53 protein-coding genes and 3 pseudogenes (2 of these 56 cut by a window edge) are annotated in these 57671 nt (G+C 47.6%); 8 read left to right on the top strand and 48 right to left on the bottom strand.

The genetic code is table 11. The annotated features are described in order from the left end of the window. Together DWZ60_RS03835 and DWZ60_RS03840 are read left to right on the top strand one after the other, a co-directional pair. Positions 1–3354: the 3' portion of an RNA dependent RNA polymerase gene (locus tag DWZ60_RS03835; RefSeq protein ID WP_119221260.1), read on the top strand. It extends 123 nt beyond the left edge of the window; the window shows 3354 of its 3477 coding nt (coding positions 124–3477); the start codon falls outside the window, past its left edge; the stop codon is at positions 3352–3354. Further along, a complete protein-coding gene (locus DWZ60_RS03840) occupies positions 3348–4376 on the top strand; it encodes a hypothetical protein (RefSeq protein WP_119221261.1) in 1029 nt (342 codons plus the stop codon). Before DWZ60_RS03835 ends, DWZ60_RS03840 begins: the two co-directional genes overlap by 7 nt. A 124-nt stretch (positions 4377–4500) precedes the next feature. Here DWZ60_RS03840 and DWZ60_RS17225 read toward each other — a convergent pair whose 3' ends face one another. The 14 genes from DWZ60_RS17225 to DWZ60_RS03905 all read right to left on the bottom strand — a co-directional run bounded on the left by DWZ60_RS17225 (position 4501) and on the right by DWZ60_RS03905 (position 17767). After that, complete coding sequence (locus tag DWZ60_RS17225; protein ID WP_158576300.1) at positions 4501–4650, bottom strand: hypothetical protein; 150 nt, start codon at positions 4648–4650, stop codon at positions 4501–4503. Positions 4651–4817: 167 nt separating this feature from the next. Further along, positions 4818–5177, bottom strand: coding sequence for a hypothetical protein (locus DWZ60_RS03845; protein WP_119221262.1), 360 nt, complete (start codon positions 5175–5177; stop codon positions 4818–4820). A 44-nt stretch (positions 5178–5221) separates the two neighbouring features. Continuing rightward, on the bottom strand, positions 5222–5518 hold the full coding sequence (locus DWZ60_RS03850) for a hypothetical protein (protein ID WP_119221263.1): 297 nt from the start codon (positions 5516–5518) through the stop codon (positions 5222–5224). 29 nt (positions 5519–5547) lie between these two features. Then, the gene (locus DWZ60_RS03855) at positions 5548–5781 is read right to left on the bottom strand and encodes a hypothetical protein (protein WP_055266261.1); all 234 of its coding nucleotides are present in this window, start codon (positions 5779–5781) and stop codon (positions 5548–5550) included. Between the two features lie 309 nt (positions 5782–6090). Next, a complete protein-coding gene (locus tag DWZ60_RS03860) occupies positions 6091–6795 on the bottom strand; it encodes a metallophosphoesterase (RefSeq protein ID WP_119221264.1) in 705 nt (234 codons plus the stop codon). Further along, a complete protein-coding gene (locus tag DWZ60_RS03865; RefSeq protein ID WP_055228083.1) occupies positions 6792–7184 on the bottom strand; it encodes a response regulator in 393 nt (130 codons plus the stop codon). The genes DWZ60_RS03860 and DWZ60_RS03865 overlap by 4 nt, the downstream gene beginning before the upstream one ends. A gap of 96 nt (positions 7185–7280) precedes the next feature. Then, positions 7281–8129 (bottom strand): TIGR02452 family protein, encoded by an 849-nt coding sequence (locus tag DWZ60_RS03870; protein ID WP_119221265.1) that lies wholly within the window; start codon positions 8127–8129, stop codon positions 7281–7283. A gap of 24 nt (positions 8130–8153) precedes the next feature. Next, on the bottom strand, positions 8154–8444 hold the full coding sequence (locus tag DWZ60_RS03875) for a hypothetical protein (RefSeq protein WP_055228085.1): 291 nt from the start codon (positions 8442–8444) through the stop codon (positions 8154–8156). Positions 8445–8567: 123 nt separating this feature from the next. Beyond that, entirely contained in the window at positions 8568–10310 is a 1743-nt protein-coding gene (locus DWZ60_RS03880) for an AAA family ATPase (RefSeq protein WP_119221266.1), read from the bottom strand. Positions 10311–10560: 250 nt separating this feature from the next. Beyond that, positions 10561–11598 (bottom strand): hypothetical protein, encoded by a 1038-nt coding sequence (locus DWZ60_RS03885; protein WP_147397718.1) that lies wholly within the window; start codon positions 11596–11598, stop codon positions 10561–10563. A 278-nt stretch (positions 11599–11876) separates the two neighbouring features. After that, complete coding sequence (locus tag DWZ60_RS03890) at positions 11877–12482, bottom strand: hypothetical protein (RefSeq protein ID WP_119221268.1); 606 nt, start codon at positions 12480–12482, stop codon at positions 11877–11879. Further along, entirely contained in the window at positions 12422–13795 is a 1374-nt protein-coding gene (locus DWZ60_RS03895) for a hypothetical protein (RefSeq protein WP_119221269.1), read from the bottom strand. The genes DWZ60_RS03890 and DWZ60_RS03895 overlap by 61 nt, the downstream gene beginning before the upstream one ends. A 124-nt stretch (positions 13796–13919) precedes the next feature. Beyond that, positions 13920–16157 carry a PEGA domain-containing protein gene (locus tag DWZ60_RS03900; protein WP_119221270.1) on the bottom strand — a complete coding sequence of 746 codons (2238 nt, stop codon included), beginning with the start codon at positions 16155–16157 and terminating at the stop codon, positions 13920–13922. Positions 16158–16210: 53 nt separating this feature from the next. Further along, the gene (locus tag DWZ60_RS03905; protein ID WP_119221271.1) at positions 16211–17767 is read right to left on the bottom strand and encodes an NEW3 domain-containing protein; all 1557 of its coding nucleotides are present in this window, start codon (positions 17765–17767) and stop codon (positions 16211–16213) included. Between the two features lie 514 nt (positions 17768–18281). Here DWZ60_RS03905 and DWZ60_RS03910 point away from each other — a divergent pair. Beyond that, complete coding sequence (locus DWZ60_RS03910) at positions 18282–18473, top strand: YlcI/YnfO family protein (RefSeq protein WP_055220177.1); 192 nt, start codon at positions 18282–18284, stop codon at positions 18471–18473. 117 nt (positions 18474–18590) lie between these two features. Here the strand turns inward: DWZ60_RS03910 and DWZ60_RS03915 are convergent, their stop codons facing one another. From DWZ60_RS03915 to DWZ60_RS03965, 11 genes are all read right to left on the bottom strand, one after another. Beyond that, a complete protein-coding gene (locus DWZ60_RS03915) occupies positions 18591–19274 on the bottom strand; it encodes a metallophosphoesterase family protein (protein WP_119221272.1) in 684 nt (227 codons plus the stop codon). Between the two features lie 125 nt (positions 19275–19399). Next, the gene (locus DWZ60_RS03920) at positions 19400–21229 is read right to left on the bottom strand and encodes a vWA domain-containing protein (protein ID WP_118594831.1); all 1830 of its coding nucleotides are present in this window, start codon (positions 21227–21229) and stop codon (positions 19400–19402) included. A 19-nt stretch (positions 21230–21248) separates the two neighbouring features. Next, a complete protein-coding gene (locus tag DWZ60_RS03925; RefSeq protein WP_243038198.1) occupies positions 21249–22391 on the bottom strand; it encodes an AAA family ATPase in 1143 nt (380 codons plus the stop codon). Between the two features lie 53 nt (positions 22392–22444). Next, positions 22445–23224 carry a metallophosphoesterase gene (locus tag DWZ60_RS03930; RefSeq protein ID WP_119221273.1) on the bottom strand — a complete coding sequence of 260 codons (780 nt, stop codon included), beginning with the start codon at positions 23222–23224 and terminating at the stop codon, positions 22445–22447. Positions 23225–23242: 18 nt separating this feature from the next. Continuing rightward, complete coding sequence (locus DWZ60_RS03935; protein ID WP_119221274.1) at positions 23243–23899, bottom strand: metallophosphoesterase; 657 nt, start codon at positions 23897–23899, stop codon at positions 23243–23245. Between the two features lie 195 nt (positions 23900–24094). After that, positions 24095–24814 carry a metallophosphoesterase gene (locus DWZ60_RS03945; protein ID WP_055220179.1) on the bottom strand — a complete coding sequence of 240 codons (720 nt, stop codon included), beginning with the start codon at positions 24812–24814 and terminating at the stop codon, positions 24095–24097. A gap of 81 nt (positions 24815–24895) precedes the next feature. Next, a complete protein-coding gene (locus DWZ60_RS21075) occupies positions 24896–25000 on the bottom strand; it encodes a DUF6783 domain-containing protein (RefSeq protein ID WP_373141734.1) in 105 nt (34 codons plus the stop codon). Between the two features lie 469 nt (positions 25001–25469). After that, entirely contained in the window at positions 25470–26957 is a 1488-nt protein-coding gene (locus tag DWZ60_RS03950) for an FGGY-family carbohydrate kinase (protein WP_119221275.1), read from the bottom strand. 319 nt (positions 26958–27276) lie between these two features. Continuing rightward, positions 27277–28209, bottom strand: a complete 933-nt coding sequence (locus DWZ60_RS03955) for a transketolase family protein (protein ID WP_119221276.1) — start codon at positions 28207–28209, stop codon at positions 27277–27279. Next, positions 28206–29039, bottom strand: a complete 834-nt coding sequence (locus tag DWZ60_RS03960) for a transketolase (RefSeq protein WP_119221290.1) — start codon at positions 29037–29039, stop codon at positions 28206–28208. Before DWZ60_RS03960 ends, DWZ60_RS03955 begins: the two co-directional genes overlap by 4 nt. 5 nt (positions 29040–29044) lie before the next feature. Beyond that, positions 29045–30445, bottom strand: a complete 1401-nt coding sequence (locus DWZ60_RS03965) for an L-fucose/L-arabinose isomerase family protein (RefSeq protein WP_119221277.1) — start codon at positions 30443–30445, stop codon at positions 29045–29047. A 604-nt stretch (positions 30446–31049) separates the two neighbouring features. Between DWZ60_RS03965 and DWZ60_RS03970 the strand changes: the two genes are divergently transcribed. Further along, positions 31050–31808, top strand: a complete 759-nt coding sequence (locus tag DWZ60_RS03970; protein ID WP_243038204.1) for a substrate-binding domain-containing protein — start codon at positions 31050–31052, stop codon at positions 31806–31808. Positions 31809–31948: 140 nt separating this feature from the next. After that, a complete protein-coding gene (locus DWZ60_RS03975; RefSeq protein ID WP_118659366.1) occupies positions 31949–33649 on the top strand; it encodes an ABC-ATPase domain-containing protein in 1701 nt (566 codons plus the stop codon). Between the two features lie 109 nt (positions 33650–33758). Here the strand turns inward: DWZ60_RS03975 and DWZ60_RS03980 are convergent, their stop codons facing one another. From DWZ60_RS03980 to DWZ60_RS04005, 8 genes are all read right to left on the bottom strand, one after another. Then, entirely contained in the window at positions 33759–35168 is a 1410-nt protein-coding gene (locus tag DWZ60_RS03980; RefSeq protein WP_119221278.1) for a Sapep family Mn(2+)-dependent dipeptidase, read from the bottom strand. 108 nt (positions 35169–35276) lie between these two features. Then, positions 35277–36392 (bottom strand): ABC transporter substrate-binding protein, encoded by a 1116-nt coding sequence (locus DWZ60_RS03985; RefSeq protein ID WP_330422099.1) that lies wholly within the window; start codon positions 36390–36392, stop codon positions 35277–35279. Further along, positions 36389–36838 (bottom strand): ABC transporter substrate-binding protein, encoded by a 450-nt coding sequence (locus DWZ60_RS18595; RefSeq protein WP_279220308.1) that lies wholly within the window; start codon positions 36836–36838, stop codon positions 36389–36391. Before DWZ60_RS18595 ends, DWZ60_RS03985 begins: the two co-directional genes overlap by 4 nt. Before the next feature lie 71 nt (positions 36839–36909). Next, complete coding sequence (locus DWZ60_RS03990) at positions 36910–37677, bottom strand: ABC transporter ATP-binding protein (protein WP_243002065.1); 768 nt, start codon at positions 37675–37677, stop codon at positions 36910–36912. After that, positions 37670–38506: an ABC transporter ATP-binding protein gene (locus DWZ60_RS03995; RefSeq protein ID WP_117804874.1), complete on the bottom strand. Its 837-nt coding sequence runs from the start codon at positions 38504–38506 to the stop codon at positions 37670–37672. Before DWZ60_RS03995 ends, DWZ60_RS03990 begins: the two co-directional genes overlap by 8 nt. Positions 38507–38542: 36 nt before the next feature. Next, the gene (gene nikC, locus DWZ60_RS17430; protein WP_243038199.1) at positions 38543–39289 is read right to left on the bottom strand and encodes a nickel transporter permease; all 747 of its coding nucleotides are present in this window, start codon (positions 39287–39289) and stop codon (positions 38543–38545) included. 54 nt (positions 39290–39343) lie between these two features. Further along, a complete protein-coding gene (locus DWZ60_RS17435) occupies positions 39344–40285 on the bottom strand; it encodes an ABC transporter permease (protein ID WP_117761942.1) in 942 nt (313 codons plus the stop codon). Between the two features lie 10 nt (positions 40286–40295). Then, the gene (locus tag DWZ60_RS04005; protein ID WP_119221291.1) at positions 40296–42764 is read right to left on the bottom strand and encodes a methyltransferase domain-containing protein; all 2469 of its coding nucleotides are present in this window, start codon (positions 42762–42764) and stop codon (positions 40296–40298) included. Positions 42765–42908: 144 nt separating this feature from the next. Here DWZ60_RS04005 and DWZ60_RS21080 point away from each other — a divergent pair. Next, positions 42909–43064 (top strand): annotated as a pseudogene (locus tag DWZ60_RS21080) (electron transfer flavoprotein subunit beta); the annotation flags it as partial. Between the two features lie 120 nt (positions 43065–43184). Here the strand turns inward: DWZ60_RS21080 and DWZ60_RS04015 are convergent. From DWZ60_RS04015 to DWZ60_RS04030, 4 genes are all read right to left on the bottom strand, one after another. Continuing rightward, entirely contained in the window at positions 43185–44459 is a 1275-nt protein-coding gene (locus DWZ60_RS04015) for a transglutaminase domain-containing protein (RefSeq protein WP_118594799.1), read from the bottom strand. Next, positions 44356–45147: an N-acetylmuramoyl-L-alanine amidase gene (locus DWZ60_RS04020; RefSeq protein ID WP_330410121.1), complete on the bottom strand. Its 792-nt coding sequence runs from the start codon at positions 45145–45147 to the stop codon at positions 44356–44358. Before DWZ60_RS04020 ends, DWZ60_RS04015 begins: the two co-directional genes overlap by 104 nt. 82 nt (positions 45148–45229) lie before the next feature. After that, the gene (locus DWZ60_RS04025) at positions 45230–46237 is read right to left on the bottom strand and encodes a hypothetical protein (RefSeq protein ID WP_117802329.1); all 1008 of its coding nucleotides are present in this window, start codon (positions 46235–46237) and stop codon (positions 45230–45232) included. A 60-nt stretch (positions 46238–46297) separates the two neighbouring features. Beyond that, complete coding sequence (locus DWZ60_RS04030; RefSeq protein WP_055220131.1) at positions 46298–47998, bottom strand: glycosyl hydrolase family 18 protein; 1701 nt, start codon at positions 47996–47998, stop codon at positions 46298–46300. Between the two features lie 702 nt (positions 47999–48700). On the opposite strand from DWZ60_RS04030, the gene DWZ60_RS04035 reads away from it, so the two are divergent. Then, positions 48701–49450, top strand: coding sequence for an adaptor protein MecA (locus DWZ60_RS04035; RefSeq protein ID WP_022461617.1), 750 nt, complete (start codon positions 48701–48703; stop codon positions 49448–49450). A gap of 68 nt (positions 49451–49518) precedes the next feature. Here DWZ60_RS04035 and DWZ60_RS04040 read toward each other — a convergent pair whose 3' ends face one another. Next, positions 49519–49689: a DUF362 domain-containing protein gene (locus DWZ60_RS04040; RefSeq protein ID WP_022461616.1), complete on the bottom strand. Its 171-nt coding sequence runs from the start codon at positions 49687–49689 to the stop codon at positions 49519–49521. Positions 49690–49895: 206 nt separating this feature from the next. Between DWZ60_RS04040 and DWZ60_RS04045 the strand changes: the two genes are divergently transcribed. After that, complete coding sequence (locus tag DWZ60_RS04045) at positions 49896–50099, top strand: DUF1858 domain-containing protein (RefSeq protein ID WP_022461615.1); 204 nt, start codon at positions 49896–49898, stop codon at positions 50097–50099. 63 nt (positions 50100–50162) lie between these two features. Here the strand turns inward: DWZ60_RS04045 and DWZ60_RS04050 are convergent, their stop codons facing one another. The 10 genes and pseudogenes from DWZ60_RS04050 to srtB all read right to left on the bottom strand — a co-directional run. After that, entirely contained in the window at positions 50163–50759 is a 597-nt protein-coding gene (locus tag DWZ60_RS04050; protein ID WP_055220134.1) for a MerR family transcriptional regulator, read from the bottom strand. Positions 50760–50916: 157 nt separating this feature from the next. Continuing rightward, positions 50917–52250 (bottom strand): annotated as a pseudogene (gene dnaB / locus DWZ60_RS04055) (replicative DNA helicase). Between the two features lie 4 nt (positions 52251–52254). Then, positions 52255–52700, bottom strand: a pseudogene (gene rplI, locus DWZ60_RS20625) (50S ribosomal protein L9). A 1-nt stretch (position 52701) separates the two neighbouring features. Next, entirely contained in the window at positions 52702–54747 is a 2046-nt protein-coding gene (locus DWZ60_RS04065) for a DHH family phosphoesterase (RefSeq protein WP_055228105.1), read from the bottom strand. A 189-nt stretch (positions 54748–54936) separates the two neighbouring features. Further along, entirely contained in the window at positions 54937–55185 is a 249-nt protein-coding gene (rpsR, locus tag DWZ60_RS04070; RefSeq protein WP_022461611.1) for a 30S ribosomal protein S18, read from the bottom strand. A gap of 20 nt (positions 55186–55205) precedes the next feature. After that, the gene (locus tag DWZ60_RS04075) at positions 55206–55667 is read right to left on the bottom strand and encodes a single-stranded DNA-binding protein (RefSeq protein WP_055220137.1); all 462 of its coding nucleotides are present in this window, start codon (positions 55665–55667) and stop codon (positions 55206–55208) included. 11 nt (positions 55668–55678) lie between these two features. Further along, positions 55679–55966, bottom strand: coding sequence for a 30S ribosomal protein S6 (rpsF, locus tag DWZ60_RS04080; RefSeq protein WP_022461610.1), 288 nt, complete (start codon positions 55964–55966; stop codon positions 55679–55681). A 147-nt stretch (positions 55967–56113) separates the two neighbouring features. After that, entirely contained in the window at positions 56114–56305 is a 192-nt protein-coding gene (locus DWZ60_RS04085; RefSeq protein WP_022461609.1) for a DUF951 domain-containing protein, read from the bottom strand. Between the two features lie 32 nt (positions 56306–56337). Then, positions 56338–57072, bottom strand: coding sequence for an NAD-dependent protein deacylase (locus DWZ60_RS04090; RefSeq protein WP_117509769.1), 735 nt, complete (start codon positions 57070–57072; stop codon positions 56338–56340). A 26-nt stretch (positions 57073–57098) separates the two neighbouring features. Continuing rightward, positions 57099–57671, bottom strand: the 3' portion of a protein-coding gene (gene srtB, locus DWZ60_RS04095) for a class B sortase (RefSeq protein ID WP_117509768.1). 279 nt of this gene lie beyond the right edge of the window; only the last 573 of its 852 coding nucleotides appear in the window; its start codon lies off the right edge, out of view — the gene reads right to left on this strand; the stop codon is at positions 57099–57101.

A 57671-nucleotide genomic window follows, 5' to 3' on the forward strand; every position in this document is an offset into this window, starting at 1 on the left:
TACGTGGTCACACAGGAAATCACGCGAGAGGATTGTCCTCTTTTTCATCAAATTTATGAAGTTCTGAAGAAAAGACAGGGCTCTTCCTTTCAGGTCACGGAGAAAACTTTATATGATAAATTCCTTATCGTTGATTTTCAGGATATCTTTCTTTCCTTTGACAAATCTTCCGATCCCAAATGGAAACTGAAAGATCAGGAATTTCTTCAGAAAGATGCGCGGGATCTGATCGAGCATGGGTTTGATCTTTATTTTCCAGATTCTGACAAAACTGTCCATATGTCTGCATTTGATAAGAGTGGAAACATGACCCGGCACAGCAGGATTTCGTTCATTGATGAAACTCTTTACGATGAATTAAATCTCCGTCTCAATTTAGGAATTGATTTTTTCGGAAATAAAATCAAAATAGCAGAAAGTAAATATTATGCCTACCGGGGATTGTATCTGTCTTCTTCCAAAAGAATTGATTCTGAAGAATTACGTCTTACTCCTGAGACATTTGTAGTTGTGCAGGACGAACGGATAGCCTCCGGTAAACGTGAAAACAAACCAGCGACTGGATATAATTATCAGCGGAATGTCCCCTTATTAACAGCAGAAAAAACAACGGATTCAGATGAAACAATAGATTACCAATTTTTAAAACCGAAAACGGAAGAGTTTTTCTATGTAGATACTCCTTTCGATGGTTCTGGCTTTATCACTCCAACCTATTCATGTTATGTCAATACTTCTCTTGGAACATCCGACGCAACCTCTTTTCAAATAAGGCTCCCCTTTATAAAAGGAATGCTTCATGAGGTTGATGTTCACGCATTTTTAAGGGAACATAACAGCGATAACGATTCACACACAAACTTGTATACTGATGCCTTTGGATTTAAACGTGACCTGTATAAAGCCCATGTTTTTGTTACCAAAAGTATGTTTAAGGCATATAGCTGGTTAAAGCAGTATTGTGAAGCTGCAAAAAAAGAGGGTAAAACCATTGATCCGATGGAATTTTATTGCAATGCATTAAAAAAATACGACCATGCATTATATATTTCGGGTACTAATTTACCTTATGGACAGTCAAAATATACGCATTTAAGCTATCAGATGATTAATACCCTTGATTTTTCTGAAACACAATTTGAGCATATTTTAAACAGCCATTGCTCCTTTATTAAAAATCCCATTAATTATTTAAAAAGTTGTGATGGTCTGCTGGATACTGAAAACATGGTCAGTGACGATGAGGCAAACGACACGGATGAATTAGAAAATATTTTTGCTGACACTGAATCGCCGGTATGGAAAAAGGCTCTCTTTAAGAATCCTGCTCTTGCAAATGATATCTATATAAAATCGCAATTGCAGAACATTCAAAAAGGGCTTTTAACAAAACTGGTGAGCGGAAAACTGCTTGTAGAAGGCCAAACACGGTATTTGTGCCGGGATCTGCTGCCATTGCTTGTAAGCCTGCTGGAAAAAGAGACCGATATGGGCGGCTTTTTCACATACTATTTATTTGATCGGTTCTATCTTCCTATGACCTCAAATCAACAGTTAGACAAAAAATGGGATTATCTTTCCTATTATGCCTTTTTCAGAAGCCCACATCTTTCAAGAAATGAACAGTTTATTATGCGGCGTTTTACAAATACCGATGAAGTGCATTACACAAAAATAGGACATGTAAATTATAATTCCTTTAAAAAGCATCTTAAAGTTTATCAAAAATATTTCGGTAAATTAACTGGTATTGTTATGGTTCCACGAGGTTCCGTTGCTCCTTTATGTTTAGGCGGCGCTGATTTTGACGGCGATTTGGTTAACGTTATATTTGATCAGGATGTTGTAAACGCAGTTGCATCTGGATGCTACGATACAGAAACGTATCCATACCGTATTCTTCCCATTATCACAATTCCTGCTTTGGATTCTCCTGCTGTTGAATTAAAGGCACATGTTCCATTCGAACATATCAAAAATACCTTTTCCAACCGGATCGGACTGATTTCCAATGCATCCATTTCCATTGGGCAGACCGAGTATGGCAAACCGTTAAATTCATCATCAAATTCCACGAACCAGGTACTTGTGACAAAGCCAAATGCTTCATCAGCTCCTGTTCCTCCTTCGTGTGAACATTGTACCTTATTGACCGGTTTGGAAATTGATGCAGCCAAAAATGGAAAGCACCCTAATTTAGATCCCATTCTAAAGGAGCAAACGCATCAGAATTCCTATCTGACGTTTTTGAAAAAATGGAAACAGTTGCGCTCAGAAGAAAATTATTATTTCAGCAATTTGACTGTCAAAAACAGTAAATCTTCCAACGAAGAGAAGTTCACGATTTCCGCAAAGGATTGTCGGACAAACGCAACTTTTTCTGTTCCAGATTATGGAACCTGTATTAACAAATTGCCTGGCCGTTTTAGAGATGAATTGGAAAAATACAAAGCGAAAGAAAAAGTCCGCGATAATACCTTAAAGTTGTTCCTTGCGCCGAAAAAAACATCTGCTAAAAATAGTGCAGCGATCAAAATTTTTGAAACGCAATGCCGTGAGATTTTATCCACGCATTTCTTTTACATCCATTCTCTTCTTCCTATTATAAGAGAAGAAAAAAAAGAGGTTTTCTATGCACCGGAAAATCTTCTGAGAAATTTGTTTCAAATTTATGATGAAGAAACTGCGATTCAGCTTCAAAGAATTACGGTTCCAGCCTTAAAAAGTAAAATACAAGAGCATATTACGGAAAGCAATTCCATTCAGGACATGCGCACACGTCTTCTTCATGAGCAATGGCTTCTTCAGCCTTCTGATCATCGTGGAAAGGCATTGGAGTACATCATTGGAAATGGATTCAAAGAAGCTTCCCTTGATGAAACGGAGCGAGAACTGCTGTTCCATTTTTATCAGCAGGGATACAAAACGTTATGGTTAATTCTTTCCTGTATAAAGGTGCCAACACAGGATGCCCCTTTTGATGTTCTAAAAGAAAAAGCGATAAAGCAAATGGAAAAGTCAGAAGAGAAAAGAAAGGCAAAAAAGGCTCCTAAGGAAGAACTTCCGCCCATTTCTTCCTATGTGGCTTCAAATTCGGACTTCATCAGACACCTGGACAACGCTGCCCGTAATTTTTACGTAAATAATGATGCAAATGCACAACGCAAGATCTACCGTATTTGTCTCCGCGAACTGGAAGAACTGATTGACCATTCATCTGTCGATATGGGACAGCTTATTACCACATTGCATAAGCTCACAAGAACAAGCTCTGAAAACCGGAATTTCTTCTGGGATGCATTTGTGTGGGAAGATATCGATTCTCATTTGAAAGGAAGTGATACTACATGTTGAATGAAAAAGCGGAATTCGAAGCATATATAACAAATCCCGAATCAAGCTCGCCAAGAATTCAGCCTAAATTACTTACTGGAAATTTCAGTACGGACTGCGGTTTATATGGAATTGAACAGATTCTGGTTGTACTTGCAAGAGGATATATTTTTGACACTTACCGTGAAGATGAAATTTATTCAGATGGATTTGTTCGCCCTGAACTTTTGAATGATACAAAACTCTTTTTACAACGCTGGCTTGGCTTCCATTTTGAGCATGCGAATTCTCCGGAACGTAATCCCGCTCCCAGTTACCGCCGACAAGCTTCGAATGGGACAGACTATTTTCGTGAGGCAGACGGATGGTTTAAAAAATATTGGATGGCACATTGTGAGAAAAACGAGAAGGAAAAAGAAACTCTTTGGAAGAACCTGGAGACCAAATGGACCGAAACTTTGTCCGTCAACGATTATCGGGAAAATCAAATAACATTGAATTCCGTAATTGCCCAGGCACTCAATCGTGGGTCATTAAAAGAACAGTATTTGGTCTTTCGGAAAGATCCTTCCGGCGCTCCTGTGAAAAATAAAAAAGAACGTTTTTCTTATTTATACAGTCTGAAGGCTGGCAATGATGGTAAAATACACACGCTGTACGAAAAAACACGTGAACGCTTACTCAAAAATATAGCCGCGTATCTCTTAAGTCAAAAATACCATCCCAAAGGTCAAACATTTGTACTGCTCTATAGAGGTCAGCTCCTCAACTGGTATGGTATTGATGATGCGAAAGGGGCGCGAAGCATCTGGTATTTCCCACGCTGCGTATGGGGGCTGGAAACGAAGGAACAAATTATGGAAGCTTACAGCCGAGAAAGTCAATGGAACTTTATCAAATTTTCTGTCAACCAGGCATTTCTCTCCTATTTTGACTTTCACCTGATTGATCCATCACAGGCTTGTGATGTTGATACGTCTAAATACTGGATTCTCCAGGATATGGGGCATGGGAGCAAGAGTTTGAGATGCTTGAATGAATAATTGGGGAGGTGGCGTTAAACCGCCACCTCAGTCAACAACTACCAATGTTCCCTCTTAACCGATGTTTTCAAACGTTTGTTTTTGATTTTAAAACGTTTTTATGCATCAATAGTGCATTTGAACATCAATACTCTTCAATAATCTTTCCTTTAAAAATCACTTTTTTATCACCCAACTTTTGTATTTTTATATTTCCATTTATAATTTCTTTAGAAATCCGATCTTCAATCATATTATTTCTAGGTGATTTATTCCAAAAATAAGCTCTTGTCATATACGCAAATAAAGTCTCGACAACTTGTGCCTTTTGTTCCTCTGAAAATCCATCAAGAATATCTTTCGGAATATTTCCTCGTTGTTGCTCTAAAAATAAATCATTATCAAAAATAAGAATTTTAAATTTTTTATATTGTTCTGCTATGAATCTATATTTTTGACAATCTACCTCTTGCGCATAATCAAACTCTGGTGTATTTTCATGAAAACTGAAGGAAACTTCCTATATGCAGACCCTGGTTGCATACGTACAAGTTCAGATATTATCTCATTCAAAATTTTATTACCACTGCCAACTTGAATAGTAATCCAAGATTCATCCCTGTTATCATCTGGAATATTAGCCAATAACGCAAATGCATATTTCTTTTCACAATGTTTTTTTAACCACAAACTTGTCGGATCATCCTTTCTATGAGAATCAATATTTTTTATTTCTCTTTCCTCAATGTTTATTTCACAAATACTTTTTCCAAAGTTTTTCAAATCTGAATCCTTAAATACGCAAATTTTATCATCAGTCATTAAATATTACCTCCATCTCTCTGCAAATAAGAAATTTAGACAAATTATATGTATTCCTTATTTCCATCTTCCATCACAACAATCTTCCCATCCACATCATAAACATAAAAATCATGCACAAATTTCGCCAATCCACATTCTTTCAATTCATCCGCAATTTGCTGCGCTTTCTCCTGTGTAATCTCTTCCTGATACAGATACCCAACATACTCTTCATACTCAAATCCTCTTTTTTCAAAGAACTCCAAAAGCTCTTTCTGCACTTCCTGCGGATTTTTTCCTGCCTGTCTGATTTTTGCTAGATCTGTATTTATTTTTATTCTGGATCTCTTTTGAATCATTTGTTTTCCTCTTTTCCTGGCTGTTTTACCTACTCTGCCGTAAAGGTTTCGTCCTTGAAAAGTTCTGCCCAGGCAACAACTTCATCTGCATCAACAATCATCCCGCCTAAGCCAAGATTTGCGTAAAAATACTTCTCAGCTTCGTTGTATCCGCCAACAGTCCATTCATATTCATCTTTTGCACTTTTCCATACCAGAAAACACCATGTGCCATCCTTTGGCAATCCTTTTTCCGAAACAAGATGCCATTTTTGTACGCTCAAATTAAAATTTATTTTCTTCCCCTCCTCTGCGTATTGAAACTTTCTTGAATAACAGTCACAAAAAATATCTACTTAGTCAAAGTGGATATTCTCAATCCGCTTCGCTACTTGCTTGATTCGGTTAAATGAGACTGTCGCGATCTGTATAAACACTAAGACTGTTTCTCTGTATCATCACAATTTTCTTACTCAAATTATGTCGCACTTTCCGTTATTCTGCAAGCGAAAACAAGAAATTTCTCTACAACTTTACCACAACACTGTTCTCATATTTTCCACCCTAAAGTATTTCTCTTCTGCCCGCCTAATTTATTCTGCATAATATTCTTCCCCTGTATCCAGGCAAATCACCGCCAGTCTTCCATTATTTCCACCTGCTCCGCAGTCAATCGCAATGTGATTATTTTTCTTAAAGATATATCCGGGTCTGCTGTTTCCAAGAATATTCTGCGTAGGGATGTGTCCGCTCACCACAGTAATGTTTTTAAAATACGCGATGTCAAAATCGGTTCTTTTCCACACAAGTTCCTCCACAGAATACTCCTCAAGCTGCCTTGATTCCGAAAAATGTTCCAGCCCTGCGTGAATCAGCCAATATTCCCCATTATTTATGATTTTCTTCCCATACGGACGAAATGCTTCTATATATTCCACTACCTGTCGACGCTCTTCCTGCGGAAGTTTCAAGAACTCCTGAATTGTGCTGATTCCGCCGTTCAACGTCCATTCTGCAAAGGACTGACGTGCCTGTGATGACAGTTTATGAAGAAATTCCTTCGAAAGTTCCGGTACCAGAAGTTTCAGACAAGGAAGAGCCATGAGCTCATGGTTGCCCATAATGGGAATGATATTAGGGTTTGCCATCATATATTTCAAGGTATTCATGGAATCCGGCCCCCGGTCGACTACGTCACCAAGTACATAGAGTATATCATCTTTTCCAAGGGGTATCTGCTCCATCAGGTTCCTGAACAGCTCATATTGTCCGTGAATATCACTCATCGCATAAATCATTTACTTTTTTCCATCTCTCTTACAAGATCACAAAGTTCTTCTTCCCAGTCGCTGATTTCCGAATACCAGATACATCCATACACACCTGGAAGTTTCATATTTCTTGAGGAACATACGATAATGTTGGTTTGATTTCCCTGCGCCTGCAGAATCTGAACTAATTTTTCTCCCGCTTCTGTGTCGCTGATGGCTCCTGACCTCATTGGAAAATGCATATCTGTGATGATCAGATTGAACGGCTCTCCTGCGTTTTCTGCATCTTTCAACATTTTCAGACCATCTTCCACATTAGACACCTGCTCAACCGATGCCACACCACAGCGATTACCTAAGATTTTTCGAATTGCATTTGCCTTATAAACACTGTCCTCGAAGTTCAGAACTTTCATATTCTACAGCCGTCCCTCTCATTTTTGTTGTTTGTGCTTTTCATACGCTCGTATCTTCTGTTCGCTTTTGTGTTCTTTCAGAACACCATTTAGATTCTATTTTCTATCTCCAAGCACCATATTGAATACATCATTATTCTGCGTGTTGTTTCTGCCGCAGAACACCGCATATTCTATCGTTTCGAAATAGGATGCATATTTTTCCTGTACACTCCGAAATGCCCGTGCTACAATTCTCGGCGGGTTGCAGAAAGCGCCGCAGCCAAACGCGCCTAAAATCAGAACTTCCGCTCCGTTTGATGCTGCCGCCTGAAAAACACGTTCCAATCTTTGCATCTGAAGTTCGTACAGTGCTTTCTCACTAATCTTAACCGGCGCATTTCCTGCAGACGGGTTCATGGCATTGCTTGGTTTCTTTCGGAGATTCGGGGCTGCACAGGTAATGATGTCTACCTGATACCAGTCTTTTTCTTCCGTTCGTTCCGGCGCAGAGGTGTCGGTCTTAAATACGACGACTCCCGGTGTATACAACAGATCATCATTATAAAGTGGATCGCCTGCTTTCCGATGCGGTTGATAGAACTGATGCCATATCGTTTTTGTATCCAGGCATGGATAAAGTGTGCTGCATCGGCAAAGACATTCTTCCTGTGCTGTGCTTCCCCGTGTTACACCGCCGCCGGGGTTGGTTGCAGAGGCGAAATTCAGGACACAGACTCGTTTTCCGGCTTTTGCGTATGCAGAGGCGGCTTCGAAGCTTCTTTTGGATGAAACAATCGTTTTGCAAGGTGATTTTCCAGATTCAGGAAGTGCAATCGCCTGAGATGGAACATACAGTTTTTGGTTCTGAATTGAAAGCTGAACTGCCTGCTGAAGCTTCTGGCTTGCTTTTATCATATCCATGGAATCCTGAAATATCGCGATATTATTACTTCTTCTATCCATTACACTTCTCCTCCCGTATTCCTATCATACAATGCTGTTCTGTTGAAAATCATACACCTTATCCTCCAGCTTCGTCCAGGCTTTTACATAGTCCGCATCGATAAAGCAGCCCCTTGCCTGTCGAAATGCACCTGGCTGCTTGCCGCCTTCCGTGGCATACAATCCTGTATCCCAGCAGCCTGCTGATAAGCTGTTGTCTTTCAGGATCAGTAAGCATACCTCGAAGTCATTTGGATAATCGCCATCCTTTATGTAGTGAAATCCGGTGAATGTAACGCGAATATTCTCTGCCATGTTTGCTGTCTTTTCTTCCATCTTTTTTCTCCTCATGGTAGGCTTTTTCTTTTGAATATTGCCATTTTATCTCATATCGAACGGAAAATGTTGACAGAAACTTGTCCGTATATAAAATTCAGGGCAATATCTCTGCCCTGAATTTTATAACAAATTGTAACTATTCAGAGCCCCATCTCGATTCCACTTACGCTGCATCTCTTCTTCCATCACACAACACTGTTTTAAATGAAATGCAATTCCATACTGCACCATTTTTTTATAGCCCTCCTGCCACAATATCTGCGTATAATTTTTATCCCGAATCTGCTCCAATGCCTTCCGGCAATCTCTTTCCAGATCTTTTTTCTCATCTGTATACTTCACTTCTATCACAATTCCTGTTTCTGCATCTCCAGTTTCAATTACAATATCGCTGAATCCTTCTCCCGATTCTCGATTGGAAGATACACGCCAGTCATTTTTATAGCTTAAGATTCCAAGCAGAATTCCATGATAGAAATTTTCTTTCAGTGATTTCCGCACAAAGGTATCGCGTACGCTGACCGTCTTCTGCAAATACAAATTCAAAAGGCTTTCCACCTCTGCTGCTTTTCCCCCAAGCAGTGCCTGGCAGAACTGTTCTGCCATTTTCCCGTCTTTTTTCACTTCCTGCTGAAACAGTGTAAGAATCCGTTCTGTTATGATATTTCGTATTTCCCGGTTTGGAATTGCAAGGCAATAGCGGCCATCGCTTTCTCTTCCGCGCTGTGTCAGGTATCCAGTCATGAAAAGTGTACTCCACAGATGATCCATGGTCGAATACAGATCATTGTAGGTAACCATTTCATCGATTTGTTTGATCACTGTTTTTCCATTTACCAGCCATTCCAGTTCTGTTTTTGTGAGCATATCCGGTTCATTGATGCTGTCGATAAAATGATGAATCACACTGTTCCCGCTTGTATTCATCCAGTAATTTTCCGGCTCGGCCTCTGGATTATGGATATGATCATTGCAGTAATTCACAACATCCCATGGACAGTACACATCTGCTTTTCCGAATCGGTATCCGTCATACCATTCTTTTACCTCGTCATATCGGTCATCCATTTCATAGTCATGCAGCATGGTCTTTACTTCTTCATCTGTAAAACCGAAGGTTTCATCAAATTCTGTATTTGTAATCGAATATACTTTGAAATTGTTCAGTCCGGTAAAGATGCTTTCTTTTGCAATTCGCAGGCAGCCCGTCAAAACGGCAAAGGCAAGACTGCTGTTTGTTTTCAGAACATTTCCGAACATATTTCGAAGCAGCAATACCATTTCATCATAATATCCATTTTCATGGGCTTTTGCCATCGGAACATCGTATTCGTCAATCAGGACAACCACTTGCTGTTCATAGTGAACTTCCAACAGTTCTGTCAGTTTCTGAAGACTGCCGGTAATGGTGTCTTCTTCCATATTTCTTGTCAGAAGTTCTGAAAAAAGTGCTTTATCAACCCGGCTCAATTTGTCACTTTCCAGAAGAAATTGAAATCTTCTTGCCTCACGATTGATTGTTTTTATGAGCTGCGCACGGGCTTTTTCATAGAAATCGGCATCAATTCCTTTTAAGCTGATGGAAATAACGGGATATTTTCCCATATATTGTTCACAAATCTCTGTATTCTTAGAAATCTTCAAGCCGCCAAAAAGTGCTGGATCCGTTCCAATTTCAAAGAAATGCTGAATCATACTCATATTCAGGGATTTTCCAAAACGGCGTGGGCGCGTAAAAAGCGTGACCTCACTTCCGTTATTTAAAATCTGTTCTACAAGGGAAGTTTTATCTACATAATAATAATTTCCATTGCGAATCTTTTTAAAGTTGTCAATCCCGGTCGGGAGTTTTGGTTTTCTCATCTTGAAACCTTCCTTTCCAACTTTTGCGGTTTTTGACACCTGCGACTGTGCTTATGTTCTGATCTCTATTTTAGCTGGTTTTATTTGCTTTGGCAATGGTTCTTATCGGTTTCTAATCTATCCAATTTTTTATGATCTTATATTGGCTCCTGTCACTAAAAAGAGCTGAATAGGAAAGCAAAATAAAGCATTAAACTTTCCTATTTAAATAATTTAGTTAAGTTATTAAATAAAATTAAAAATGTAAATTTTACCAATCTCCTAAATTTCCCTGATAATTTCCATTTGCATCATAAATATCGCCATTAGATGGATCATAATAACCATCAACTCTACCAGCTCCATCTTCAGCCCAAGTATGATTTAAATTATTATTACTGCTAGATCCGTTTTCGCTACTGCTTGAATCTCCACTAGATGAACTTGATCCACCACTGTAATCATTTCCAGAACTAGAAGATCCAGAATCATAGCTAGAACCACCAGAATAATCAGAGCTTGAGCTTCCGCCACTGTAACTATAATCATTACTGTCGTCATAGTAACTAGAACCACTTGAAGATGATCCGGAACTTTGTTCAGCAGCTTCTTCAGCAGCTTTTCTTTCTGCTTCTTCCTGAGCAGCTTTAGCAGCAACCTCTTCTTCTGCTTTCTTCTTTGCTTCCTCTTCAGCTTTCTTTTTAGCCTCTTCTTCAGCTTTTTTACGAGCTTCTTCCTCAGCTTTTTCAATAGCAGTTACTCTGTCATTGTATTTTGTTACATAATCATCAATCGTACTGTTATATTTGTCAAAGCTGTCCTGCTCAACGGTATTATAATTTTCGAAGTCATTTTTCAAGATATCTTTGAATGTCGTAAATTCGCTGGTAGCGTTTTTGAGTGCTTCCTTATCGTCCACTTTTTCAACATCATCACCAATTTTATCCGCAATTATTTTGATCGTGTCGTCATATTCGGAGACAAAGGAATTCTTCATCTGCGCAATAATTTTTTCATAGTGTGCAGAACATTCCTCATAATCGCCTTCTGTCTTTTTATACTTTTCCGCACTCTCCATCTCTTGTTTCAATGCTTCCAGTTTTTTATTTCTGTCTTCTTCTTTTTCAAATCTCTGATATTCCCCATCAATCTCACTGTTTTTTGTCTCAATTGCCTGTAAGCGAAGCTCCTCCTGATGACGGTCATACGCTTTCTTTGCAAAAACTCCGATGACACAAATGCAGACAATCGCAATACCAATTACAGCAAGCATGATGACTGTCTTTTTGTTTTTGTTCTTTGTTTCCATCTCGAAACACTCCTCCTTTTTCTTTCTGTTTCCCGAAAAATCCATGTTTTCTATGTTCTTTTCCATATTTTTATTGATTTTTCGTTACTCATTTTTTCATCACATTCATTATATCACAGCTCGTTTTTCTTTACTATTTCTTTTTATGTAATTTCCAAAAAATCCTCACTCTTTGATTTCACAAGATTTTAAAATAACACTTTCCTTCCATCTTGTCTTACGTGATGTTGAAATACCCCAGAACACAGTTCATCTCTTCCTGCCCTCCGGGGTACCTCTTAATCTAATTCAGCCACTTTAAAGCTCTTCAAAATGCGAATCACCTGTTCTTCTTCTTTTTCTGTAAATGTACCGTCTGGTGCTTCTGCGATAAATGCAACTGGTGTCGGATAGTCAAAAGAAAATTCGTCTACGTCCCCAGCCTGACCTGCAAATTCAATCTCGCCAAGACGGGATGTCGGTATCACTGCGAACAACGTGCTGTCTACAGGAACATAATCATCATCAATGCCAGCCATCATCTCGCCTGTGATATGTACTCGTGCTACCATAAATTCGCCAAGATCTGAACAGTCACGATCGGTTCCCCATGGATATCCAGGCACGAAATTAGAAGTGTCTGCCTGTGAAACCTGTGCCTTCAGCATATCACGCGAATAGCCGCCAAGCGCGCCTTGGCAGTACCAAAACGAAACGGTAACACCTCTCTCGTTTGTCAGAACAACGTTTTCTCTGACCGCATCCATGGAACCGCCAACTTCCTCCGTCTGAATTTCCCAGCCTTTTGGGATTTCAAACTGGAATGCCGTGCTGTCACACTGATTTACTTCTCCATACCGTGTAACATAGATATCTCCCTGCTCTCCAGTTTCCGTCCATTCCATATCCTTCTGCCAGTCTGCACTTGACTCCCAGTGTTTTGACCAGATTGGATCAAAGGTCCGGTCAAAAAGATCTGTTTCCTGCATTTTTTTATCAATGACCGGGATATCAACACTGCTTTTCCTTTGATTCTCGGGCTGATGGAAAGCTCCAGTGAGCCCGCATATCCACCCAGGTCGTCCTTCACGGATACCTTTGCCTGGCCTTCTGCTTTTCCAACTGCTCCGCCGGAAAGATTCAGGCCAGCGCTGTCATATAATTTTGCGCTCAGCCGGATGTCAATGTATGCTTCCAGCCTTCCGTTCACCTCAACCGTACTCCACTCAAGTCCGTCTGAATTCAGATTTCCTTCTTTGACTTCTTCTACTTTGCCTGTTCTGCTGTCATACTGGAATCCCAGGGTGCTGTCGGCTGTTGCACCGTAAGAGCTGTGAATGCCGCCCTCCAGACTTCCCGCTGCCCCGACAACGGCTTCCATATGATTTGTAATAACAATCGGTACAATACCGGCGTTGAACTCGATATTCGGCAGTTTTCGTTCGTAAACGGTTTTTTCCTTTTCAAATTCTTTCTCGCTGTTTGCGCCGCATTCCAGGGAAATACCGGCTTTGCTCCTTACTGCAATTCCACACTGGACTTCACCGTCTTCGATATCAATCTGAAGTTCCAGCCAGCATCCCCATCCTGCCTCTCCTGAAAACTGAACGGGTTCTTCTTCAACATTGATTGAGACACTGTAATCGTAATCACTGTTTTCTTCCTCTGTCTCTTCTTCCGATTCATCTTCGGACAGTCTTTTAATAATATAAGCGCTGTTATTTCCTGTTTCACTTGCACCATCCTCCGTCAGCCGGAACTGTTTGATAATATGTGCCTTTTCGAATACATCCAGCAGGGTCGCCGGCTCTGTTTCTACCCGGTAACCCTGATTCGTTTTTTCTATCTGCACTACTTTTCGAATAAATCCAGAAGGCGCTGCACTGATTTCTCCCGCAACAAGAACATCTCCGGTCTGGTAACCAGGATCTTTTTCAAAGGTGAGACTGTTGTCAGAAACTTCCGTTGGCTGATCTTCTGATTTCATCTCATTGGTAATCACCTTTACATTGTCTTTTACAATGATGTCAGGATCATCCGTACTGTTTTCTGCTGTGCTCTCATCCGATGTGCTGTTTTCCGATACACTTGTATTCTGTTCTTCCGGATTCTGTTCCGGCTTTGTACTCTTCTGTGTATTTTGAGCTGCAAAAATTCCAAACAGAATCAATGCCAGAATGATTGTGCCTGCCAATACTGCGCGGATCCATTTTTTCATCTGTACCTGCTCCTTATTCTGCCTGTCAAAGCGGATATTCGCAATCCGCTTCGCCACTTACTTGATTCGTTTAAAATGTGGTGCATCAGATTTACTGATTCACCACATTTTAAACTTCTTTGTATTACGGAGTTACCGTTTCATCTTCTGCCACGTTTTCATCATCTGGCTCTGATTCTGATTTGGATACTGCTTCACCAGGTTCTGCTACTTCCGACTCCGAAATCACGCTCTCTGCAGTTGTTTCCGGTAATGGAGTTTCCTCAACAACCACTTTCTGCTCTGGCTGTTTTTTGTTTCGTACCTTTCCAGCGTACATTTCAATCTCTTCTGTGTCATCCACATCATCCATTTCCTGATCAATTCCACCGATGGTGTATGGGTCATTCTGATATTCAAGCGTGTTTACAGATTTAATGGTTTTGGTCGCTCCATCGAAATCAAAAACATGCCATAAGGTTCCTGGCTGATTTGTCGGAATCGTGTATGTTGCAATGTTTTTGCCTTCGAGATAAACCTGAACTTTTGCTCCAGAAAGAGACATTTCATTGGCCACTTCACTGTAACTGTTGGTATAATCGTGTACGAAATAGCTGAACTTTTCGTCTGCTTTTACGTTACGTACTGTAATGGTTTCCGGACCATAACTACTTGTATCATCTACGTCTAAGTTTCCAACAGAATTTCCTTCGAAATCTGTCTGTCCGAACCAGATATGATACGGTTTGTCCGACGAGTAGCATGCAAGATGAGAATCCAGATCCCACGGCTCTTCGCCCCAGGTTAATACGATGCGGAGTTCTCCTGCGGTTTCACCGTTCCCATCTCCCGGTACAAGAACAATATTTGCTGTTTCAATCTGGTCTCCCGCTACTGTGATATTTTTGTAATTCGTCACATAGCCTTCTTTGCTGATTTCAAGCGTATAATTTCCATTTTCCATTGAAAGAGTATAGTCTGCATTTTCAAATACTCCTTCTGTCACAGCATCACCCGTTTGATTGTTCCAGCCTTTGCGTACAATGTAGGCTGTTTCTGTAATACCATCTCCCGTGACTGCATCGGTTATCGTTCCCTCTACAGAACCTGTATTAAAATCATCATGGCGCTCCACCATATAGATATCTTCTACATATCTGATTTCACTGTTCTGAACCAGAACTTCCGCAACCTTGTACGTCTGATAAGACGTTGCGGATACTGTAATTTCATAAGTTCCATCCTGCAGATTTTTGGTGCTGTACTTGCCAAACACATCGGTATAGAGAATTCTTTCTGTTTCTGTTCCTTCCTCTCTCCAGACTCCAGCTCCTCCTGAAAAAACAGCAATTTCATTTTCTTCTGTTTCAAGGTTCCAGGCTCCATGGCTTCCGCCTCCACTGCCGCCTCCGGCTACGCTGTTTCCACCATTGCCGCTGCCTGCTCTGACTTTTCTGGAAATTCTGACTCTCGCGTTTTCTATCGGCAAACGTGTTTTGCTCGAGTAAACATATCCTGTGATACCGCCGCTGGCGTACGTACATTTTTCAACGCGGACTCCATTTTCCTTATGCATTTTTATTCTCAAGTTGTTGTTTTCATCATTTTGAAGCGGTTTGAATTCCAGATCAAAATCGAAATATTTCTTCAATACATCTCCAAGCAGGGAATCTGTATCGAGTCCATTTGTTGAGTATGGATATACCTTGATATCCTCGCATGCAAGACTTCCATTTTCTAAATCATGGTATGCAAATTCTGCCTCAACGCCTAAGCCTAAATCTGCATAATAGCCTGCTAAATCAAAAACACTGTACAAAGTCAACAGACCTTTTATGCCAATACCGCCTTCCATATTTCCCTTTACCTCAAGGGTATCAACACCATGATGAAAATCGAAAATGCCTCTCCATGTTCCATCTTTATATTCAAATCCCTGTGTTGATTCAACGCTATATGAAATATGTAAGGATCCATCTGCTTTGTATGAACAGAAAAGTACAACATCAAAGGTAAAACCGGTAGCCCCTATTGTAATTGGAAAACGCATTAATTCTACCTGACCACTGTCAGCAAATTCTTTTTCCGCCGTAATATCTTCATTTGCATTTTCCGTGACAGCAAGTTTAAGTTCATTTACCGAAACACCATTTACTCCAACGTCAACATTTACAACGCACAGAATTTCAGGAATTTCAAAATCAATTTTTCCTTTTCCTTCATCATTCGAACCAATATTAAATTCAAAATTCTTTTCGTAGCCAACATCAATAACACCACCTGCTCCTATATTAGCCTGTGTTGCAATTCCGTATTCATCCGTGTCAGCAGCTCCTCCGATAAGTGCTGTACCGCCTCCGACAAAATCAATTTTGCTGACCACTTCCCATAATTCTGGCTTTATGCATGTCAGAATCAGTTTCTCGCCATCCTCTGTTACCGTAGTTGCTTTGAGCGCGATACCTGAAATATAAACTTCATTCGCAGGAGGATCATAACACTTCCTTCTCCGATTTTTTCTGTCTCGGTTGTTTTCGGAAGTGTAACTGTATAGGTTCCATCCGCATTCTCTACAACTGTATAATCTGTGATATTTTCCAGTTCTTTTTTCAATACACCATCTACGTACTGTGTATTATCATGCGGCTCTTCACCAATTGTTGTGTCTTCCTGTCTGATTTCATCAATTTCACAGAAAATCGATTTAACATCTTTCTTGGAAAGCAACGCATGCGGCTGGAACTGGTTTTCTGTATTTAATTCCAGAAATCCTTTCCCTACTGCAATTGCTGCTTCATTTTGATATGTAATACTATCCCAATCTGTCCAACTGTTCGTATCATACGAATGTATTCCATTGAATCCCATTGCATGTACTGCCGTATAAGCCGCAAATTCGCGTGTTGCCGGTTCATCTGGATAGAAAAACGGGATATCCTGCTCCAGATCTTCGATATCCGGTGGCGGCAGGATTCCATATTTCTCTGCGATTTCGATTGCTGCTTCATACGCATTTCCTGCCGTATCCGCATAATAATGGTTTAAGGAATCCGGATCTGTATCCAGGTTCATTTCAACCTTTTCAGCGAGCATCTGCACCCACTCACCGCGTGTATATGTTTTGGTGTCGTCCGATGGATCATCTGACTTCACGTAGATATATTCAACTTTTGCTTTCAGCTCCACGGTAGTCTGATCCACAAGAATATTCTTGGAAAGCTCCATGACCTTTCCTATGTTTACACTTTGTGCTTCTGCTCTTGCCCGTTCCGGAAATACGCCTGCAACGGTGCTTCCCGTCATAATCAGGCACAGAAACCACGCCAACATTTTATTTCTTCTGTTTTTTTTCTTTAGTGCAACAACAACGGCTGCTCCTGCCAGCACCAGCAGTACAACCCAAACAATAATTTTGGTGTTGTCACCCATTTTCGGTGCAGATTTCAGTTTCTCAGCCTTTAAGGACTGGCCATTTTGCTTTGCGTTTCCAGTTCCCTGATCTTTTGTTAATGTCGTTCCGGAATCCTTGCTGCCCGTTGTCGTACCAGGATTTTTCGTGTCATTTGCTACGTTTCCATTTCCTGGCTTTTCATTATCTGTCGGATTCTTTTTGTCATCTCCAGAAGGATTTTCCTTATTTTCATCATCCTTCTTGTCATCTGATGCTTTTACCGTACAAACCGTTGTCAACGTAACGGTTTCTCCAGCCTGCAGAGATTCCATCTTTTTTGTTGTCTCCGCATTTTCGGCCAGCACAAAATTTTCCGGCAAAATATTTTCCAGTGACAGATTCGTTACTGCTGTATCATTTGTATTGGTTACAGTTAAAGTAACTTTGATTTCTTCACCCTGCTGGTAAGTTTCTTTGTCTGTTGTCAAGGCTGCTTCGATTCCATCCTGAAGCAGCGATGCTGCAAGAGCAGGCTGTGTCATCATTCCGGTGCATAAAAGCAGTGCCAGAAAGACAACTTGTAATTTCTTCCACACTTTCATACGTCTTCTCCCTCGTAAATGTAAAATTTCGATCCTTTTTCTCTGAATATCTGCCGCTTATGCTGTCTTCAGGATCCCTGGCGCCTTCCGTCAATGGAAAGGCGGCTTTTCTTGCTCTGCATCCAATCATTAGCTGAGCAGAGCAATGAATAGTTCATTTTCCTCCTTCTTCTGTTGTATTTCTTTTAGTGTAATACATCCTCCCTTTATTTGCAATATATTTTGTATTGCGTTTTGCAATGCATATTTCATCGTTATTATGCAATACAATAAAACAGACTGGGATTCCAGTACTCTTTAAAATCAGAATACAGCCAGAAAAAAGCGCACTGAAATAAGCTGTCCCCAAAACAGCTTTTTCTTCATTTTTCGATTTCGCAGATTCGAAAAATTTATTTTTTGTCGAACCTTTTTTGAAACACCTTTGTTATGTTTTATGCTGCCCGTAGTTTCCACATAAGATCCGGAAGCATGCTCCGTTCTTATATTCTCCGGCAGCAGAATGGAGTTTGATATGGCATTTCAGTTAAAAGGCAACCGCAAGGAAACGGAAAACAAAACCATCCGTTTCCCCATTCACCTGATCGATCAGATCGAACAGGCAATTTCCGATTCTGACCAGGACATTACCTTTTCCAGTTTTGTGATTCAGGCGTGTGAGTATGCGCTGGATCACATGGACGCCCCGTCAGAAGAACACAATTAACTTTTATTTTTTTCAAAGCAGATTTTTATGGTTCGACGTGCATTTTCTGGCTGTTCTCTGCTTCTATTTTATCTTACCATGCTTCTTATTTTTTCTAGGACAAGATCCTGTCCTAACTCAACTCCACAACCTCATCATACAGACACACAAACACCTCTTCCACTTCCGCATCTTCATGAAAGTGTCCGAAATACCATTTCTGAAATTCTGTCTCATCCGCCACGCGCTGCAGGTACTGGCGAAGTTCCACCTCATCGTCAGACAGCTCTCCATACCCCATTGCCGCGCTACATCTCTTGGGGCTGTGTGGGTCAGTATGTAGTCCACCTGGAAATCTTCTTTTTCCAGATTTTTCCATCCTTCTTCGTACTCTTCCCGTGACGGAATTTCTTCCGGGAACCACGAAATTCCCTCCGCGCGGGACATTTTGTCGATGCTGTAAGCACCTCCGAAGGTAAAGAATTTCAGCCCGTCAATCGTAAAGATCTGGCCGCGCATCAGATGGATCATATTGTCCTCAATGATATGCACCTTTCCGCCGTTCCACTGCTCCACGGCGTAGGAATTCAGCTGTTCGAAGTTCTCATGATTTCCGTCGATAAACAGTGTCGTCACCGGCAGACTTCGGAAAACGGCTCTCGTATTCGCTTCGTATGCTGCGGAAAAGCCACAGATGCCGACATCTCCGCAGATGATCAGATAGTCATCCCGGGTGTACTCGTCTTCGTGCTCGTTAAAATAGCGTACAACTTTTTCAATATCAAAGGTGCCATGGGTATCGCCTGTAATGACAATGCTCATTCTCAGCGTCTCCTCTCGTGTTCTCTGTTTCTGTTCTCTAAAGTATCGCAAAACATCATCCGCAAATTCTGTCCGCTTTCTCTGCCGCTGCTATCGCTTCTTGCAGAGACACAGACTACGCCGCACTATTCCCGAAAATAAAACACTTCTCCCCGTGCCCGGAACGGCAGCCGGTTTCCTCTCGGAAGCAGAAATGCATGCTCTCGTCTTACCTTCAGGTCATTCTCAATCTCCCCGTCCGTAATAATCAGAATCGGCCCGTCCTTTGGAAAATCGTTCGCCTGTTCCAGACAATCCACGCCCGGCTGCAGTATGGTTCCTCCTCGTCCCGTGACTTTTACCCGGCCGGCAATATCTTCCGGTGCCAGATATCCCGCATCCGTCGCTTTGGCATCGCAGAAAATGATTCTCACAAACGGAACATCTTTCGCCGCGGCATAGCTGGCGATGGAGCCGAGTGCCATACCGATCTGTTTTGCACTCATGGAACCGGACGTGTCCACGACCACACCGAAGGTCCGGCTCTCCAGATCCTGCTCGTAATACGCATATCCTGGCCTTGGAATATCCGGCGTGGCACCCTGCCGTCTGCTCGGCCGCGCATAGGTGCGGTGTTTTTCCAGCGGTGGAAACTGTACGTCAAACCACTTCGCCAGCGCGGCATCCCAGGGAATGACCGGCATTGCAAGCGCCCTGATTTCCTGCACCAGCCCGGCCGGCAGGAAACCACGATTGTGCTCCTGATGGTAATCCAATCCCTCCCGCAGTGCGTTTTTCAGCAGTTCATCCAGGCTGACTCCGTTTTCTCTTCCAGTAAAATGCGGTCTGTTTCCGTTAAACATATCACCTCTGCCAAAGCCCCGGAAGGTGTTTAGTTTTTTGTACTTTCGGATCTCTTTCACGATCAGATCATAGATACTTTCTGCCGATTTGTTGTGAAGTGTTTCATCATACAACAGCCCATCCGGCGGCATTCTGCCGATCTCCATTTCGTGCAGCCAGTCGTTGATGACGTAGTCGCAGGCGATGTTCCACAGAAAGAAGTCACGCCCATTGCACCGTTTCTGGTGCTGCAGTCCGGCATGGAGATATTCATGCGCGAGAACAAAAATCCACTCTTCCTCCGAAAATCCGCACGACGGATTGGCATAAATGATTCCCTGTTCTGCGTCAACCGCTGCAATATGGATTTCATACCGATGGCACATTTCAATGTCCTCCACAATTTTAAATGTAGCTGCAAGACCTCCGAGCAGCGGATAATGGGACAGGAACCATTCTGCTGCTCTGGAAATGACGGTATTCTTTTTCGTTTTAAGATCGTATCCTCCCGCATCGCAGAGTGCAGATTTGATGGAATGAGTGACTGCATAGGAAAATTTTTCAGCATATGCATTTCTTTCTCCCTTTTTATAAACGATCGGCCGTTCTACCCCGATCATATCCTTTAATTTTTCAGAGTTTGTCCCGCAGATCTGCGCACCATTATCCTGGTGCTTCAACAGATATTCATAAATTTTCTGCTCGCTGTTCAGTTTGATCGGATATGCTTCCGCCGGATCTGCGCAGATCGGCTCGCCGAGGCGGATGTCATAAAGGAATCTGGTAATGTAGATATCACAGGCTTTGTTCCAGAGTGCCGGGACAAATTCGCAGTCGGAAGGGATGCTCGCTTTGTCAAAGTGGCCGAACGCCAGGTGCAGAAGGTTGTGTGCCATCACATAGCACCATTGTTCCGGCGACAGGTTCGCCCGCATGTTGACGTAGATATTTCCATCTTTCGTAACACAGGCCAGACTTCCTTTTGCATTCAGATGGGAGGGCTTTGCAGTGATGTACCCATCCAGTTGATGGAACAGTGTATTTTTTTCCAGCAAACCAAAGCCGGCCTCCACTCTGCGGTACCCGGCCGGCTTTTCTTCTTCGCGGTAATACCTGCTTCGAACGTATGGCATCCTTTTCTCCTTCCTTTTTTCATCCGACGAGCCGCGGCAGATCACGGATGATTTCCATCATAAACCAGTCCGGCAGTGCCTCCGCTCCATCAGCTGCGACGGTCATCTGGGCGATTTCGAAATTGATGACTGCGAGTTCTTTGATCATGCCCTTGGCGCGGTACGCAAAGGAAAGCATGCCGCCGGAAATTCCCTGTTTGCTTTTCGGCAGTTCTGCAAGCAGTCTGGCGCGGAAGGACTGTGCGAGAAAATACAGCACATCCCGGTTTTCCGGCTTGTCCGGCCATTTTGCTTTCTGCGCGATAATGTCATCCAGGAGATGTGTGTTGCGCAGTGTTTTTGTGTAAGCAAGAAACATCCCCGCATGCTGTTCCAAGAGGCAGGCGTACGCCATCATTTTTAATGTTTCCTGCGAAATATCCTGCTCCCCGGCCCGGTATTCCTTCAACGCATCGCTCAGCATGTGCCAGGAACGCGGGGTGGAAAACGGTTCTTCGGTTTTCGGCGGTTCGGAAAAGAGGTGATCCGGCCGCTGGATGATATAGTCAATGACCCACGGATGGAGTCCTTCTGCCTGCGCCCACTTGATCCACTGTCCTGCATCCGCTTTCAGCTGCACATGGAACATACGGTTTAAAAGGGCGGACGACATCGTTTTTACGATCGCGCTGTCCTCGGCACGGTTTCCTGCTCCGATCACAATGCTTCCCTCCGGAAGATGGTATTCTCCGATCCGCCGCTCATGGATCAGAGAATAGAAGGCTTTCTGCACTTCCTGCGTACAGGCGTTGAGTTCGTCCAGGAACAGGACATATGGCTCTTTTCTGGCGATCATTTTCGGCGGAAGGAATTCCGATGTCTCGCCCCGGATCTGCGGAATGCCAATGATATCCTCTGGCGCGAGCTGGCTTCCGAGGAGCGACACGCACGGCAGGCCGACTTCGTCTGCGAATTTTTCCACTAACGCGGATTTTCCGATGCCGGGTGCACCCCAGATAAAGACCGGCCGTACCGGCGCAACCTGAAGCAAAACTTCTAATAATTCATCCTGTGTTACACTAACTGGTAAATGCATCTGATCTACTCCCTTCTGTTCGGATCCTGTTTCTTTGTCAAAGCGGATATCCGCAAGCCGCTTCACTCCTTGCTTGATTCGGTTCAATCACTTTTTCCGCCCTGCCGTGATTTTGCTGTGCTGCATTACAATATTTCTCACTATATTTCTCTGTATTTTCCCGTTTCACTGTCATATTCCAGCACCGGAATTTTTCCGCTCCGCCAAGTGGTTCCATCGAGATAATAGTGACTCTGACCGTCGTGCCAGATACCGTCATATGTCCTGTTTCCGCTGATTTTTGCCGTGGAAATGTGGCCCGCAATCACATCCTTATGGAATGCTCCACGACTTACTGTTCTTTTTCCAACCATCAGCTCCCTGCTGGTCACGCACAGCCAGTCTTTTTCGCCCCATTCGGCAATTCCGGCGTGCACCAGAATCTGGCGCTCTGTTTCATAAAAATAAGGAAGATGGCACATCCAGGTAATCAGTTCCCACGCATCTTCGAGCATCAGCCGTACTGCTTCTGCATTTCTGGAATCCTCTGAGAGGTGTGCTTCTTTTTCCAGAAACTCTTGAAAATGTTCTTCTTTCAGAAAGCTGTGCAGCGTTTCATAGTCTCCATCTGCATCCGATGCCAGCCATTCCCGGCTGCGATATTGCTCCACACTGCCGATATGCCGGTTGACATCCGCATATTCTTCCAGCCAGTCCAGCAGTGCTTTTTCATGGTTTCCCATCAGGGCAATGACTTTTTCCGAACCATATTTTTCCTGCAATGCCCTGACTTTTTCCAGCACCGCCCGGCCATCTGGCCCATAATCTATGTAATCGCCCAGCAGAATCAGCTGGTTCTTCCCCGAAAGGTCTGTCTTTTTCAGAGCTGCCTCGAACGCCTCCAGAAATCCGTGAATATCTGACATCATATATCGCTTCATTGCTTTTCCTCTGTTTGTTTATACATAGAAAGTTTCTTTCGTTTCCAGGCAAAGGCATCCCAGTCTTCCATTCTCAAAGCCGCAGCCACAATCACACAGATAGACGTTTCCTTTTTTATTTTTCCAGATGGATCCATTTCCCATGTTCTGATGGCCGCAAACGGAAATATATCCATGCACTCCCTCATGAAGAAAAACCTTGTACCACAAATCCCCCATCAGATAATAGTTGTCCAGTTTCCATTTTCCCGGTTCTGCCGTACAGGCATGGGCAATCAGATACGGCTGACTGTCTACCTCGATTTCCACCTGTACCGGCCAGGAAAGGATGCGCTCTGCGAGCTGCTTTAAATCAACTTCCGTCAGGCGTTCCTGTAAAAGATGGAAGGAATTGTACGGATACGGCTGCAGGAGGGCGCGGTCTCTCTCATCCATCCCGTAATAGCGGAAAATGTAATTTGCAAGCCAATGATCGTGGTTGCCGCGGATCACAGTACATTTTTCCCCCAGCTTCAATACCTGAAAATACACGCCCGCCGGGTCTGGATGATCCATGCAGCGGTCAAACAAATCACCAAGCAGATACAGGTGATCGTCCTCTTTGAGATCCATTTTTTCCAGCAATTTCATGAACCGCCAGCTGTCGTTATGTATATCAGTAATAATATAGTGCATCCAAAATCTCCTTTTCTTTCGCAGCTTTCGTGTCTGTTCCTGTAATCATCAAAGCTTCCGTAATCCGCTCATTTTTTCCAAAACGGCTTTCCTGCTTGTGTTTTGGCATGTCCTGTTTCAAAAAGCTTCCCGCTTGTTCTGCTGGTTCCGGATTTCGGTCTTCTGATACTGGCATCATGGAACGTCTAAAATCTTTCACCCATTGTTGTCCGAACTGTAAAACTCTTCCCCCGTTTCCAGACAGATTGCCGCCAGCCTCCCTCCCGGGAAGCATGCGCCGCAGTCGATGGCGATGTGGTGATATTTTTTATAAATATACCCGGGATTATCATTTTCCGGAATCGTCTGCGTCGGTGTATGTCCTGTTACCAGATTTGTATCCGCAAAGTATTCCTTCTGATAATCTGGTCTGGCCCATACAAGATCGTGCAGGGAATATTCCTCGATCCTCTTTTCCGGTGTGAATCCCCCCAGCCCTCCATGCACCAGCAGATACTGTTTTTCTCCCACTGTAAGCTCCTCATACAGACTGAAATCCTCCAGAAAATTCAGTACTTCCTCCCGCATCTCGGGATCCAGCGCCCGAAATTCCCGGATCGTAGCATCACCGCCGTTATACTTCCAGAGAACAAGATTGTCCAGCAGTTCAGCATCCACTTCCTCGATGGCAAGATCTGTGATTTCCTGACAGAGAAACCGCAGACATTCCAGCGCCATCACCTCATGGTTCCCCACGATACAGAACGCATTCGGCATTTCCATCAGCTTCAATATTACCTTAATCGGATGCTCACCCCGGTCTAAAACATCACCCAGAACATAGAGCGTATCTGTATCTTTCAACTCGATTTCTTCCAGCAGCTCCATAAATCTCTCATACTCACCATGAATATCCGAAATAACGTAAGTAGCCATAAACAGAATCCTCCCTTTTTCATCCATACGAATCTGCATACGTTCTCCATTACCAGCTTATCTTACCATACTTCCTGTTTTTTACCGGACAAACTCTTGTCCCTCCTCTTTTTTCATAATGTACACTCTAGAGCGTGTCTGAAAAAGGCTTTTCGTAAGCTGCGAGTCCCAGTTTGTGGAAATGATTTTTCAGACACGCTCTAATACATCTTCTATTGAACTTTCCTTCATGCGAAATCCCTTTTTCTTGATACTATACCACATCTATTTTTTTCTTCATTGAACTACAAGTTTAATCCTCTTTTTCTTGCTGTTTTCTCGCATTCTATCAGCATTACGCGCTGTTTATACAGCGCCTTTTATTTCTGTACAATTTATTCTCTATATGCAAAAAAGGAACGTTCTATCCAAATCGTTCCTTTTTGTTTGTAGATTATTTTATTTTTCAAATTTCTCAATCACGCACGTATGCGTCTTCGTTTTCTTATCACAAACGCGTATTTGCCGAGTGCACAGTAATGCCCGCGTCCCCCCTTCGTCATCCCACCGTCAGGCGCAAAAAATCTCCCGCCGCACAGAGCCTCTTGCCCTCCGAAACAGTGCCTGTCCGGGGACTTGTGCTCTGTGGCGGGAGGCCTTTTACACCGTCCGTCCCCTATTTACTTAATACCCCGTCGACCGCCGCTTTCCATCCGGCATATTTTTTCTCCCGGATTTCATCGTCCATCTTCGGTTCATACACACTTCGTTTCATATTTCCCGCGAGCTTCTCCAGATCATACACACCTGCCGAAATACCCGCCATATAAGCCGCTCCAATCCCGGAAAGCTCCTCCGCGTCCGGAATATTTACGCGTTTATTCGTAATATCACTCTGGAACTGCATCAGATATCCGTTTCGTGTCGGGCCGCCGTCTACACGGAGTTCCTCGATCCGCATGCCGGTATCCTGCTCCATCGCACGGACAAGGTCGGTGATCTGGTAGGCAATGCAGTCGAGAGCCGCTTTTACCACCTCGGCTTTTCCTGTGGTGCGGGTAATTCCGCTGATCGATGCCGTTGCTTTCTCATCCCAGTACGGCGCACCAAGCCCGGTAAATGCCGGAACCATATACGTGCGGTCTGCCGAATTTGCCTCCCTTGCCAGTCCTTCCGTCTCTTTTGCCGAAGAAATCAGCTTCAGGTCATCCTTCAGCCAGGTAATCACAGCTCCGGTGTAGTTCAGGTTGCCTTCCAGCACATAGTCCACCTTGCCGCCTCTTCCCCACGCAAGCGAAGTCACAACGCCGTGGCTGCTCTGAATCGGCTTGTCTCCAATGTTCATCATCAGCGAAGAACCCGTTCCGTACGTCGCCTTGATCATGCTCGGTTTTAAACAGCCCTGTCCGAACAGAGCCGCATGAGAGTCGCCTAATACACCACAGATCGGAACCGGCTCGGAAAACAATCCTTCCATCGTCGTGGTTCCATACACCGCATCGGAATCGCACACCCTGGCCAGCGCACAAGCCGGAATCCCGAACATCTCGCAGATCTTCTCATCCCACGCCAGTGTTTTCAGATTAAACAACTGCGTTCTCGACGCATTTGAAAAATCCGTCTTAAATGCATGATCTCCCGTCAGCTTGTAAACCAGCCAGCTGTCGATGGTGCCAAGGCAAAGCTCCCCGTCTGCAGCACGTTTCTGTCTTTCTTCTCCGCCGTTTCGAAGCAGCCACGCCATCTTTGCAGCAGGAAAATAAGCCGAAAGCTGCAGACCCGTCGCCTCGCGGATCTCCTCTGCGTGCCCCTGCTCCGCAATCTCCTGCGCAATGCCGCTTGCGCGGCCGCACTGCCATACAATTGCCTCTTCCAGCGGTTCCCCGGTCACCTTGTCCCAGATCGCCGTCGTCTCACGCTGATTGCTGATGCCGATTCCGGCGATTTCTTCCGGTGCAACACCGGACTCTGCCACCAGCGTTTTTACCGTCTGTACTGTATTTCGGTAAATCTCATTCAGATCATGGGACACCCATCCCTTTTCATTGACGATCTGCCGGTGCGGCAGGTCGGTACGGCGGAGTAAATGTCCCTCCCTGTCAAAGAGCAGCGCTTTCGTTCCCTGCGTGCTCTGGTCAATTCCGATGATATACCTTTTCTCCATTTTTCCAGCTCCATTCCTAAAATTTTATAAATATCCAGATCCCCATCTCGAATAACGCTGAATACACCCTGTTTTTCAACACACCATGCGTCATTTTCTATTGTCGCGGCATTCACCCTGCCCCTATAGGCAAGATCTTTGGCGATTACCACACATTCCAACATCTTCCGCAGAACGATTTATTCCTGATTATATAGAAAAAGTTCCTGCGTTCCCGGATTTTCTTCCGCCCGGGCACGCAGGAACATGGCATACGCAGACCTGCGGCAGTTTACAGTTCCCTGCGGGCTATCACATTCACCGCTGATTCCATTTCTGGTTAAGCCAGTAATTCTTTCGCTTTTTTTGCAATGCCCTCGGCATTCAATCCATAATAGTCAAAGACTTCTTGGGAAGTTCCCGTGATCACCGGCGCATCCGGCAGAGACATATGAACGACTTTGCGCGGGCATTCCGCACCGACCACCTGGCTCACCATCGATCCAAGACCGCCAAATGGAGCGTGCTCTTCGATCGAAATGACAACTTTTACCTTCTTCGCAGCCTCTACCAGGCCCTCTTTGTCCAGCGGTTTCACACAGTACATATCGAGCAGTCCTGCGCTGATTCCCTCTTCTTTCAGCATAGCAGCCGCATCAAACGCCGGGCGCACCATCTCACCGCAGGCTACCAGTAAAACATCGGTGCCTTCCGAGAGAACCGTTGCCTTATCCATCTCAAACGGGGTATTTTCTTCGCTGTAAATATCCGCAACGGCATTTCTTCCCACCCGGATATAAGCCGGTTTTTCATCGGTAAGAAGCGCCTCAACCAGTTTTGCTGTCTGGAAGCGGTCGCTCGGCAGATAAACGCGCATGTTCGGAATCGCTGCCATTGCTGCGATATCCTGTGCAGAATGATGGCTCATGCCGAGTGCGCCATAGCTGACACCGCCGCTGATGCCGATCAGTTTTACATTGGTGTTGGAGTATGCACAGTCAATCTTTGCCTGCTCATAGCTTCTTGTAGAAAGGAAGCACGCCGGAGATGCCGCAAATGCTTTCTTGCCGCATTTTGCAAGACCGGCAGAAACGCTGACCAGATCCTGCTCCGCGATACCCATCTCCACAAACTGCTCCGGATACGCATTTGCAAACGCTGTCAGGGAAGCACTTCCCCTGGAATCGCTGCAGAGCACTACGATATCTTTATCCGTTTCGGCATGTTTCATTAAAACCTCGCAAATGGCCTGTCTGTTTGGAATCTTATTCATGACAGTGCCTCCTTTCTCTCATCCAGATCCTTCATAATCTGTTCTACTTCCTCCGGTGTCGGCACTTTATGATGCCACTCCGCCTTATTTTCCATCACGGAAGAACCACAGCCCTTCGTTGTGTTTGCAATAATAACCGTCGGTTTTCCCTTGCAGTGTTTCGCCAGCTCAAACGCATGAACGAGCGCGTCCATATCGTTGCCCGGTACGGAAAGAACATTCCATCCGAACGCTGCCCATCTCTCCTCCTGGCTTTCCTGTTTCATGACATCCTCGGTATTTCCGGAGATCTGCAGACGGTTGCGGTCTACGATCGCACAGAGGTTGTCCAGCTTGTAGTTTCCTGCGGACATTGCGCCCTCCCAGACAGAGCCTTCTGCCAGCTCGCCGTCACCCATAACGGTGTAGACACGGTAATCTTTTTTATCCATTTTTCCTGCCAGCGCCATTCCCACGCAGACCGGAAGTCCGTGGCCGAGAGAACCGGAATTCATCTCGATGCCCGGCAGTTTATTATTCGGATGGCCGATGTACGGGCTGCCGAATTTGAAGAATTTTTCAATGACCTCTTCCATCGGGAAGAACCCCTTTGCCGCAAGTACTGCATAATATGCCTCAACGGAATGACCTTTACTCATCACAAAACGGTCGCGGTCCGGGTCGTCCATGTTCTTAGGGCTGATGTTCATCTCTTTAAAATACAGCGCTACAAGCACATCAATGACACTCATGTCACCGCCGATGTGGCCGCCCTTGCCGGAAACTACCATTTCCACTACTTTCTTCCGCAGATCATACGCCAGACAACTCAATTCCTTGTATTCACTCATGATTTTCATTCTCCTCTTAAATATGCTTTGACATCTTCCTCGATCGGATCATATAAATCCGGGGCAATGCCGATGTATTTGCATGCTTCATACAGAACCGGCACAACGTTCTCGTGGATACCGACACAGTGGTGGATGTACGGTCCTTCCACGATTTTTGCCTCCAGGCGTTTCAGGTTCTGTACCTCAACCCATACGTAGGTTCCCTTCGTGTAAGGTCCCTCGACACCTTTTGCATTTCCAAGCAGCAGGGAGTACTCTCCGTTGTCTCCGTCGAAACGCGCCAGTGTCATTTCGCCTAATTTTGCCTGTGCCTCTACAGCTCCCGGATGACTGAATGCCAGAGGATAACCGATCGTCGGTTTTTCCTGTGCAACAGAAATCGGCCACGGTCCGCAGTGCTGCAGCAGCTCGCCGTTCTCGTTGTCCGGGTGGCGCACCGTCCAGTCGGCAAAGAAGCTTCTCTTATCGTTTCTGCCGGCAGCCTCTACCAACAGAGCGGTGATGGCGCCATGGATATCGGTCTCACAGACAACCGGAATTCCCTCTTCGTTCAGCAGAGAGTTTGCCGCACACGGCATGATGCCAATCTCACCCTGCAGTGCGTTCCAGCACTGGATCGCGATAGCATTGCAGGAATATTTTGCAGCCAGATTCTTCATCGCAACCTTCAGAGCTGCTACATTTTCCAGCTCTTCCGGTTTGATCTTTACACACATATTGGTGTCGCAGTAAGCAACGACTTTTTCCACCTCGCTGCCCTCTGCTTTTACTTTTTTCATCTCCGCAGTCAGTTCCGGAAGCGGAATCGGGGAAAGCTGAATGTTGAATTTTTCCAGCAGCTCGCCCTCATTGCACATGGTGGACCAGAAGTCGAACGGACGCGGTCCGATCTGAAGGATTCTGGTGTGACGGAAGGTATCTACCACATTACATACGGCGAGGAAATCCTTGATGCCGCGCTCAAATTCCGGATCGGTCAGGCGGCAGTTCGTCATGTAGGTGAACGGAACGCCAAAACGGCGCAGCACTTTTCCGGTTGCGAACAAACCGCACTGGCTGTCACGGAGACGCACACCGTTCTCATCCGGTCTCTCATCGCGCGGTCCCCAGAGGAGTACCGGAAGCCCCATTTCCTTTGCCAGTCTTGCACAGACATATTCCGTTCCGAAGTTTCCGTGCGGGAAGAAAATTCCCTTTACGTTTTCACGGCGGAATTTCTCCTGGATTTTCTCACGGTCCGCCTCATCGTAAAACAGACCCTCCTCGTTGATATCTATGATGTCGACAAATTCAACACCGAGCTCTTTTAAATGCTCTCTCGTCAGGTTGGCGTATTTTACGGCATCCGGGGCACTGAAAATGCTTCTTCTCGTAGGTGCAAATCCGATCTTAATTGATTTCATATTCATTTCCTCCACTTAATTTTCTTTAAATTCCGCTAAATTATGTCTTGAATTTCCCTGCTCTTTATGGCTCTTATATTACTAAATTCTTTTGAATTTGTCAACATCTATTCAGCTTTATTAAATCTTTTTTAGTAATTTATACAAAAAAGAATGGATGTTTTATGCATTTCTTCATATTTCATTTTTTTACAGTTCAGAAGTTGACTTCTTTTTTAATTCATATTAAAATCAATGCATAAGTTTAATATTTTTCAAATAAATACTGAAATAAATTTCAACACCCCGCATGCGCAAAACGCCTGAAAGCACCGTGCGGGCTGATTTTATCGAACAGGAGCTGAACTCTTATGAATATTTCTGCGAAAGAACTGGCAAAGCTGATCAACGTATCGCCTGCCACGGTTTCTATGGTTTTCAATAACAAACCCGGCATCAGCGATGCCACAAGAGAGCTGGTTTTAAAACCGCAGCCGAGTATGGCTATGCGCCGAAAAAAAATGAATCCTCCGGCGCTTCCTCCCGCATTATTCAGCTGGTCAATTATAAAAAGCACGGAAAGGTCGCTGCCGACACGCCGTTTTTCTCCCAGCTTACCGAAGGAATCTCCACCGAATGCACCCGCCAGGGCTGTGCGCTTCATATCTCCTATTTTTATGAGACCATGGATATTGACAGCCAGCTCGATGCACTCCGCGCTGTGGACTGTGAGGGCATTCTTCTTCTTGCAACCGAAATGGCTCCGTCCGATTTCCGCAAGTTCCGCGATTTTTCTGTTCCGATCGTTGTCGTGGACTGCTATTACGATGAGCTCGATTACGACTGCGTTCTGATCAACAACATCCAGGGGGCGTTCAACGCCACGAATTATCTGATTCAGTGCGGACACAAAAACGTGGGCTACTTTCACTCGAGCCTCGACATCAGCAACTTCTCCGAACGCGCCGACGGCTACTACAAAGCGCTCCGTGCAAACGGTATCAGCACCTCGCATCCATATGTCCACCCGGTTTCCCCTACCTCGGACGAGGGCTACCGCGACATGCTGCGCCTTCTCGAGTCGAAAGCACCGATCGCGGATGCCTACTTTGCCGATAATGACATCATCGCTGCGGCCGCTATGCGTGCGCTGCGTGAAAACGGCTACCGCATCCCGGAGGATGTCTCTATCATCGGCTTTGATGACGTTCCGATGTGCGATATGATGGTTCCGCCGCTTTCCACCATGAAGGTCAGAAAACGGGAGCTTGGCGCCACTGCCGTCCAGCGTCTGCTTGACCGCGTGGCTGATCCGAAACGCGAATGTCTGAAAATGTGCATGGCAACCAAGCTGGTGAAGCGCCAGAGTGTTTCCAGACGTTAAAGCTTTTTGGATGAGGCTGTCGTCCAGCGCGTGTCTGAAAAATCATTTCCGCAAACCGGAACTCGCAGCTTGCGAAAAGCCTTTCTCAGACACGCTCTGTACGGCAGCCTCACCTTTTTATTTTGAAAGGAGTTTTTTTCATGCAATCTGCAAATGACCTGAAACAGCTTTTATTCAGTATCAATCACAAAAGCTATCCCGCCTATAAATCTACCCGCGGTGCCTATCAGTTTCCGCGCTACACACTCTCCATCGACCACGTGCAGGGCGATCCGTTCGCCGCTCCATCGCGCGTCAGCGTTCATGTGAATGGAAGAACTGCCGCTTTCCCGGCATCACTCTATGATACGTATGAAAAGCGCGCCGCCCTCCAGGATTACCTGCTGCGCCAGTTTGCGCGCGCTATCGCACCGTATTCGTTCCGCGCAAAGGGCTCCGGCAAAAGTGGTCTGCTTGGGATAAGCCGCTGCGGGCAGGAAATTCTTGAGCGTACTGCCTGTGTTCTGAATCCTTCCGACGGCAGTCTTATCGTCAACATGGAAATCGGCTTTCCGGCTAACGGCCGCACCATCGCCTCGCAGGAGCTGATCCGCATTCTTTTCGACTTTCTTCCCGGCTGCGTAGAAAAATCACTGTTCTACCGTGCTCTGGATCCAAAAGCATGTGCCAATGTCGCCTATCTCTGTGAGGATCAGCAGGCGATCCGTTCCGCATTAAAAGAAAAAGGGCTTACTGCCTTCATCGCCGACGGCTCCATTCTCCCGCGCGAGACCGGTGTTTCCGATCTGCCGATGAAGCACGCCGTTCCGTTTACCTCACCGGAATCCCTGCGCGTTACCCTCGATCTTCCAAACCGCGGACCTGTTTCCGGCATGGGAATTCCACTCGGTGTCACACTGATCGTAGGCGGAGGCTTCCACGGAAAATCTACCCTTCTGCAGGCTCTTGAGCGCGGCGTATACAACCACATCGCCGGGGACGGCCGTGAATATGTCATCACCGATGCAAGCGCCGGAAAGCTCCGCTCCGAGGACTCCAGAAGCATCAGCAATGTCGATATCTCCCTCTTCATCCACGATCTTCCCGGAAAGAGCGACACCACCTCATTTTCGACTCCAGATGCCAGCGGAAGCACCTCGCAGGCCGCCAACGTGATCGAGGGCATCGAATCCGGCACGAGCCTCTTTCTGATTGATGAGGACACATCCGCCACCAACTTTATGGTGCGCGATGAGCTGATGCAGCGCGTCGTTGCCGACAGCGAAGAACCGATCACACCGTTTATCAGCCGCGTGCGGGATCTGTATGAGAAGCTCGGCATCTCGTCGGTTCTCGTTGCCGGAAGCTCCGGTTCTTACTTCCATGTGGCAGACACTGTCATTCAGATGAAAGAATACGTTCCTTATGACATTACGGATCGCGCAAAAACCACAGCCGCGGAATTTCCGCCGTTTACTGCCTCCATACGCCCTTTTTCCGTTCCAGCCTTTCACCGCTGCCCGCAGCCGGGTAAAGGCCTGACGGGAAGTGACCGCACGAAAGTCAAAGTGATGGGACGGGAATCCATCCTCATCAACAAATCTCTGACGGATCTGCGCGCCGTGGAACAGCTCACGGACAGTGAACAGCTGAACGGGCTGGCTGCGCTTCTTTTAGAAGCAGCGGAGCACAAGATGGACGGTAAGAAAACACTGGTGCAGGTGGTGGATCTGCTGGAAAAACAGATGGATGAAAAAGGCCTTGCTTCTCTTCTCGCTCCGGGAAGGCCAGGCGATCTGGCACGGCCGAGACGGCAGGAAATCTTTGCATGCCTGAACCGGTGCAGGGAACTGCGGTTCTGAGAAAATTTGTAACAATTCAGAGCCATAAAAAATCTTCAGGCAAACCTTGTTCTTTTCAGAATCTATCGGTTTGGCTGAAGATCTTTTTTATCTTTTATTTTTCAATTATTTATTCCCCGCAGATCCGCAGAATCGCCTCCGCGAAGATCACAACGCATTCTTTCAGGCATTCGATTTCCACGAACTCGTCTGCTCCGTGCATACGGTTGTCGACTTCAAGGTCTGCGCATCCAAACGCAACGCCGTTTTTCAGATGATGCACATACGTTCCGCCGCCGATCGCAAATGGTTTGCCTGGTTTTCCAGTGACATCCGTGTAGCACTGCAGCAGGGTCTGGACAAACGGGCTGTCGGCCGGGACGTGGTGTGGTGGGAACATTCCGCTGCCTTCCATGGAGAAGCCGCCTTTTTTCATGTTCTGCCCGGCGGTATCGTACAGGTTTTCTTTTGTCGCGCAGATCGGGGCGCGGCAGTCGTAGGAACCGGTCAAGGTTTTACCGTCGTAGTTCATAAGGTCGAGGCTTAAGGTGAGCTCGCCGGACTCTTCATCTGACATGGCGACACCGAGGCCTGCGCCTTTGCCGTCGCCGTGCGGATAAACTTTTGCAAGGAAACTGATGTCGTTTTTCAGTTCACTCTCTTCCATTCCAACGGATGCGAGAAGCTGCAGCAGTGCGGTCAGTGCGTTGTTACCCATTTCCGGGGTGGATGCGTGGGCAAAGGCACCGCAGGCGGTGATTTTTACATTGCCGTTTTCGGTGTCTTCCAAAACGAAGGAAACACCGGTCTTCTGCTCTGTTTCATCAGCGCAGGCTTTCAGGTCTTCTTTTGCCATGCCGGCAAGCTCTGCATATGCTTTGCCTGGTACAACGTTCAGTTTGGTGCCGGCCTGTAAGGATACGAGGCGCACGCCTGTCGTTCCGGCATCGGATGTTTTTTCGAAGTGGCCGCGCATGCCGCCTTTTTCAATGTTGATGACCGGGAATTCGGCATCCGGTGAGAAGGTGCATGGTGCTTCCACTTCTTTCTTATAATAATATTCGAGGTCAGAGCTTCCGCACTCCTCGTCGGAACCGAGGACAAGACGGACGTTTTTCTTTAATGGGTAACCGAGTTCTTTGACAGCGCGCATTGCGTAGATAGCTGCGATCGCCGGTCCTTTGTCGTCTGCGGTTCCGCGGCCGAACATTTTTCCTTCTTTGATGAGCGGGGTGAATGGATCGGTCTCCTGCCAGCCTTCGCCTGCCGGTACGACATCGAGATGGGCGAGAATATCAAGGCCCTTTTCTTCCTGATTAAAGTCAGCTGCAATCGCGTAGTTGTCGTAGTTGGTTACGGCAAAGCCGTATTTTTCCAGAATTTCGATTCCCTGCGCCAGTGCTTCTGCCGCCGGTGCGCCGAATGGTTTGCCTGGCTCTGCCGCCTGTTTTTCGCTTGGAATCCGGATCAGGCTTTTCAGATCCTCGATCATTTCGGATTCGTGGTTTTCAATATATGTTCTTAATTCTTCTTTCCGCATCGTAACTTCTCCTTTTCTCTTCTCTGGCACCGTCGCAGTGCCGTTCTTTTCCTATCATAGCGCAAAAAGAGCAGAAAATCCACATTTTCTGCTCTTTCTGCCAAATAATCATTTGTTTTTGTCCAAATTGACTGTAATTTCATAATAATCACACGGATGCGCCGTAAGCCCCGTCACGCCCTCGCCGGATACCATCGACATTTTGAGGTGTGATGCGAAGAAAAACATGTGGTCATCCAGCAGCGTCTGCGTCATCTCGATGGCCAGTTCGGTTCGTTTTTCGGTATCAAACTCGCCGCTTAACTGCTGCTCCAGCATCTCGAGTGTCTCACTGTAATAACCGCCGCGGTTCTTGGAGGAATCCTGCAGGCAGTGCGTTGTAAAGAAATACTCGGGATCGCCCGTCGGTGCGCTGACAAATGCGCTTACATAAACATCCCAGTTTCCTTTTTTCAGCAGTTCCAGATGATTTGCCGTGCACTGGATCTGTACTTCGATTCCGATTTTCTTCAGCGATGCCTGTGCACTCTCCGCGAGAAGCGGCAGTTCCTGGCGGCTCGGATACGTGAGCCAGCAGATGGTCAGGCGTTTTCCGTCTTTTTCCACGTAGCCGTCGCCGTCCTCATCGGTCCAGCCTGCTTCCGCCAGCAGTTCTCTGGAATACTCAAGATCATAGGACTCCTCCTGCACTTTGCTGTCGCCGAATGCAAAGTAAGAGGGGAACGGGCCTTCCGCCACGCTTCCGTTTCCTTCCATCAGCGTATTCACAAAGCCCTGCCGGTCGATCGCTCCGATGACTGCCTCGCGCACGCGGTCGTCCTGCAGCACCTCGGATGATCCGTTGAACTGTCCGAAGAAGGTACGCGACGTATCCGCCGAAGAAATCGTGTATGGTTCATCGCGGAACAGGATCAGATTGGAATACGGCAGGCCGTACGCCGCGTCGAGCTCGCCTGACTGTAACGCCATCGTCATCGTATCGCCGTCGCGGATCGTTTTTACTTCGATCCGGTCGAGCTTTGGCGTTCCGTTCCAGTAATTGTCATTTTTCACGAGCGTCAGTCCCTGATCCGTCTCCACCTGTACTGCGCGGTACGGACCGGTTCCGGCGACATTGCCGTCATCCGTCACACCTGCCTGCATATCAATGATGCATCCATATGGGTCAGACAGATAATTCAGAAGCGCCGGGACAGGCTGTTCGGTGTGAATCGTTACGATCAGGCCGTCTGCTCGATGCTCTCAATTTTCAGATCCCCGCGTGCACGGTCATGTACTGCGATCAGATCCTCGAGACATTCTTTGACCGCCTCCGCGTCGAGAGTGCGCCCACTTGTAAAGGAGATGCCTTCATGCAGTGTAATCCGCCATGTTGTATCGTCCACAATCTCATAGCTTTCTGCCAGCCATGGCTCGATCTCCATAGAATCGGAATAATGAAACAGCGTCTCACCGATCCCATAGCGGATACACGCCCAGCCGGAATAGCCGTTGTGCGGGTTGACATCGGACTCGTCGTTTTCGGCGTTGAATGTCGTGTCGCCGTATACGAAAACTTTTTCATCTGTACCATCTGCCGCTGTGCTCTGACAACCGGAAAACAGTACCACCGCCAGAATGCCGCACAAAACATATGCAATTTTTTTCCTTCTGCCGTTCTTTCTCTGCATTCTGTACTTCTCCTGTTTTCGCAAATGGCACCACCATTTCCGCTGTCTGATTTTCTGTTTCAACAGTTTTCTCACAGACTATACTCCATCAACAGTTTCGTATATTCCTCTTTCGGGTACTCCAATACCTCCCGCGTCTCCCCCTGCTCCACGATTTTTCCCTGCCGCATGACAATCACACGGCTGCAGAGTTCCCGCACCAGCGCAAGGTCGTGGCCGATCCACAGCATCGCAAGTTCTTCTTCCCGCTGCAGTTTTTTCAGCAGTTGAACGATCTGCGCCTGTACCGCCGCATCGAGCGCACTCGTTGCCTCGTCGCAGATCAGAAGAGACGGCTGCACAGCAAGAGCCCGCGCAATTGCGGCTCTCTGGCACTCTCCGCCGCTCGTCTCGCGGGGATAGCGTTTCGCCGTTTCCGGGGCAAGCTCCACTTTTTCCAGCAGTTCCGGCAGACGAAGACAGGCTTCTTTCCGGCTCATTCCCTGATTCCGAAAAGCTTCCAGAATCCCGGTTTCGAGCGTCTGCATTGGATCGAAGGAATCCTGCGGGGTCTGGAAGACCATCTGTATTTTCCGGTAAACTTCGCGCTGCCGCCTGCCTTTTCTTCCGAGGATTTCCTCGCCTTCCAACAGAACGCTGCCTGCATCCGCCTGGACCAATCCGGTGATCAGACGGGCCGTCGTGCTTTTTCCGCATCCGCTCTCCCCGATCAGGCCAAGACATTCACCCGCATCCAGTGTGAAGCTGATGCCGTCCACGGCGGCAAATTCCGTTTCCCGGCCGGTTCCAGCAAAGTTTTTGCTTAAGTTGTTTACTTCCAGCATGTTATGATTATGCATCGTTCTTCCCTCTTCCCGGCACAGCCGCAAGGAGATTTTTTGTATATTCGTCCTTTGGGTGATCGAAAACCGTCCTTGTCTCCCCCTGCTCCACGATGTTTCCATCCTTCAAAACAGCAACCCTGTCTGCCATCTGCTCGAGAACCGCAAGATTGTGCGTCACCAGCACCATCCCCGTCTGCTCTTTCTGCTGCAACGCCTGAAGCTCCCGCAGCACCTGCGCCTGCGAAACCACATCGAGTGCACTCGTCGGCTCGTCCGCCAGAAGAAGCGACGGATGCAGCAGCATTGCGAGCGCAATCCCGACGCGCTGGTTCATGCCGCCGGAGAGCGACGATGGATAGCTGTTCCAGATCGTCTCGCCATCCGAAAGCCCCATATCCGCAAATCGCTGGAGCGTCATATCTTTGATTTCTCTGCGGCTTTTTCTGCCAGACATTCCCCCAGAAATCGGGGTGATGAATCCGCAGCGTTTCTCATGGGCGCGCACGCTTTCACAGATCTGTGTTCCGATTTTCCGGGTCGGACAGAATGATGCCCCTGTATTCTGGAAAATCATACCAATTTCTGAACCGCACAGACTCCGCAGCTTCTTTTCGGACATGCCCGTCAGCTCCTCTCCGCGAAATGTGATCTGCCCGCCGGTGATGGAACCATTCTTTCCCATCAGCCGCAGGATCGCTCGCAGCAAGGTACTTTTTCCACTGCCCGACTCCCCGGCGATGCCGACGGTTTCTCCTTTTTCGACGGAAAAACAGATGTTATTTAAAATTTGCTCCCCCTCATAACAGACAGAAAGGCCGCTGATTTCCAGCAGTTTTTCGCTCATGTTTTTGCTCCCTTTGTTTCCATTTTCGTTTGCCCCTTATCCCTGATCCACCGTTTTCCGTACCGCCTCACCAAGCAGATTGCAGACAAGAACGGTCAGAAAAATCGCCAGTCCCGGCGCCAGAATGACCCAGGGCGCGGTCTGCAGCATACTTCTTCCGTTGCTCATCATCGCTCCCCACTCCGCCGACGGCGCTTCCGCACCAAGGCCGAGGAAGGACAGACCCGCGATTTCCAGCATCATCGTTCCGATATCAAGCACCGCTGTGACAATCGTCTGCCCCGCAAGATTCGGCAGAATATGGCGTCTGATCATCTTCCATGTTCCGTTTCCTGTAAGGCGCGCCGCCGCGATGAACGGCATGTGTTTCAATGCCAGCACACGGTTCCGTGCAAGCCGTGCATATTTCGGCCAGGAAACAAGGATCAGCGACACAACGGCTCCCGTCATGCCGCTCTGCAGAACGCCGGAAAATGCGATTGCAAATACCATACCCGGAAAGGCCAGAAAAATATCGGAGATCTGCATCAGAACCGTATCCGTTTTACCTTCCAGCCAGCCGCTGAAAATTCCGGCGAGTGTTCCGATCAGAGCGCTTGCCGCAACGACAAGAAGTGCTGAAAAAATGCTGACCCGCGCGCCGGAGAGAATCCTTGAAAACAGATCTCTTCCATAGCGGTCCGTCCCCATCCAGTGCGCCGCGGACGGCGGAAGAAGGGACAGTTCCAGATTCTGCTCATACGGATCGTACGGTGCCAGATGGGCCGCACATGCGGCAAACAACAGCAGCGCACCGGCGAGGATGCCATAAAAGGATCTTTCTTTTCTGTTCTTTTTTCATCGCATTCCCTCCAGCTTCGCCCGCGGGTCCAGTGCACCCATCAGCAGATCAGCAATGAGATGCAGCAGCAGATAGATCGCCGCCATCCACACCAGATATGCCTGAATCACGGGAATATCGTGCATGGAAACGGCATCCACGGCCATTTTTCCGACACCATTCCACATGAAAATCGTCTCAACGATGGCGGTTCCTCCAAGCAGCGAACCGGCGGATAAGAATAGCAGCGTGACCATCCGAAGCAGCACGGATTTTAATACATTTCCAAACAGAATCCGGTTTTCACTTAACCCACGTGCCCGTGCACCCGCCACGTACTCCTGCTCCAGCTCTGCAAGCACGGCAGAACGCACCTGACGGGTGTATTTTGCCGTCATCGAAACCGCAAGCGTCGCCGCCGGAAGCACACAGCTTTTCCATCCCTTTCCCATACTGAGAACCGGAAAAAGATTCCATTTCAGCGAAAAGAAATACAAGAGAAGAAGTGCAGTGAAAAACCCCGGAAACGAATTACCTGCAAAGCAGAACAGGCTGATACTGCGGTCCGCCCATGTATTCTGATATTTTGCACTTAAGATACCGAGCGGAAACGAAAGACAGACCGTCATGGCAAGCGCCAGCGCCGCAAGTGCAATCGTTGCGGGCAGTTTTTCACAGAAGCTTACAAGCACCGGTTTGCCGGAAACGTACGACTCCCCGAAGTCACCGCGCAGGGCGTTTTTCAGCCATTGCAGGTACTGGACAGCTTTCGGCTCATTCAGTCCCAGCTCCTCCCGCATCGCTTCTTTTTCCGCCTCCGACATCACGCCGCCGCTGCTGCTCTCTTTTAAATCCACCGCATCGACCGAGGAAAGTCCCGTCAGTAGAAAAGCGAGAATCGTCACGCCGAGGAATACCGGAATCAGGCGAAGCAGTCGTTTTAACAGATATTTTTTCACAAATACTCCTTTACTGCTTCACGGCACAAATCGAAAACATCGGTGCCGGGTTATAGAACTCGTCTTTTTCCAGATAAATGCGTTTTCCAAGGCTCGTATCAATGCGGATTTCTCCCGCTGTGTTTTCGCACAGCACCGCCACATCGTACGCCGGCCGGTTTTTGCGGCTGATCGGGAGCTGTGATTTGATCCGTTCGCACTCTTCGAGCATCTCGTTTCCAACCTTGAAATGGGCATGCGCCTCCGGAAGTCCCTTCGTATCGGCAACATCTTCTTTTCCGTAATTGGCATCGAAGTTCAGCAGCACACCGCCCGTTTTCAGCACACGCATCCACTCGCCGTAAGCATGCTCCGCATTCGGCAGCGTCCACGTCAGGTTTCGGGAAATGACAACATCGAACGTTTCATCCGCAAACATCGGATTTTCCGCGTCCATGACCTGGAAGCAGCAGTCGGCATTCTCTTCTTCGGCAAGCTGGATTGCATTCTCAATCATCTCCGGTGTCAGGTCGATGCCGAAGACCTCGTGGCCCTCTTTTGCCAGCAGGATCGAGAAAAATCCGGCTCCGCAGCCCACATCAAGGATCTTTAACCGTCTTCCCGCCGGGATCTGTTTTTCAATCTCTTTCATCCAGCGCTTCGCAATCGGGTTCGCAAGTTCGGAGCGTCTCTGCTCTAAAAAGCTCTCGCTCCGCTTCTCCCAGTAATGGACAATCTGCTCTTTGCGGTCGTCGTACTCCGGCTCGCGCACAATTCTTCCGTAAGCAACGACAGGGCCACCTTCTGTTACCTGCAGACTGCCCGTCTGGTACAGCACCACACCGGTGTACTCGGCACGGCACGTCTCACGAAGTTTTCCATTATAATCACGGATCGTTCCGAGCAGTGCGCCCTCTGCAACCATATTGCCCGGTTTTGCCGCCGGATACCAGAGGCCGTCTTCGGAAGCCGCCTGATAGCAGACATCCGTCACCTCCATCGGCACGTAGTTCCGCACATCGCGGCGGATCTGATACATGTCGAGGCTGCTTAAGATATTGCGCACATCACGCTTGTCGGAATTGACCTCCTCGGAAGTCCAGGCTCCCATGCCGCCGCGCTCTAAGAGGATGCTCGCGATGCCCTTGGACGCCGCGTAGTTGTATGCTCCGCCTGATGACACCATGGAACGCACCATGTACGGAACATCCACCTGCTCCGCCATTTTCCGCGAAACTTCTGTCACCTCCTGCGCCGCTTTTCCGGCGTAATAGACATACGGCGTCAATGCTTCGAAATCATCGCCGCTGTGGAGATCAATATAATAATCCACCTTCGGATAAACTTCTTTCGTAATGGCCCACGCCAGCCGCTCCATCTCGGTTCCGTTTGGATTGCCCGGAAATACACGGTTCAGGTTTTTGCCATCGGAAAGTCCGAGACTGCCCGCACGGTTTTCAAAAGCAGGACGGTTTAAGACCTTTAAAATCACGATCGTTCCAACCGTTTTTTCCGGCTGAAGCTCCGCTCCCAGTTCCACACACGCCTGAATGCCGACGTATTCCCCGGAATGAACGCCGCCGGTGATCAGCATTGTTTTTCCCGGAAGTTTTCCACAGATAATCGTTCCCGGAAGCACGATATCCCCATTCGCAAAGGAGATATCCCCCTGATATTTTTCGCCGCGGCGTACGGTCACATCACCAAGCTGGAAGGACTGCTCTGCGCTTTTTTCCGCGCGCACCAGAAACATCGGTGTCGATGCATAGTTCAGTCTCTCTTCCTCGCTCCAGACGCGCTTCCAGATTTCGGAATCGGTCTGGATGGAACAGACGCCGAGGGATTCGAGCAACTTCGTATCCCACGCCGGCCGTTCCATCGCAGAGAGCGGCACCTGGCGCGCAATATTTTCCATGCGGTCAATGTCCGTGCACAGATAATGGTCGTCGAGCTGCTGCTCTTCCACTTTCTTCCGGTCTGCCTCGTACGCTTCTTTTTTCTCCTCGTCATAGAGATAACCGTACCAGTTCGCATCAAAATTGAGCAACACGCCGCCCGGTTTCAGGACACGCATCCACTCTTGGTATGCCTGCTCCGGCTTTTCCAGATTCCAGGTCAGATTTCTGGAAATGACAACATCAAAGGTCTCATCCGCAAACTCCAGATTCTGTGCATCCATCCGCTGCAGCGTCACGCGCTCCAGACCGTATTTCGTATATTTTCCCAGATTCTCTTTCGCCTTTTCCAGCATCTCCTCCGTGTAGTCAACAGCCGCCACCGTATAACCTGCCTCCGACAAAATCATCGGGAAGAATCCCGGGCCGGTTCCGATATCGAGAATCTTCATCTCTTCTTTCTTTTTCTCTGGAAACTGCTCCTCTAATACATGCAGCCACGCTTCTCTCTGGCTTCCCGCCAGTTCTTTTTCATTGACCTCAGAATACCCCTCCGCACGGGTTCCCCAGTAGGAGGCAATTTCCTGTAATAATTCCTGTTCCATATCTTCCGCTTCTTTCTTCTTTTTCTTAACTTTCCCGGCGCGGTCGTTCTCCAACCGCTCAAATATCCCTTTACTCTACCAAAAATCGGCCTTTTTCACAAGCCCCCACGGGGGATATTCTTAACGCCGGCGCAGGGTATTCAGGTGATCGGCGGCGCGGATCTGATTATCTGCGGACGTCAGACAACCGACGGCGATACCGCGCAGGTCGGCCCTTTGATTGCGAAACATCTGACGATCCCGCATGCCGCCTGGGTCGCAGAGGTTACCGATGTCACGGATCATTCCATCACCGTCCGTCAGGATCTTGTGAGTGTTTCCCAGGTTTCCGAACTCCCTTATTCGTGCCTGATTACCATCGAGTTTCTCGAGCGCGAGCTGATCGACATTTTGTTTCCGGATATTTTTAAAGGAGAACCGTCATTCACTCGGTTCTCCTTTATATTGCCAGAATACCATCAGCTTTCTTGTCGCCGTATCCTCACTGTATGTATATTTTACGGACCCGAGTCCGTAATAGCTGCAAAGATAGCCGGAAGCCTTATCGAGAAGCTCCGGTCGGGCTTCCATGACCTGTGCCATCAGATCATCGGTGGCAAATTTAAATTCGGAATACTCTTTCGTCTCTTCAATATCCGTCTCCATTTCCCACAGAATCTGTTTTGCATCAAATGTATCCATGTACCGGCCGATCTGGCGGTAATACTCGAGGTCATCTGCATTGCACGCCGGGAGCGGCAGATTCGCATCCGCCTGATGCGTGTCCGAAAATTCCGCATCGGAAACGCAGAGAAAATCGTAGTAGATCAGGTCGTCCGGCAGATTGTACTCGCCGCTCTCGCCCTCTGCGAATACCGGATCGCCCCAGGTTACATCGACGTTGTAATAATTGTCTCCACACTTTACGATATTCCAGCCGTGCGCCTCGCCGGTGTCTGTCGTTCCCGTCACATAAATGACCGGGATGTCCAGGCGGTTCATCAGATACTGGAACGTTCTGGCATAGCCTGCGCAGACCGTCTGTCTGTTCACAAGTCCGCTGTAGAGTGTCTGATTCTCCGGCGCATCTTTCACATAATCAATCTGCCGGATACATTTTTCAAAGACAGCCTTGATCTTCCCATAGTCATCCATCGAACGGTCGATATCACTTAAGAAATCATTTCCCGCCCCTTTGACCTGGGTCTGGCGTCCTGTAATCTCCTCCGCAGGAATCGTGTATTCTGGAACTACCTCGCAGTAGTTCTTCGGCTCGCCGTATCCCGTGACATGTGATGCTCCGTTGATCCAGCAGTACTCCGGGTAATCCATATAGACCCATCCATAAACCTCCGCCGTCACATCGGGATCGCCGCCTTTTGTGATGATGGTTTCCTGGTGTTCCGCGATTCCCTGCACCAGTTCGCGGTAAATCATCTGTCTGTTTTCATCGAGCTGGCTGTAATAATACCGCTTCGCCAGCTCCTCCTCATCTGTATTTTCCGCCTGAAACTGTGTTGCGCCATTTTCTGACAGACCATTGTTTTCGTCTGCCGTCTGTGAAGCAGTGCTGCTGTCCGCTCCGTTTCCGTTCTGCGCGGGATCGCTCTCATCAAATTCTCCGAATACCAGATAAGCCGCCAGCAGGGCAAGCATAAGCGGAAGCAGCGCCCGCAGCGGTCTCTTCCGTCTTCGTCTGTGTCTTCTCTTTGCCATTCTTCTTTTCTCCCAGATACGTTAAAACGCCGTCACACAGTGCATCCGCCACCTTTTTCTGGTACTCCTTTGTGTTCAGGAGCGCTTCCTCCTCCGGATTTGAGAGGAATCCGCACTCGCAGATCACCAGCACTGCGTCTGTCTTCTTCAGCATGTAATACGTTTTGTTTCCCTTGGCTTTCCTGTGATTCGCCGGATCGAGCCCCGCGACCAGTGCAGCCTGCATGCAGAGCGCCAGTTTTTCGCCTTCTTTTGAATCCGTATAATAAAACACCTGCGCCCCTTTGACCGCCGCATCCGGGTAGCTGTTCTGGTGAATGCTGATCACACAGTCCGGCTTTTTTTTATGAATCAGCTGCACGCGCCGCTGCAGATCCTGCACTTTCGCATTCACGGCTCCCGGATCGGAGAGATCATCCTCCCCTTCCCGCGTCATCACCACAAGGATTCCCTGCTTTTCCAGCTTCTTTTTCAGCAGACGGGCAATCGCAAGGTTGATGTCCTTTTCTTTGACACCGTTTGCCCCGATTTTGCCGGGATCGTCGCCGCCGTGGCCGCTGTCCAGCACCACTACTTTTGTGGCTGCCTTCTGTGCTGCCACCAGCCGTGCGCCCTCGCGGGACAGAACATACGCCGCCGAAAGCAGAATCACCGCCATCAGCCATTCCAGTTTTTTCCCTTTTTCCAAATGAAAAGCCCCCTGCTGCAAATTTCCTTTCTTGGTCATTTTATGCAGCAGCGGGGCAGGTTACAACTCTTATTGCTTCCGGTTACTCTTCCTCATCTTCTTCATCATGCGCGCGATTCGGGATTTCATCCTCTTCTTCGTCGTTGTCATCATCGAGATAATCCGGCTCATTTTCGAAATCGATGACTGCGGAATTTTCGACGATTTCGTCTGCTTCTTCTGCGGTATCTTCACGGTCTGGCTCTGCGGCTGTTTCTTTTGCTTCTCCGGGAAAGATACTTTTTACCGGATCTTTCATGAAGGTTTCCACTTCCGATGCAGAACGTTTCATCTCTTCACGCATTTTTTCGATGCCGGCAAAGGTCTCCTCAAAAATTCTGCGATTCTTCTCGAGTACACTCGTCATGGTTTCCATCTCGGCGTAAATCTTCTGGTATCTGGTGTTGGCTTTCTGCAGCTCCGCGTCCATATGGCTCTGGATTTCTTCTGCTTCGGCCTGCAGTTTTTCTTCATAAACAGCAGCCAGTTCCTCGCCCTTCTGACGTGCGCTCTCTACCATGTATTCGCACTGTTCCTTCGTCTCGCGGCGCTGCTTTGCACAGGATTCCTTTGTCTCTTCCCGCTGTTTCCGGCAGGACTCGTTTGTCTCCTCTCTCTTTTTGCAGCACGCCTCATCCGTTTCCTCCGTTTTCTCGCGGCAGGACTCGTCCGTTTCTTCGGTTTTCCGGCGGCAGGCTTCCTCGGTCTCTTCTTTTAGCTTTCTGCAGCTCTCCTCTGTTTCCTGTGTCAGTTTTTTCGCTTTCACCTGTGCCTCAAACACAAGGCCGCTGATGCTGTCATAATTGTCGATATAGCTCTGGTATTTCTCATGAATGTTTTTTTCGAGCTCCTCGATTTTATCCTCACGCTCGCGGATCTTGCGGTTCAGCTTCTCGATTTCCTGCTCTTTTTCCTCGATCTTCGCTTCCAGTTTCTTCTGAGCGGCATACGCCTGATCTTTCAGGTTCTGCACTTTCGTCATAACATCGTCCTTATCGAAACCGCCCATCAGCGTTGTTTTAAATAATTCTTCGTGATTGTTTTCTGACATGTATACTCCTCCTTCGTGCCCGGGCTTTTATCATTCCCCTTATCCTTCCCGGACTCCTCGTCAACTGTTTGTTTCAATATATTTTGAAATCAGACTCCAGACGTCTGCGCACTCGAATCCGAGCTTCCACTCTGCCACTCCGGCGAGATCGGCACTTTGGATCACTTTCAGTTTTTCCTCCATGGACTGCTCATCCTCCATCCAGATCGTGTATCTGGCATCGGAAGTTTCTACCGTTGCCACATTCTGGCCAAGGGATGCATCCCAGGTTTCTGTCATCTGATTCTCTTTGGCATAGTTTTTGGCGCCATCCATGCCCAGCACCTCGCTGGTAATGGCGCTCTGTCCGAACTTTTCCGTCCAGACACGGGTATAAAACGGGATTCCGCAGATCACCTGATCGGCAGGCATCACCCGCGTCATCTCCTCCACGGCCTGCTGTACGAACGGGAGGGATGAAACAGAGCCTGCCTCCTCGCTTCCCGCGAAATGCTCGTCATAGGCCATGACAATCATATAGTCCACAAATCTTGCCTGCTCGCCGCGCTGATAATACATCGTGTAAGCCTGCGGTACCGGCGTATCGACCGACACCACAAGATTCTGTGCATGCGCCGCGCTCGTCAGTTCCCGCAGAAACTGCAGGTAATGCGGGATTCCGGCCTCTTTCAGATTCTCGAAATCCACGTTGATGCCGTCCATGCCGCACGATGCTGCCTCGGCGAGCAGCTGCTCAATGATTCTACTGCGCACGGATGCGTAGGCAAGATCGGTTGTTTCGTCAAATGCTTCATTAAAGTTATCAATCAATCCCCAGACTTCCCGTCCCGCTTCATGCGCCAGTTTCACGTAATCGGCGCTCGCAAGGCTGGAAATCGTACCGGTTTCGTCTGTCACGGAAAACCAGGTCGGTGAAATCACGTTCACGCCGGTCATTTCTGCTGTCATCTCTGCCATCGCGTCGTTCGACTCGGTCGATGTGCTCTGATGCCAGACCAGATTGATTTTGTGATCCCGTGTAATTCTTTCATAGGAATCTTTCTTTGCCGTCCGCGCTTCGATGGCCTCCGGCTCGGAGATATCCTCTGTCTGGATGTAGCCGGTATAGCCGTCCGCCGTCATGACTTTGCACCAGTTGTCCAGATTTTCCAGATACAGCAGGGTGTCACCCTTCTGTACATCCGCAAGAATCAGACTCTTGATGCCGCCTTTCTGGCGCACCTGCGCGGTGTCTGACTGTACCGTCGCCTGCTCCACTCCGTCCCATTCATTCCGGATTACAACACGGTTGGGATCGCTGTAATATGCATAGTCGAGATCTGTGTATTCTTTTACGACATCCAGCGAAATGTAAACCGTTCCGTCGCTCTCCTGCTGTACGGCAGGCTGTCCGCCCGGTGTTTTGGCAACGGCCGCATCGCCCGGAAGCAGTGTCTGCACGCCGCCGCTCGTTGTAAGCAGGATTCCTTTTGTTTCTTCATCCCAGTAGAAGCAGCTGTTCAGCTGGGATTCTACATATGTGTACGCCGCATACGGCTCTCCTCCGATAAGGACGGCCTGCTCTTCCAGAAGTTCTCCGTTCTGGATCAGCGCAACGCTGTTTTCGTCTGTCAGGTTAAAATATTCGTTCCCGGCCATGTATTCGGTTCCGGGTTTATATCGGTTTATCAAAAATGAAACAATGCCTGCTGCACCGACTAGCACGATCAGAATCAGTACGACCAGTACCGGCGCTGCTTTTTTCTTCTGTTGCTCCTTCATGTGTTCTTTTCCCCTTTTCTTCGCTCTGAAGATCTCCCCACTTGCGCCCATTATAACAAAAAAAATACCCAATAGCAACCGTTATGCGCAAGGGAACCGCATGCGAGTCAGAAAGTATCGTTACAGTTCACTGGTTCCCAGCGAACTGTAACATTCGCAGCCCTCATTTAAAGTTTTGCTTCGCAAAAGGAGGGCTGCTCACACCTGAATCATGTTCTTACGCAGCGAAACAGCAGGTGTTTCACTGCTGATTGAACAGTAACGAACGTATCGTTGCTTTTTGCTTTTTGCTATTGGGTATTTTTCAGAAAATCTGTTTAAAAAGTTTTGTCGATTGTTTGTTTCATGGCTTATTTGCAGTTGTGACGTACAAAAAAGAAAGCCCCATCGATCCGTATGAAATACTTTTGTTTTTAGTTTCAATGATCATGTTTCGCGGGGACGCCTTCTTATCCGATCCGTTTTTTCTGTGCCTGCTTCCGGCCGGAGTATGCACCCTCCGGACAGAAGCAAAGGTTTCCCCAACTCCCATTATACTTCAAACCGGGGGAATTACAAATAAAGTTTATCCCTTCATTTCTGAAAAAATTATGCGAAATGTAAAAAAAATCTTAAGTTCTTTACTTCTTTCCGTGATGTGTTATACTATATCGTAAGCAGCCCTATTTATATAAGTAAAGAGTAATTAAGGACGTGAGAGTTATGAAAATAGAAAAAATCAATGATAACAAGATCCGCTGCACACTGACCAGCGCCGATCTTGCCGAAAGAAATTTAAAGCTCAGCGAACTGGCTTACGGCACGGAAAAGGCCCGCAGCCTGTTTCAGGATATGATGCTTGAAGCCAACCAGCAGTTCGGCTTCAATGTGGATAATGCCCCGCTCATGGTCGAGGCTGTTCCGGTGGCTCCGGACAGCATTGTCCTCATTATCACCAGAGTCGAGGACCCACAGGAGCTCGACACCCGCTTCGCCAAATTTGCTCCATCCGGCGACGATACGGACGGACCGGAACCGGTACAGTATTCCGGCGCGGACGACATCATCGACCTGTTCCACAAGCTCTGCGATGTGAAGAACAAGGCACAGGAAATCGCAAAGAAAGCGGCACAGAAGGAAAACGAAAAAGAGCCTGCAGCATCCGAGGAAAAGAATGTGGATCTGGTACGCACCTTCCACTTCTCAACCCTCGACGATGTCATCAGCTCCGCAAAAGCGCTGAACCAGTATTTTACCGGCAGCAATTCCCTCTATAAGAACACGGCAGATGCCAACTATCAGCTCGTTCTGCACCAGTCCGGCTGCAAACCGGAGGAATTCAACAAGGTCTGCAACATTCTTTCTGAGTACGGCAGACAGGAATCCTTCTCCCTGGCCGCTGAAGCATTTCTGCTGGAACATGGAAATGCAATGGTAAAAGAGAATGCTCTGCAGGAGCTGGCTTCTCTGTAAGTTTTGAAACGTATGTATAAAAAAAGGAAGTCCGCGAAGGACTTCCTTTTTTGTACGTTCCGTACAAATTACTCTTCTGTGATAGCCTCGGTTGGACATACGCTTGCGCATGTTCCGCACTCAACGCATACATCCGGGTTGATTTCGTAATGGGAATCTCCCTCAGCGATAGCCTCTACTGGACATTCTCCAGCGCAGGTTCCGCAGCTTACACATTCGTCTGTGATTACATATGCCATGATCTTATCCTCCTTGTAGATTTTTTGGCCCTTTCGGTACTATCCACATTGTAAACGATTGCCCCCTGAAATACAAGTACAAAATTATAAACATTCTATAATCTTATGAATTTGTTCTTGCATTCCCCCCGGGGGTACGCTATAATCAAAATAGCCGTCAAAATCGGAACGACGGGTATATACACATTTAAAGGAGGAACTTTAAGATGGCAAAGATCTCGAAAGACATGACAATCGGCGAGTTAATCGCAATGGATACAAATATCATCGGAATCCTGATGGGAGCCGGCATGCACTGCATCGGCTGCCCTTCTGCACAGGGTGAGTCCCTGGAAGAAGCAGCTATGGTTCACGGCCTGGACGCTCAGGTTCTGGAAGACCAGATCAACGATTATCTGGCTGCAAAATAAGTCGGATTTCCGCGTGAATCCAAAAAGAACGCCTCTCGCAGGCGTTCTTTTTTTCTGTCCGATTTACCCATTGTTCCGATGGCCCCGTTTTGCTTTCGTCCGTTTTCCTTTCTGCTCCAGCGTCGCCGCTGCTTCTCTCCGGCTCTGCTGGTGGCGGCGGATCGCCTCATCCACACGGCGGCTCCGCTCTTCCTGGCGCCGCTTCTGTATCATCTGATCGAGCAGACGGCCGAGCACGCGGTAAAACTCCGTCTGACGCTCCTCCTCTTCCTGCCGCATCACAGTGTCCGCCAGCTGTTCTGCTTCCCGCTCGGGCAGAAGATCGACAACCACCTCCGGCACTTCGTCCGCTTTTCCCGGTATTGCCGGATCCGGCTTCTCCTTTGCCGTCTCTGCCGCTTCCGCCGGAAACGCTTTGATCTCCGCCGTTGCCTGCACCAGCTTCGGCATCAGCTCGCGGATCGCTTTCAGGTGAAGCCCCTTTTTCTTCAGTTCCCGGATTCCCAGAAAAATCTGAATGTCCTGCGCAGTATAGCAGCGGTGTCCCAGCGAATTGCGGTGGATTTCCATGCCGAGCTCGTCCTCCCAGTACCGGAGCACATGCGCTTTCTCCCCGGTCAGCTTCTCCGCCTCCGTGACCAGATACGTTCTATTTTCCATACGGCAGCCACTCCCTTCTTCCCTTTATTATAGGATCTGTTATCCCCTGCCGCAAGAAAATCTCATCGTAATATTCCGACAATTTCATACGATTATACACAAAGAACGTGCCGCAGGACTATCCCACGACACGTTCTGACACATAAAATATTTTCTTTTATCTCTCTGCATTCGCAAATTTCGTATAATCCGGCAGCCAGACCAGATTGACGGTTCCGATCGGGCCGTTTCGCTGTTTGGCGATGATGATTTCCGCGATTCCCTTATTCTCGGAATCCTTATTATAGTAATCATCTCGATAGATAAACATAACAACGTCGGCATCCTGCTCGATCGCTCCCGACTCACGCAGGTCGGAAAGCATCGGACGGTGGTCGGTACGCTGCTCAACAGCCCGGGAAAGCTGGGACAGTGCAACAACCGGCACATTCAGCTCTCTCGCGAGTGCTTTTAAGGAACGGCTGATATCCGAAATCTCCTGCTGACGCGATTCCGAGGAGCTCTTTCCGCTTCCCGACATCAGCTGCAGGTAGTCAATGATGATGATATCAAGACCGTGCTCCAGCTTGTATTTGCGGCATTTCGACCGCATCTCTCCGATCGAGATACCAGGTGTATCGTCGATCATCAGTCGGGATTCACCGATCATGCCGGCGCTCTCGATCAGCTTGCTCCATTCGTCGTCTTTCAGGTTTCCGGTTCTCAGATGCTGGGAATCTACTTTCGACTCCATCGAGAGCAGACGGTTCATCAGCTGCTCCCGCGACATCTCGAGACTGAAAATCGCAACGGCTTTGTCTTTCTTAAACGCCATATACTGCGCAATATTGAGGACAAACGCCGTTTTACCCATAGACGGACGTGCCGCAATCAGGATAAAGTCAGAGTTCTGCAGACCCGATGTCTTGTAGTCCAGATCCGTGAATCCGGTCGGAATACCCGTGACATTTCCCTTCGTCTTCGATGCACGCTCGATGTTCTCCAGCGTATTGATGACAACCTGGCGGATCGGCATGAAGTCTCCGGAATTCCGCTGGCCCAATAACTGGAACATCTTCTTTTCCGTCTCCTCCATGATGACTTCCACCGGCTCTTTGTTCAGATAGCAGTCATTCTCTATCTCTTCTGTCAGCTTAATGAGACGGCGCAGCACCGCTTTCTCGCTGACGATGTTCGCATAATGGCGCACATTCGCCGAAGTCGGCACCGCATTTAAAAGATCGCGGACAAACTCCATCGAACTGATCTCCGGCGGAACATCCTTTTCACGCAGGCGGTTCTGCAGGGTGACCAGATCGACCGGTTTTCCCTCATTGAACAGCTCCACCATGCATCAAAAATGACGCCGTACTGGTGCTGGTAAAAATCGTCGCTCGTCAGGATTTCCGATGCCGCCATGATGGCTTCGCGCCCCATCAGCATGGAACCGATGACCGACTGCTCCGCCTCGATGCTGTGCGGAAGGATTCGTTTAATCAGTGCTTCTTCCATAGAATTATGCTTCTTTTACGATAACTTTCAGCTTTGCAGTTACTTTGGTATGCAGGCGGATCGGCACTTCTGTCGTTCCAAGAACCTTGATCGGGTTCGGAAGCTGCATTTTCTTTTTGTCAATGTCGTATCCAAGCTGTTCTTTGGCTGCTTCTGCAATTTCTTTTGCCGATACACTTCCGAATACTTTTCCGCCCTCACCGACTTTGATGGCTACGGTAACCTGTTTTTCCTCGATCTCTTTTGCGAAAGCCTGTGCCTCGGCAAGCTGCTCTGCTGCCACTTTGTCCTCGTGTGCTTTCTGCAGTTTCAGTTCATTCAGGTTCTTTGCGGTTGCTCGATGCCAAGCTTTTTCGGCAGAAGCATGTTTCTTGCATATCCATCACTTACGTTTACAGTCTGTCCTTTTTTACCAAGTGCTTTTACGTCTTCCAGTAAGATAACTTTCATATCAGATTTCTCCTCCATCCTGCATTTCTGTTAAGGTTGATTTTAGGAGGCTGCGCGCCCCCTCCAGATCGACGGTCTCAAGCTGGCATCCTGCCATATTCAGATGACCGCCGCCGCCCATCCGCTCCATGATGATCTGTACATTGACCTCATCGATCGCGCGGGCGCTGATATAGATCACGCCTTTATACTCGGTCAGTACAAAGGACGCCTTGACACCGACAATGTTCAGCAGCTCGTTCGCCGCTTGTGCTCCGACCACCGTCGGGCTGTCCACATAGTCGCTCGGGCATTCGGAAATCGCGAACTGGCCGCGGAACAGCTCCGCATTGCGGATCGTCTCTCCTCTTGCCTTGTAATCGTTCATATCCTCACGGAACAGCTTGCGCACACGCGTCACATCCGCACCGCAGCGGCGCAGGAACGCTGCCGCCTCGAACGTGCGGACACCTGTTTTCTGCATAAAGTTGTCGGTATCGATCATGATGCCGGCATAGATGCTGTCCGCCTCCACGTTCCGGATGCGGATTCCCTCGGTAAAATACTGGAGAATCTCGGCAACCATCTCGCTCGCGGATGATGCATACGGCTCAATATAGGAAAGCACCGAGTTGCGGATCGTATCGCTTCCCTGCCGGTGATGATCCAGCACGACGATCATTTTCGCCATGTACAGCAGATCCTCACACTGTGTGATGCTCGGCTTGTTCGTATCGACCACAACGAGCAGCGTGTTGTCGTCCATGATCTCTTTCGCCTCATGGTTGTTGACAAACATGTCCGCCTCATAATCCTGGTTGTCGCTGAACGTATTCATCAGCGGAATGATCGAGCTGGTCGGGTTGTCGATGACGATGTACGCTTTTTTATTCAGCGTTTTCGCCGCACGGTAGATACCGATGGCCGCACCGAACGAATCGGCATCCGGCAGGCGGTGTCCCATGACAACGACCTTCTCTTTCGTGTTCATAAACTCTTTCAGCGCGTGCGCCTTGACGCGGGCTTTGACTCTCGTATTCTTTTCCACAGCCTGCGTTTTTCCGCCGAAATACTGAATCTTCGAACCGTCCTTTAAAACGACCTGATCGCCGCCCCGGCCAAGAGCCAGGTCGATCGCGATTTTCGCATACTCGGAGTTTTTCGCAAACGATCCAGCATCTGCTCCGATACCCATACTGATTGTGACCGCCATCTCGTTTCCGATGTTGATGGTCTTGACGTCCTCGAGGATATCGAACTTTTTCTCTTTCAGTTCATTTAACGAACTCCGGCGCATGACCACGATGTATTTGTCGTTCTCATACCGCTTCACCAGTCCATCGAGATCGTTGAAATATTTGTTGATCTTTCGCTCGACCAATGCGGTCAGAAGGGAACGGCGGACCTCCTCGACGCTCTCCAGCGCCTCGTCGTAGTTGTCCAGATACAGAAGACCGGTGACCATCGTTTCGTCCTCGAATTTCCGCATATACTCGCGGAGCTCCGTCTCATCGAACAGATACAGTGCCTGAATAAAATAGCCTTTGATATCTGTGTTGATCATCTCCGAATTCTGGATCAGCTCGTCGATGCAGACGCTTTTTACATGGGCACGGAAATTCTTTTCGCCGTAAGCCACGTTGATGTCGGTCTCCTCCTCATTTTTCGGCAGCCGCTCGACCGTCAGCTCCGGAAAAATGGTGGCGATACATTTATGATACTGTGTATCCTTCCCTGTGATTTTTGTAAACTCTTTGTTGACCCAGAGAAGTTTTCCCTGCGAATCCATAACGGCATAGGGCAGCGCCAGTTCCTGGATCAGATGCTTCTGAACCTGGCCGTATTCGGTCGCAAAGGTAATCAGCTCGTTGATCACCTGCGGACGCTGTCTGTAATAGAGAACTGCGGCTGCGATCACATAGACTGCAAAAAACAGCGTGAACCACATTCCTGCCATCACATCCACAAAATACATGCCGATATTCATCACAAGCATCAGGATGGACAAAATCAGCGGCCATCGAAGATAGCTCCGCAATTGGCCGCTCAACTTCATTTTGCTTTTCATTTCCTAACACCTTTCCAACGTTGCGTGTTGTATTTCGCTCCTGTCCTTCCGATTATACCACTTTGACCTGTACTTTGGCAACAAGATACTTCTGGATACAAAAAAGGTACCCGCCCTTTTCGGGCAGATACCTCCATTTATTTACCGATTCAAAATGAACGTTCGGACAGTGCTTAGCGCAAGTCAGAATCAATCATCTACGTACGGCATAATAGCCATATGTCTTGCTCTCTTAACGGCTACTGTTACTGCTCTCTGATGTTTTGCGCAGGTTCCAGTTACACGTCTCGGCAGGATTTTACCACGCTCGGATACATATTTTTTCAGTTTAGCTGCATCCTTGTAGCTGATCTCTTCTCCACCACAGAAAACACAAACTTTTCTTCTTCTGCGGGCCGGTCTTCTGGAAGCTGGTCTTTCACTATTATTATAAGCCATGATCAATCTCTCCTTTTCTATCAATTAAATGGCAATTCTTCGTCAATGCCATCGGGAATATTCATAAAACCATCGGCGCTGCCCAGGTCAGATGTATTCGCGGACGGAGCCGGATTGTTATGCTGCGGTGCGGAGTATCCTCCGTTGTTTCCACCTGCATTTTTGCTCTCTGCAAACTCCTGCTCTTCTACAACTACGTCTGTCGTGTAGACCTTCTGGCCTTCACGGTTGGTGTAGCTTCCGGTCTGAATGCGGCCGGTGATGGCGATCTTCGTTCCCTGACGCAGGTATTTCTCTGCAAATTCTGCCTGGCGGCCGAAAGCAACGCATCCGATAAAGTCTGCGGTTGCGGAATCGCCGTCTCTGCGGAATCTGCGGTCAACAGCCAGTGTATAACGGGCTACCGCTGTGGAGTTTTCTCCAGCAGAGTATCTGACATCGGGATCTCTGGTCAATCTTCCCATCAATATAACTTTATTCATTCGCTTACCTCTTAAGCTTCCTTTTTAACGACTAAGTATCTCAGTACGTTATCCATAATACGCATATGGCTCTCGATCTCTGCCGGAGCTGTTGCGTCTGCTTCAAACTGAATAAAGTAGTAATATGCTTCACGCATATGCTGAATTTCGTATGCAAGGCGTTTTTTGCCCCACTCTTCTACTTCGCCAACTGTTCCGCCGTAACGGGTTACATAACCTTTGGCTTTCTCAACTACAGCTGCGCGTTCCTCTTCTTCAAGTTTTGCATTCACAACCAGTGCTAATTCGTACTTGTTCATGCTTTACCTCCTTTTGGACTTTTTGGCACCCCATTTTCATTATGGGGAGCAAGGAATTATTTTTATACGTCACAATTTGTTATTTTAACATAAAAAAGGGCTTATAGCAAGCCCTTTTTCGCGTGTTTTCTTGTTTTTTTCACGATATTACGCATCTTTTTTTCGTAATCCGCGGGTGTTTTTCTCGACCAGCTTGCGTGCTACCATGATCTGGTGGCCGCAGCCGGTGCATTTGAGACGGAAATCTGCGCCGACACGCAGGATTTCCCACTCGCTGCTGCCGCACGGATGCGGCTTTTTCAGTTTTACAATATCGCCTACTTCGTAATGTTCTGCCATGTTTCTTCCGCCTTATATTTTCTAATTAAAATCTATCTTACTTTGATGCTGCCGAGCACCTGCCCGATCGGCTGCTGGATCAGAAGATCCGCGTTTTTATCCATCGGCGTTGCGCCCTTGTTGATGAGAACCAGCGCATCGCCCTCAAAATACTGGAGAAGGCCTGCCGCCGGATAAACCGCAAGTGACGTTCCGCCGACAATCAGAAGATCTGCCGCCGCAATCGAGCGGATCGCACCGTCGAGCACTTTCTCATTCAGACTCTCCTCGTAGAGTACGACATCCGGTTTGATCATGCCTCCGCATTTTTCACATCTTGGAACGCCGCTGCTCCTTCTCACCAGCTCTGTATCGCAGAATGCCCCGCATTTCATACAGTAATTGCGGTGTGTGCTTCCATGCAGTTCATACACTACTTTACTTCCCGCCGCCTGATGCAGTCCGTCAATGTTCTGCGTCACAATCGCTTTTAATTTTCCCGCCGCTTCGAGCTCTGCAAGTTTCTTATGCGCCGCGTTCGGTTTCGCGCCGACCGGAAGCATTTTGTCGCGGTAAAAAGCATAAAACTTTTCCGGGTACCGCAGGAAATAGCTGTGGCTTAAAATTGTCTCCGGCGGAACGTCATACTTCTGATGATAAAGGCCATCCACGCTCCGGAAATCCGGAATCCCGCTCTCCGTGGACACGCCCGCGCCGCCGAAGAATACGATATTTTCATGCGTATCAATCAATCTCTGCAGTTCTTCGATTTTTCTTTCCTCTTCCATCTGTCATTCCTCCTTCTGACCAATTATTACCGGTTCCGCCGCACGCCCAGAACGACGAACCGTCCAGTCGTATCGCTCGCCGCACAGGTGGACAGCACAATAATATGGCTGTGTTCATCCATCTCCGGCTGCTCCACCGGGATCTCTGACCGCGCCGCCATGGTATTCAGATACTGTACAAACGCTTCACCCCCGCCGGAATACAGCGTGTAGACATCACTGTCTGCCTCCGTATAAAAGGCAGAAAAAATCTGGTACACATCGTTTGATTCCGGCGTCAGCATCCAGAAATAGACGCTATCCCTATATTTTTCCTGCTCCTTCATCTGTTTCAACTTTCCGAACATGGAGAGATTCTTCATATTATGACCGTAAACGATTGTGTTTCCATCACTGAAATCATCCTGATTCTGGTAATCGAGGAAAATGGAACCCGCAAAGTTGCTCGTTCCCTCGTACGTCGTATGAAGATACGTATCATTGTCCGGCCCCTGTACGACCGGGTAACTGATGTCGAGAGCTTCGATATAAAGCCATCCCTTCACATCCGGGTTAATCGCTTTTAAGGATTCAAAATCGACGGCAAGCGGCGGTTCTGT

Source organism: Blautia sp. AF34-10 (assembly GCF_003477865.1).
Classification (GTDB): Bacteria; Bacillota; Clostridia; order Lachnospirales; family Lachnospiraceae; genus Fusicatenibacter; species Fusicatenibacter saccharivorans.

Bases quoted from the DNA above. Each gene is read 5' to 3' on its own strand.
- rpsF (WP_022461610.1), bottom strand. From the start codon at position 55,966: ATGAACAAGTACGAATTAGCACTGGTTGTGAATGCAAAACTTGAAGAA.
- DWZ60_RS03865 (WP_055228083.1), bottom strand. From the start codon at position 7,184: ATGAAAGTTCTGAACTTCGAGGACAGTGTTTATAAGGCAAATGCAATT.
- DWZ60_RS03880 (WP_119221266.1), bottom strand. From the start codon at position 10,310: ATGAGAAAACCAAAACTCCCGACCGGGATTGACAACTTTAAAAAGATT.
- DWZ60_RS04090 (WP_117509769.1), bottom strand. From the start codon at position 57,072: ATGGAAGAGGAAAGAAAAATCGAAGAACTGCAGAGATTGATTGATACG.
- DWZ60_RS03950 (WP_119221275.1), bottom strand. From the start codon at position 26,957: ATGGAGAAAAGGTATATCATCGGAATTGACCAGAGCACGCAGGGAACG.
- DWZ60_RS03955 (WP_119221276.1), bottom strand. From the start codon at position 28,209: ATGAATAAGATTCCAAACAGACAGGCCATTTGCGAGGTTTTAATGAAA.
- DWZ60_RS04015 (WP_118594799.1), bottom strand. From the start codon at position 44,459: ATGGCAAAGAGAAGACACAGACGAAGACGGAAGAGACCGCTGCGGGCG.
- DWZ60_RS04075 (WP_055220137.1), bottom strand. From the start codon at position 55,667: ATGAATAAAGTTATATTGATGGGAAGATTGACCAGAGATCCCGATGTC.
- DWZ60_RS03990 (WP_243002065.1), bottom strand. From the start codon at position 37,677: ATGCATAATCATAACATGCTGGAAGTAAACAACTTAAGCAAAAACTTT.
- DWZ60_RS03935 (WP_119221274.1), bottom strand. From the start codon at position 23,899: ATGCACTATATTATTACTGATATACATAACGACAGCTGGCGGTTCATG.
- DWZ60_RS04040 (WP_022461616.1), bottom strand. From the start codon at position 49,689: ATGGCATATGTAATCACAGACGAATGTGTAAGCTGCGGAACCTGCGCT.
- DWZ60_RS03875 (WP_055228085.1), bottom strand. From the start codon at position 8,444: ATGGAAGAAAAGACAGCAAACATGGCAGAGAATATTCGCGTTACATTC.
- DWZ60_RS04025 (WP_117802329.1), bottom strand. From the start codon at position 46,237: ATGTCAGAAAACAATCACGAAGAATTATTTAAAACAACGCTGATGGGC.
- DWZ60_RS03965 (WP_119221277.1), bottom strand. From the start codon at position 30,445: ATGAAATCAATTAAGATCGGATTTGCACCTACGAGAAGAAGCATTTTC.
- DWZ60_RS03945 (WP_055220179.1), bottom strand. From the start codon at position 24,814: ATGGCTACTTACGTTATTTCGGATATTCATGGTGAGTATGAGAGATTT.
- DWZ60_RS03995 (WP_117804874.1), bottom strand. From the start codon at position 38,506: ATGAGCGAAAAACTGCTGGAAATCAGCGGCCTTTCTGTCTGTTATGAG.
- DWZ60_RS04085 (WP_022461609.1), bottom strand. From the start codon at position 56,305: ATGGCAGAACATTACGAAGTAGGCGATATTGTAAAACTGAAAAAGCCG.
- DWZ60_RS03895 (WP_119221269.1), bottom strand. From the start codon at position 13,795: ATGAAAAAATGGATCCGCGCAGTATTGGCAGGCACAATCATTCTGGCA.
- DWZ60_RS03920 (WP_118594831.1), bottom strand. From the start codon at position 21,229: ATGCCATACGTTCGAAGCAGGTATTACCGCGAAGAAGAAAAGCCGGCC.
- DWZ60_RS04005 (WP_119221291.1), bottom strand. From the start codon at position 42,764: ATGGAACAGGAATTATTACAGGAAATTGCCTCCTACTGGGGAACCCGT.
- DWZ60_RS17225 (WP_158576300.1), bottom strand. From the start codon at position 4,650: ATGACAAGAGCTTATTTTTGGAATAAATCACCTAGAAATAATATGATT.
- DWZ60_RS03890 (WP_119221268.1), bottom strand. From the start codon at position 12,482: ATGGAATGGACGGAAACTGGAGAGCAGGGAGATATCTATGTTACACGG.
- DWZ60_RS18595 (WP_279220308.1), bottom strand. From the start codon at position 36,838: ATGCAGAGAAAGAACGGCAGAAGGAAAAAAATTGCATATGTTTTGTGC.
- DWZ60_RS04065 (WP_055228105.1), bottom strand. From the start codon at position 54,747: ATGAAAAGCAAAATGAAGTTGAGCGGCCAATTGCGGAGCTATCTTCGA.
- DWZ60_RS03845 (WP_119221262.1), bottom strand. From the start codon at position 5,177: ATGACTGATGATAAAATTTGCGTATTTAAGGATTCAGATTTGAAAAAC.
- DWZ60_RS03930 (WP_119221273.1), bottom strand. From the start codon at position 23,224: ATGAAGCGATATATGATGTCAGATATTCACGGATTTCTGGAGGCGTTC.
- DWZ60_RS04050 (WP_055220134.1), bottom strand. From the start codon at position 50,759: ATGGAAAATAGAACGTATCTGGTCACGGAGGCGGAGAAGCTGACCGGG.
- DWZ60_RS03905 (WP_119221271.1), bottom strand. From the start codon at position 17,767: ATGAAAGTGTGGAAGAAATTACAAGTTGTCTTTCTGGCACTGCTTTTA.
- DWZ60_RS03910 (WP_055220177.1), top strand. From the start codon at position 18,282: ATGGCATTTCAGTTAAAAGGCAACCGCAAGGAAACGGAAAACAAAACC.
- DWZ60_RS03915 (WP_119221272.1), bottom strand. From the start codon at position 19,274: ATGAGCATTGTCATTACAGGCGATACCCATGGCACCTTTGATATTGAA.
- DWZ60_RS03870 (WP_119221265.1), bottom strand. From the start codon at position 8,129: ATGGATAGAAGAAGTAATAATATCGCGATATTTCAGGATTCCATGGAT.
- rpsR (WP_022461611.1), bottom strand. From the start codon at position 55,185: ATGGCTTATAATAATAGTGAAAGACCAGCTTCCAGAAGACCGGCCCGC.
- DWZ60_RS03885 (WP_147397718.1), bottom strand. From the start codon at position 11,598: ATGGAAACAAAGAACAAAAACAAAAAGACAGTCATCATGCTTGCTGTA.
- DWZ60_RS03860 (WP_119221264.1), bottom strand. From the start codon at position 6,795: ATGATTTATGCGATGAGTGATATTCACGGACAATATGAGCTGTTCAGG.
- DWZ60_RS03975 (WP_118659366.1), top strand. From the start codon at position 31,949: ATGCAATCTGCAAATGACCTGAAACAGCTTTTATTCAGTATCAATCAC.
- DWZ60_RS03840 (WP_119221261.1), top strand. From the start codon at position 3,348: ATGTTGAATGAAAAAGCGGAATTCGAAGCATATATAACAAATCCCGAA.
- DWZ60_RS04035 (WP_022461617.1), top strand. From the start codon at position 48,701: ATGAAAATAGAAAAAATCAATGATAACAAGATCCGCTGCACACTGACC.
- DWZ60_RS04045 (WP_022461615.1), top strand. From the start codon at position 49,896: ATGGCAAAGATCTCGAAAGACATGACAATCGGCGAGTTAATCGCAATG.
- DWZ60_RS03980 (WP_119221278.1), bottom strand. From the start codon at position 35,168: ATGCGGAAAGAAGAATTAAGAACATATATTGAAAACCACGAATCCGAA.
- DWZ60_RS04030 (WP_055220131.1), bottom strand. From the start codon at position 47,998: ATGAAGGAGCAACAGAAGAAAAAAGCAGCGCCGGTACTGGTCGTACTG.
- DWZ60_RS03960 (WP_119221290.1), bottom strand. From the start codon at position 29,039: ATGAGTGAATACAAGGAATTGAGTTGTCTGGCGTATGATCTGCGGAAG.
- DWZ60_RS03850 (WP_119221263.1), bottom strand. From the start codon at position 5,518: ATGATTCAAAAGAGATCCAGAATAAAAATAAATACAGATCTAGCAAAA.